The 57,671-nt window shown below is 42.7% G+C and carries 43 protein-coding genes (2 of these 43 cut by a window edge); 15 read left to right on the top strand and 28 right to left on the bottom strand.

All coding sequences use genetic code 11. From position 1 onward, the window contains the following. Together MKY14_RS00730 and MKY14_RS00725 are read left to right on the top strand one after the other, a co-directional pair. Positions 1-327: the 3' portion of a sigma factor-like helix-turn-helix DNA-binding protein gene (locus MKY14_RS00730; protein WP_445668016.1), read on the top strand. Its footprint begins 735 nt before the window's first position; 327 of the gene's 1,062 nt are visible here — the last part of the coding sequence; its start codon lies beyond the left edge, outside the window; its stop codon occupies positions 325-327. 472 nt (positions 328-799) lie between these two features. Continuing rightward, positions 800-1,687 carry an NAD-dependent epimerase/dehydratase family protein gene (locus MKY14_RS00725; RefSeq protein ID WP_340975527.1) on the top strand — a complete coding sequence of 296 codons (888 nt, stop codon included), beginning with the start codon at positions 800-802 and terminating at the stop codon, positions 1,685-1,687. Positions 1,688-2,256: 569 nt separating this feature from the next. On the opposite strand, the gene MKY14_RS00720 is transcribed toward MKY14_RS00725, so the two are convergent. After that, a complete protein-coding gene (locus tag MKY14_RS00720) occupies positions 2,257-4,053 on the bottom strand; it encodes a methyl-accepting chemotaxis protein (RefSeq protein ID WP_175623543.1) in 1,797 nt (598 codons plus the stop codon). A 345-nt stretch (positions 4,054-4,398) separates the two neighbouring features. On the opposite strand from MKY14_RS00720, the gene MKY14_RS00715 reads away from it, so the two are divergent. Next, positions 4,399-5,340, top strand: a complete 942-nt coding sequence (locus tag MKY14_RS00715) for a MerR family transcriptional regulator (protein ID WP_076281000.1) — start codon at positions 4,399-4,401, stop codon at positions 5,338-5,340. Between the two features lie 108 nt (positions 5,341-5,448). On the opposite strand, the gene MKY14_RS00710 is transcribed toward MKY14_RS00715, so the two are convergent. Next, the gene (locus MKY14_RS00710; protein WP_076218537.1) at positions 5,449-5,910 is read right to left on the bottom strand and encodes a DUF2798 domain-containing protein; all 462 of its coding nucleotides are present in this window, start codon (positions 5,908-5,910) and stop codon (positions 5,449-5,451) included. 135 nt (positions 5,911-6,045) lie between these two features. Between MKY14_RS00710 and MKY14_RS00705 the strand changes: the two genes are divergently transcribed. Continuing rightward, the gene (locus MKY14_RS00705) at positions 6,046-6,462 is read left to right on the top strand and encodes a MarR family winged helix-turn-helix transcriptional regulator (RefSeq protein WP_038569750.1); all 417 of its coding nucleotides are present in this window, start codon (positions 6,046-6,048) and stop codon (positions 6,460-6,462) included. A gap of 76 nt (positions 6,463-6,538) precedes the next feature. On the opposite strand, the gene MKY14_RS00700 is transcribed toward MKY14_RS00705, so the two are convergent. From MKY14_RS00700 to MKY14_RS00680, 5 genes are all read right to left on the bottom strand, one after another. Next, positions 6,539-8,476, bottom strand: coding sequence for an FAD-dependent oxidoreductase (locus MKY14_RS00700; protein WP_340975523.1), 1,938 nt, complete (start codon positions 8,474-8,476; stop codon positions 6,539-6,541). Positions 8,477-8,676: 200 nt separating this feature from the next. After that, positions 8,677-9,486, bottom strand: coding sequence for a MerR family transcriptional regulator (locus MKY14_RS00695; protein WP_076124994.1), 810 nt, complete (start codon positions 9,484-9,486; stop codon positions 8,677-8,679). Between the two features lie 110 nt (positions 9,487-9,596). Next, the gene (locus MKY14_RS00690) at positions 9,597-10,640 is read right to left on the bottom strand and encodes a YeiH family protein (RefSeq protein ID WP_076308269.1); all 1,044 of its coding nucleotides are present in this window, start codon (positions 10,638-10,640) and stop codon (positions 9,597-9,599) included. Positions 10,641-10,859: 219 nt separating this feature from the next. Further along, complete coding sequence (locus tag MKY14_RS00685) at positions 10,860-12,764, bottom strand: ATP-dependent DNA helicase (protein ID WP_370510779.1); 1,905 nt, start codon at positions 12,762-12,764, stop codon at positions 10,860-10,862. Between the two features lie 174 nt (positions 12,765-12,938). After that, the gene (locus tag MKY14_RS00680) at positions 12,939-13,790 is read right to left on the bottom strand and encodes an SDR family NAD(P)-dependent oxidoreductase (RefSeq protein ID WP_340975519.1); all 852 of its coding nucleotides are present in this window, start codon (positions 13,788-13,790) and stop codon (positions 12,939-12,941) included. Positions 13,791-13,966: 176 nt separating this feature from the next. Here MKY14_RS00680 and MKY14_RS00675 point away from each other — a divergent pair, with 176 nt between their 5' ends. Then, positions 13,967-14,431 carry a MerR family transcriptional regulator gene (locus MKY14_RS00675; RefSeq protein WP_248549297.1) on the top strand — a complete coding sequence of 155 codons (465 nt, stop codon included), beginning with the start codon at positions 13,967-13,969 and terminating at the stop codon, positions 14,429-14,431. An 18-nt stretch (positions 14,432-14,449) separates the two neighbouring features. Further along, complete coding sequence (locus MKY14_RS00670) at positions 14,450-15,448, top strand: NADP-dependent oxidoreductase (RefSeq protein ID WP_340975513.1); 999 nt, start codon at positions 14,450-14,452, stop codon at positions 15,446-15,448. Positions 15,449-15,536: 88 nt separating this feature from the next. Here the strand turns inward: MKY14_RS00670 and MKY14_RS00665 are convergent, their stop codons facing one another. From MKY14_RS00665 to MKY14_RS00630, 8 genes are all read right to left on the bottom strand, one after another. After that, on the bottom strand, positions 15,537-16,493 hold the full coding sequence (locus MKY14_RS00665) for a pectinesterase family protein (protein WP_340977005.1): 957 nt from the start codon (positions 16,491-16,493) through the stop codon (positions 15,537-15,539). 37 nt (positions 16,494-16,530) lie between these two features. Beyond that, entirely contained in the window at positions 16,531-17,892 is a 1,362-nt protein-coding gene (locus MKY14_RS00660) for a glycoside hydrolase family 28 protein (RefSeq protein ID WP_340975510.1), read from the bottom strand. 21 nt (positions 17,893-17,913) lie between these two features. Next, positions 17,914-19,035: a glycoside hydrolase family 88/105 protein gene (locus MKY14_RS00655; RefSeq protein ID WP_076124981.1), complete on the bottom strand. Its 1,122-nt coding sequence runs from the start codon at positions 19,033-19,035 to the stop codon at positions 17,914-17,916. Positions 19,036-19,185: 150 nt separating this feature from the next. Next, positions 19,186-20,289: a glycoside hydrolase family 88/105 protein gene (locus MKY14_RS00650; protein WP_076124980.1), complete on the bottom strand. Its 1,104-nt coding sequence runs from the start codon at positions 20,287-20,289 to the stop codon at positions 19,186-19,188. Positions 20,290-20,329: 40 nt separating this feature from the next. Continuing rightward, complete coding sequence (locus MKY14_RS00645) at positions 20,330-21,205, bottom strand: carbohydrate ABC transporter permease (RefSeq protein ID WP_036679255.1); 876 nt, start codon at positions 21,203-21,205, stop codon at positions 20,330-20,332. 21 nt (positions 21,206-21,226) lie between these two features. Continuing rightward, the gene (locus tag MKY14_RS00640) at positions 21,227-22,201 is read right to left on the bottom strand and encodes an ABC transporter permease (protein WP_036679252.1); all 975 of its coding nucleotides are present in this window, start codon (positions 22,199-22,201) and stop codon (positions 21,227-21,229) included. Positions 22,202-22,334: 133 nt separating this feature from the next. Beyond that, the gene (locus MKY14_RS00635) at positions 22,335-23,891 is read right to left on the bottom strand and encodes an extracellular solute-binding protein (protein WP_076191234.1); all 1,557 of its coding nucleotides are present in this window, start codon (positions 23,889-23,891) and stop codon (positions 22,335-22,337) included. A gap of 189 nt (positions 23,892-24,080) precedes the next feature. Next, entirely contained in the window at positions 24,081-25,598 is a 1,518-nt protein-coding gene (locus tag MKY14_RS00630; RefSeq protein WP_340975506.1) for an extracellular solute-binding protein, read from the bottom strand. A gap of 180 nt (positions 25,599-25,778) precedes the next feature. Here MKY14_RS00630 and MKY14_RS00625 point away from each other — a divergent pair, with 180 nt between their 5' ends. From MKY14_RS00625 to MKY14_RS00605, 5 genes are all read left to right on the top strand, one after another. Then, positions 25,779-28,124, top strand: a complete 2,346-nt coding sequence (locus MKY14_RS00625) for an AraC family transcriptional regulator (protein ID WP_340975503.1) — start codon at positions 25,779-25,781, stop codon at positions 28,122-28,124. 110 nt (positions 28,125-28,234) lie between these two features. Further along, on the top strand, positions 28,235-29,689 hold the full coding sequence (locus MKY14_RS00620; protein WP_340975501.1) for a GDSL-type esterase/lipase family protein: 1,455 nt from the start codon (positions 28,235-28,237) through the stop codon (positions 29,687-29,689). 13 nt (positions 29,690-29,702) lie between these two features. Beyond that, positions 29,703-30,803: a mandelate racemase/muconate lactonizing enzyme family protein gene (locus MKY14_RS00615; RefSeq protein WP_076124972.1), complete on the top strand. Its 1,101-nt coding sequence runs from the start codon at positions 29,703-29,705 to the stop codon at positions 30,801-30,803. A gap of 17 nt (positions 30,804-30,820) precedes the next feature. Further along, positions 30,821-31,663, top strand: a complete 843-nt coding sequence (locus tag MKY14_RS00610; protein WP_076301282.1) for a sugar phosphate isomerase/epimerase family protein — start codon at positions 30,821-30,823, stop codon at positions 31,661-31,663. 152 nt (positions 31,664-31,815) lie between these two features. Further along, the gene (locus MKY14_RS00605; protein WP_076305947.1) at positions 31,816-32,976 is read left to right on the top strand and encodes a glycosyltransferase family 4 protein; all 1,161 of its coding nucleotides are present in this window, start codon (positions 31,816-31,818) and stop codon (positions 32,974-32,976) included. On the opposite strand, the gene MKY14_RS00600 is transcribed toward MKY14_RS00605, so the two are convergent. The 6 genes from MKY14_RS00600 to MKY14_RS00575 all read right to left on the bottom strand — a co-directional run bounded on the left by MKY14_RS00600 (position 32,948) and on the right by MKY14_RS00575 (position 47,299). Beyond that, positions 32,948-33,412 carry a DUF2269 family protein gene (locus tag MKY14_RS00600; RefSeq protein WP_232061246.1) on the bottom strand — a complete coding sequence of 155 codons (465 nt, stop codon included), beginning with the start codon at positions 33,410-33,412 and terminating at the stop codon, positions 32,948-32,950. The two genes, MKY14_RS00605 and MKY14_RS00600, sit on opposite strands and share 29 nt — an antisense overlap. A gap of 149 nt (positions 33,413-33,561) precedes the next feature. Then, entirely contained in the window at positions 33,562-39,750 is a 6,189-nt protein-coding gene (locus MKY14_RS00595) for a rhamnogalacturonan lyase family protein (protein WP_340975497.1), read from the bottom strand. Between the two features lie 360 nt (positions 39,751-40,110). Further along, complete coding sequence (locus MKY14_RS00590) at positions 40,111-40,659, bottom strand: GNAT family N-acetyltransferase (RefSeq protein WP_340975495.1); 549 nt, start codon at positions 40,657-40,659, stop codon at positions 40,111-40,113. Between the two features lie 148 nt (positions 40,660-40,807). Beyond that, complete coding sequence (locus MKY14_RS00585) at positions 40,808-42,643, bottom strand: UbiD family decarboxylase (RefSeq protein WP_340975493.1); 1,836 nt, start codon at positions 42,641-42,643, stop codon at positions 40,808-40,810. A gap of 115 nt (positions 42,644-42,758) precedes the next feature. After that, positions 42,759-43,280: a serine O-acetyltransferase gene (locus MKY14_RS00580; RefSeq protein WP_036679239.1), complete on the bottom strand. Its 522-nt coding sequence runs from the start codon at positions 43,278-43,280 to the stop codon at positions 42,759-42,761. A gap of 260 nt (positions 43,281-43,540) precedes the next feature. Next, complete coding sequence (locus MKY14_RS00575; protein ID WP_340975492.1) at positions 43,541-47,299, bottom strand: alpha-L-arabinofuranosidase C-terminal domain-containing protein; 3,759 nt, start codon at positions 47,297-47,299, stop codon at positions 43,541-43,543. A 224-nt stretch (positions 47,300-47,523) separates the two neighbouring features. Between MKY14_RS00575 and MKY14_RS00570 the strand changes: the two genes are divergently transcribed. Beyond that, positions 47,524-48,111 (top strand): GNAT family N-acetyltransferase, encoded by a 588-nt coding sequence (locus tag MKY14_RS00570; RefSeq protein ID WP_256716512.1) that lies wholly within the window; start codon positions 47,524-47,526, stop codon positions 48,109-48,111. Positions 48,112-48,211: 100 nt separating this feature from the next. Here MKY14_RS00570 and MKY14_RS00565 read toward each other — a convergent pair whose 3' ends face one another. Together MKY14_RS00565 and MKY14_RS00560 are read right to left on the bottom strand one after the other, a co-directional pair. Continuing rightward, positions 48,212-48,649: a MarR family winged helix-turn-helix transcriptional regulator gene (locus MKY14_RS00565; RefSeq protein ID WP_081386204.1), complete on the bottom strand. Its 438-nt coding sequence runs from the start codon at positions 48,647-48,649 to the stop codon at positions 48,212-48,214. 208 nt (positions 48,650-48,857) lie between these two features. After that, the gene (locus tag MKY14_RS00560; RefSeq protein ID WP_076304399.1) at positions 48,858-49,895 is read right to left on the bottom strand and encodes an NADH:flavin oxidoreductase/NADH oxidase; all 1,038 of its coding nucleotides are present in this window, start codon (positions 49,893-49,895) and stop codon (positions 48,858-48,860) included. A 247-nt stretch (positions 49,896-50,142) separates the two neighbouring features. On the opposite strand from MKY14_RS00560, the gene MKY14_RS00555 reads away from it, so the two are divergent. Beyond that, the gene (locus tag MKY14_RS00555; RefSeq protein ID WP_076191215.1) at positions 50,143-50,523 is read left to right on the top strand and encodes a VOC family protein; all 381 of its coding nucleotides are present in this window, start codon (positions 50,143-50,145) and stop codon (positions 50,521-50,523) included. Between the two features lie 31 nt (positions 50,524-50,554). Here the strand turns inward: MKY14_RS00555 and MKY14_RS00550 are convergent, their stop codons facing one another. After that, complete coding sequence (locus MKY14_RS00550) at positions 50,555-51,205, bottom strand: suppressor of fused domain protein (protein ID WP_340975488.1); 651 nt, start codon at positions 51,203-51,205, stop codon at positions 50,555-50,557. A 60-nt stretch (positions 51,206-51,265) separates the two neighbouring features. After that, positions 51,266-52,357, bottom strand: a complete 1,092-nt coding sequence (locus MKY14_RS00545; RefSeq protein ID WP_340975486.1) for an alpha/beta hydrolase — start codon at positions 52,355-52,357, stop codon at positions 51,266-51,268. A gap of 180 nt (positions 52,358-52,537) precedes the next feature. Here MKY14_RS00545 and coaA point away from each other — a divergent pair, with 180 nt between their 5' ends. Continuing rightward, positions 52,538-53,473: a type I pantothenate kinase gene (coaA, locus tag MKY14_RS00540; protein WP_076124954.1), complete on the top strand. Its 936-nt coding sequence runs from the start codon at positions 52,538-52,540 to the stop codon at positions 53,471-53,473. 165 nt (positions 53,474-53,638) lie between these two features. Then, positions 53,639-54,592, top strand: a complete 954-nt coding sequence (locus MKY14_RS00535; RefSeq protein WP_076124952.1) for a glycosyltransferase family 8 protein — start codon at positions 53,639-53,641, stop codon at positions 54,590-54,592. Positions 54,593-54,609: 17 nt separating this feature from the next. Here the strand turns inward: MKY14_RS00535 and MKY14_RS00530 are convergent, their stop codons facing one another. The 3 genes from MKY14_RS00530 to MKY14_RS00520 form a co-directional block, all read right to left on the bottom strand. After that, the gene (locus MKY14_RS00530) at positions 54,610-55,848 is read right to left on the bottom strand and encodes an RICIN domain-containing protein (RefSeq protein WP_036679228.1); all 1,239 of its coding nucleotides are present in this window, start codon (positions 55,846-55,848) and stop codon (positions 54,610-54,612) included. Between the two features lie 177 nt (positions 55,849-56,025). Further along, entirely contained in the window at positions 56,026-56,724 is a 699-nt protein-coding gene (locus tag MKY14_RS00525; RefSeq protein ID WP_340975485.1) for a hypothetical protein, read from the bottom strand. 506 nt (positions 56,725-57,230) lie between these two features. Continuing rightward, positions 57,231-57,671, bottom strand: the 3' portion of a protein-coding gene (locus tag MKY14_RS00520) for a hypothetical protein (protein ID WP_076107537.1). 204 nt of this gene lie beyond the right edge of the window; the window shows 441 of its 645 coding nt (coding positions 205-645); its start codon lies off the right edge, out of view — the gene reads right to left on this strand; its stop codon occupies positions 57,231-57,233.

The raw sequence follows: 57,671 nt of genomic DNA, 5'->3' as shown, positions 1-57,671 counted from the left end.
ATTCTCGATACCACAGAAGGGGCAATAAAAGCCGCTCTGCACCGAGCCCGGCAAGCCCTCCCTCTCGTAAGACAAGAGCTGCTTCAGGCCGATGGTCCTTCCTTACCACAGGACACAGCCATGCAGATCGTCTTGAGCCGCCTTGCAGCCGCGTATGAACATGGGGAAATTGACGAGCTGATCGAGCTTGTATTTGCGGACGAAAGCCAGGAACCTGTAATGGCGGTATCGAGCCAAAGCTTACAAGGCTTCCAGACCTTCCAAGCTGGTGGATTCAGTTCAAACAGCTGGAACTATACCACGCCAGGAATGTGTATGGTGGCGTAGTTTTTCGTTAAGCTGGATTTCGGGCAGCTAAGTGTCTCATTACGTTAAAAACGAACAGATATGATTGTGATTAGTGCGCTTAATGTGTAATTAACATTTGGGCTGTTTGTGGTAACTAGCTTCAAACGTTGCATATTGTGCAACAGAATCCGCCGTCCTGGCCGCAAAAATTGAATCTGCTGCACTCTCTGCAATAGATTCTGGTGAAAAGTTAGTTTAATGCCACTTGCTCATCCATTGATTGTATAGAGTGCAATAGGATCAAATTTTCTCCACTCTAATACGAATTCTATTGCACGAAGTACAATCAAACTAACTCTTTCTCTTTAGTCCAATTCGTATCACTCAAAACTCAATACATTGCTGCTGATCTGGCTGATCCCGCCGCTTATCTACAATGAGTCAGAAGCTTTATATAAACCAATAAACAGTCGTTTTAATAACCATTAATAGCAATCAAGGAGTGAGGTTGATGAGGAAGATTCTTATTTTAGGCGGCACACGCTTTTTTGGGAAACGTTTGGTCGAGCGTCTGCTTGAGGATTCTAAGAACGAAGTCACCATATTAACGCGCGGGGAAACAAGCGATCCTTTTGGCGATCTCGTTCACCGGATACAGGTAGATCGGTCTCAACCGGAGGCCTTCGCTCAAGCATTAGGTGATACGAGTTGGGATGTGGTTTACGATAATATTTGTTTTTCACCTGATGAAGCGGATCAGGCGCGCCGTATTTTTGACGGCAAAACCACGCGTTACATACTGACTTCAAGTTTATCTGTCTATGATTTCAGTGAGCAAGCGCTGACGGAAGAGATATTCGATCCTGAAACGTACCCAATTCGTTATGGAGGACGAAAGGATTTCACCTATCAGGAGGGGAAAAGACTTGCGGAAGCTGTCCTTATCCAACAAGCTACGTTCCCGGTAGCCGCTGTCCGCTTTCCTATTGTTCTGGGAACTGACGATTATACACGAAGACTCCATTTTCATATTGAACATGTACGTAACGAACTGCCCATCGGGATTCCGAATCCAGATGCAAATATCTGTTTTATTCGTTCGGACGAAGCCGCTGATTTTCTGTATTGGCTCGGCAACTCGACGTTGACGGGTCCTCTCAACGCTTGCTCAGACGGTACCGTTAGTATTAAAGACCTTATCTCGCTGATTGAAAAAGAGACCGGAAAACAAGCCGTCATTCAAAGCGAAACAGCGGAAGCGCATAATTCTCCATTCGGGATCACACAATCCTGGTTTATGGATACAGCTAAAGCTCAATCGGAGGGATACAAGTTTCTCACTCTAAGCGACTGGCTCCCAGAGTTAGTTAGCACCCTAAATCAAACTTATGAGGACTAATTACCAACTATGTTACTACGATAAAAAGCTGGCTTTTCGTGGACACTCCCACGAATGAGCCAGCTTCTTCATGTAACCAAACACAATTATACGTTGATTTAATTGCACTCTATACAACTATTTTCAGGTATGTGTACTCCCACCTGGTTTTAGTTGTATTTCATGCAATTATATCCCCACCAAACCACCGTTATCGTCATTTCGCCTCGAAATAACTGCACTAAATACAACTAAACCCTAATCAAGCTAAATACAAACTTTTTTAGTTGTATAAAATACACTTAAAATCAAAACGGCAGGTAGAACCTCACTAAGCGCTAAACTTTAGCCTCTCATCTCTAAACTCTATTCTATAATCTCTAGAATCTACTCTCTACTCCCTACTCCCTACTCACTACTCACTACTCACTACTCACTACTCACTACTCACTACTCCCTACTCCCTTCTCCCTACTCCCTACTCCCTTCTCTATTCTCTGCTCACTACTCACTACTCACTACTCACTACTCACTACTCACTACTCTATTCTCTACTCCACCTTACGCTACGAATGCCATTTCCCGCTGAGCTAAGCAGAGATTGTCAGATAAGCCCCCTCTTTAGAACCGTCTGCATTTGGTGTACCACCATCATTTGGAGTACCGCTATCATCTGGAGGATCACCAGCACCTAATGTATCATCTCCTAATACGTCTCCTAATGTGTCCCCGGCTTCTGGATTGCCAGCATGCTTTGTATCCCTGTCACCTTCATATCTGACCCCATCGTCCCCATCCGAATCAATCTTAAAAATGTTGATTTCTTTGAATAAATTCTGCGAAATTTCATTAATCTCAATGGCTTGACGGGCTATATCACGGATAGCATGATCCTGCTGTACGCTGGAGGCGTTCACCTCTTGTACCCCTGCCGCAGTTTCCTCGGCGATGGCCGCGACGGCATGAACAGATTCCGCGAGTCTACGGTTCATAGTCTGAGTCATATCCACTTTGTCGTGAATTTGCCCAATCTGTTTACTAATCTCCACAATAGAATGATCAATCGCTTCAAAAGAGGACAACGTTTCGGCCACTTTATGATCCTGTTCCTCAAGATTTCCTTTGGTCACCAGCATATATTGCTGGAATTCATCCATCCCGGATTGCAGCTCGCTAATAATCTGACTGATATGTACGGAGGACTCTTTGGTCTGCACTGATAATTGTCTTACTTCATCAGCGATGACAGCGAACCCTTTTCCGTAGGCACCCGCCCGGGCTGCTTCAATTGCTGCGTTAAGTGAGAGGATATTGGTCTGATTAGAAATATCTGTTATGGATTTAGTGATGCGCGAGATGTCCTTTGATTGATCACTCAGTTTGGTTAAAGCCAGATATACTTTATTAACAGATTCTCGCGAATGCTCAGACACCTCCCGGAGGGCGATGACGGATTCAGATCCTTTACGAGTATTGTGATTAGCCGTTTGACTGGTAGCCAGCATAACCTCGGTATACTCCGTGATCTCATTCACTTCACGTTCCAGCTCCTGAATCAGGCCAGCGCTCTGCTCAGATTGTCCTGCCTGCTGTTCTGCGCCTACCGAGATTTCCTGTATAGTGCTTACGATATCTTGATTCGTATGCGCCGTTATAGATGAAGATTCTTGAAAAGAATGCGAATAAGTTGCCAGCGAAGAGGCTACTGACTGGGTATGCTGAAGCATTTCCCGGACCCGCTCCACCATATGATCAAAATGATGACTCAAACTGCCCAACTCATCGTTGTAAGGTGAATTAATCTGCTGACGCAAATCTCCTTCGGCTATTTTTCGCAGAGCCACTTGCAGTTTATGAATAGGATTGAGGAAGGAACGTATGAGCATAACCGCAATCACTAATGTGAAAATAAACACTAGCACAGCTGCGTAAGCAACTATAGAGGTGGTCAGATTAAGCAGATCAAAAGAATAATCCTGTGCTTTTTCTGCATTTTCTGCTGCTGCCGTATACAACTTTTCATTAGTCACTAGCATGACTTCACTCAACGCTGTAGCCTTCGTATGTAATTCATCGATTTGTTCCAGCACACTCATGGGATCAAGCTGCTCGTCTTCTATGGTCTTTACCAATTCGTCAAAATATCCCGTATATTCCCCAATCTGACTATGTAATTGTTCTAACTCTTTAAATGCCGGCGAATCTGCCGCAAAATTCACCGTCGCCAACTCTTTAGTCAGCTTTGTTTGCTTGTCCTTAAAAGGTTGGACGAATTCCAAATCACTCGAACCCGCTAACGAAGATTCTACCGCATTCATTTCCTGCAGCAGCTGCGTAATTATAGACACGGTAATTCGTTTTTCCATCTCAGCTTTTTGCGTTTCCATAGAAATCTCCACTTGGCTGATTTTATGGTTTTGATAAAACGCTACTCCCAAAAAGAAAAGAACAACGGCGGAAAAACTCAAAATCAACTTCCATTTCATAGTTAGATGCATAGACCTAGCTTTCAACAATATCATCCTCCGTATAAAGCCTCATATTGCAATAGGTACATTCTACCAATATCTTGATTGTAGAAGCTGGACGTTAAATACTGGACAATGTTTTGTATGAGAAATGTAAATTATCTCGAATACCCAATCATTAATTCTCCTTGCAATTGACGTAACGTTAAATGCTAAAATAATCCACATAAGGCGCCTTATCAAACTATGAAATGGGAGTTGTCTATGAGCGGATTTGTTACCATTGATAAGCTTTCTGCGCAATTCGGACTGACGAGTCGGACTCTGCGTCACTGGGAAGCTCAAGGATTGTATGAAAGTAAGCGGGATAGCAGCTCTGGCTGGCGGATTTATGATGAAAAAGCGATACTCGCCATTCGGGTTACCTCATTATTAAGAAAGCTGGATATTAGCATCAAGGATATTGGAACCGTGCTTAAAAATATGTCCGTTCAGTCCATGTACGAAGCGCTCAGCCAGCAAGCGGCTTCTATTCACAATCAAAAAACAGAACTAACAAATAGAGAAGGTGAAATCCATCTCTTTTTACAGTGGATATCCGCCCATCTCGAGGAACCCATTACAAATCAATTATTATCTGAACTAAACGAAAAGTCATGCAGTCCATCGGATGGTATGACTGAAACTGAGGAGGTTATATCTATGCCAACTATTAATCACTCTACCCCTATTCATGTAAGATTCATTACTCTTCCAGCTATGAGATTTGCCTACAATGTTGCGGTTAGTACCTCACCAGAAGATGAATCTATGATCCCAGTTAATGAATGGCTGGAAGCTAGTCAACTATTAGGCACAGCACGGCTGTTTGGCGGCAATACGAACCCGCATCCAAGTGGTGAGAATAAACCTTACGGATATGGATTCTGTGCCTCAATTCCGGAAAATGTGATGATACCAGCTCACCTAAAGGAAATGCGCCTCGACGGCGGCCTCTATGCTTTGACAGAAAGTACTGATGATATCTACGGCTCATGGCAAGCCCTAATGGGGTATCTGGATAATCATCCTGATTATCAAGCGGATCACAATTCCAGATTATGTCTGGAGGAGCATATCCGTAACGATAGTCCCAAAGGTAGCGGAAATGAGTATGCCCTAAATCTACTCGAACCTGTAAAAAAGAGAGTTCACGCGCTTGCGTAAACGAGCGAGCCATAGATAAACGTTTCTCATCTAAAAAAAACGCTCTCTTCTGCTTATTCGGGCAGACGGAGAGCGTTTTGTTGTATATTGCTTCTATTGATTTATTCCCTACGCAGACACAGCTGGAGTAATTTTCACAAAAATAAATCGTGTAAGCGGCCCAACTAAAATGATTTGCAGTGGAAGTGCAAAAATAAAATTTTTACCTATGGCAGACAGATAAGCTCTTGGTAGTTCAGCAGAAAATCCAACATGGAGAACTGCGCCATAGAAGGACATGAACAATACCATTCCGGTCACCATAAAAAAGGATATGAACATGATTTTTTTGATCATCGGATCATTTTCTTTAACCAGCTTATGCGCGATCCCCTTCGCAACCTTGCCTACAACAAATACATCTAGAATGAGTGCAACTATAAATGCAGGCAAGTAGCCGACAATCACATCCTTAACTAACGTGCCTGACCAACCCTCCATTAGTGCTACATTGTAAATACTCATCCCCAGTACCATCAAAAAACACATGATGAACGTAAATAAAAATGCTTCTTTTTTGTTTCTTCCCATCTTCAAGCTCCTTTTATCTCTGTATTGTCAACTTGGATTACAATAACACAAATTCTCAAATCAAGTCAACCAAGTTGACAATAATCGCAAATGACTTATACTGGGATAAACGAGACATCATTTAGGAGTGTTCTAATGAATAAGCAGCTGCAAAAAATGAACCTGATTGATTTACTCAGTGAGAAGCATCTAGCTTTACGTAAAATAGTGACAGACAAAGACCCGGATCAAATCAATAAGACCGAATCCCACATTCTTGCAGTTCTTGAGGCCCGAGAAATGTTATCGATCTCAGAAATCAGTAGAATAATTCACATTTCAAGACAGGGCACGCATAAAAGCATTCAAGGCATGTTATCCCGTGGTTATGTTGAAGCCGTTGAAGTCGAAGGAAATCAGCGTGACAAAAATATTGTCCTCACTCCAAAGGGTATAGAATGCAATAACAGAATGATGATCACCAAAATTGAATTAGAGCAGCAGATCGCTGCCAAGCTGGGAGTAACAAATGTAGAGCTTCTTAAATCTTTGCTAAAAGAAGATTGGCTCTAATCTCCAGCAAAAAAAGCCGCAGAGTTGTTTACTCTGCGGCTTTAAAAAGATTGAATTATTTTCCGGGAAATTGTCGTTAATTAGCTTTCAAAGCACTGTTTGCCGCGCTCTCTCCACCTAGACGACCTGAGGTAAAGGAATAACCAATTCCGACCCCATTGCCCACATAGGTATCGTTGAATAATACGCCTTCCGATTCAAGCCCTACAGCAAACAATCCTTTTACTGGTGTACGTTTCTCATTTAGCACTTGGAACTTAGTGTTTACCAGCAAGCCACCCACAGAACCCAAGTTGTTGATTTCAGCGACGATGGCATAATACGGTCCTTCTTCGCCCATTGGCTCTAAATAATCAGCAGCTTTACCAAATTCAGTATCCACACCAGTTTTTGTAGCTTCTTTATAACTATTGTAATTTTCTACAAACACATCTACATCCATACCTGCATTTGTTGCTAATTCTTCGATTGTATTTCCTTTGAAGCCATCTCCGTTTTCTACCATAGAATCAAACACCTTTTCTGCATTTACCCATGGATTCTCTAACGTGAATTGATCTGCAAATTCGGCATAAAATTCTGGTGGCATTCCTGGCAGGCTTGGTGCGTTAACACCTTTCATCCCCTTGGACTGAAGAGCAGCCAATTGAGATTTTGATACGATAACCATATGATAAGCACCATTAAATGCACTCGTATTAGCTGCTGCGACCGATGTTAATGTAGCTGCTTCATCTCTGAAACGTGCTCCGGAAGAACCGACATTCATGAAGTTAGGCAGATACGTCAACATCAGCGGATAACTTGCTTCAAAAGGCTCATATTGTGTTTTTAGTCCTTGTGTTGCTCTGGCTAATGTTTGGTGCAGCATTTGTCCACCGAAGTTATCAGGAACCTTGGCTCCTGCTTCCCAAGCCATCTTCAGACCTTCCCCAACATTCTGACCTAGTCCTCCGTTAACCCCTTCAAAACCAAAAGCTTCTTTAACCATTTCCGAATTTGCGGCATAACCGCCTGTTGCCATTACGACACTTTTGGCTGTGATTTCAAGAGTAGTCCCGTCCGATTTCTCAGCCACAATACCTGTAACTTCTCCTGCTTCATTGGTAATCAGCTTTTTGGCAGTGGTTTCGGTGATCACTTGTCCACCTTTTTGTTCAACCGATTCAGCCAACATTTTCCGAAGGGTCTCTTCCCGGGTTTCATAAGCTGGCAGTACATGCAGCTGCTCTCCGAAGAAGTTTAGGAAGCTGGTTTTATACCCTTTTTCTGCTAACCAATCATAAGTTTCGCCGGATTTCGTTACGTATTGTCTAATCGCTGCAGCGTCAACTCTCCAGTGATTGTTGACAATCCAATCGGCAATTTCTTTTTCCACATTTACTTTAAGATTATTGTCAGTAGCTGCGGAAGAATTATAGAACTTACCGGCCCAGGATAGATTACTTGCTCCCCCGATAACTCCTGTTTTTTCGATAATAATAACCTTGGCACCTTTATCAGCAGCGGTTACCGCTGCGGACACACCAGATGCACCGGCGCCTACTACCACTACGTCTGATTCAAGCCTTTCCGTTTTACCTTCACCTGTTTTTTGCACGCCACCGGCTTTGAGGACTTCCAGATTTCCTCCACCTTTGGTTACGGCATCTTCAACTGCCGCGAGCATTGCTTCACTGGAAAGACTCGCACCACTAACAGCATCTACTGCCAAGGTTTGTCCTTCCAGAATTTGATCTTTTATTTTTTCAAGTGCATTATCGCCTAGACCACCCGTTTCTGACTGGCTTACGATCTTAATATCTTTAATTTTATCTGGCTCATCCATAGTGACTTCTACTTTAATCACGCCCTCTTTGCCTTCCGCTTCCCCTGCGAATGTACCGGCTTTAAAAGATGATGATGACGAATTTGCCGACTCCCCATTTCCTTTGCATCCGCTCAGCATGGAAACGATCAGCACCATACAAAAAGTTAACATGAGCATTTTCTTGGTGAAATTTCTGTTGCGCATTCTCTTCTCCCCCAGTATCTAATATCTTATAGCTCGCCAAGAACGTGATATTTTTCACATTCATATCTATACATATCTACCGAACGTTGCCAAGCTATATACCGAAGTATAAACATTGGTGCAGCACCAATGTCAATGTCCAATTCTTGTCCAAAAAGAAAAAACACCCGCTCTTAGAGCAGGTGTTTATAAAAATAAACTTATACAATTGGAATATTCACTTCCAAATATGAGCGGTTATTGCCTTCTATTTTTTCAGTAAGCATTAATTTACCCACCACATCACCCGCTATGGTATAACCATTTGCTTCGATGTAATCTATCATAAACTGCAAAGATTTCTTCGTGATATAATGTCCATCCGTAGATAACATGATAGCAGAGATACAGGTACTCGGGCTAATATACTCTACATATTCATCGATATCCATTGCAAATTTCTGCACTTCCTCCTCGGGTAAGGTAAGCCCCCAGCTATAGTCAAAGTTATTATCACCGGATAACACCCCCGCGTCCTCAATCTTAAAAGAATAAAACGCATAAGGAAGCCTATCCATCCAAGTGTTGACGAGGCTTTTTACGATATCATTTTTTAATAATGCATTTTTATCCGTTTGCTTAAGCCTGTACATGCCTGGCAGTTGTTTAAGTTTACATATATATAATGAGGACTCTATTTCCTTAAGCTCTTTATGAATTTCATTCATCTTGTTTAGCAGCATCGTCTTTTGCTTAATCTCTTCTTCTAAACTCTGCTGAGACTGCTGCATCAATCCCATAACTTGCTCAATAGAGGAATCCTTCATCAGAAGTGCCACTTCGGGCAATGGAATTTCCATACTGCGATACCATCTGCTCATTAACAGATCCCTTGCATCTAAATCATTAAAATATCTATAATTATTGCTGTTATCTTTTGTAGGCCTAACAATATCATGTTTCTCGTATAATCTCAGCGTATCCGCAGTTACCCCGAGAATGGAAGCAAATTCACCTATGCAATACTTCACTTGAAGTCCCTCCATTCATTTCATGCATATCCTACCACACTAAATGATAAAGAGTAGGATGCTGTTTGGATATGAAGTAACTCATTTCATACTCAGGGTGTACATGCTAACTACGCTAGCGCAAGTAAGTGAACTAACATAAATCCAACTAAAGATAACATGACCGAACCTATAAGTCCCGCTGCAAAAGACTTCATTCCAAGCCGTCTAAATGCCGCCAAATCAACGTTTAATCCAAGCCCTGCCATCGCCATAGCGATTAACATATAAGCAATCGTAACGATCCCATTGGCTACTGATGCGGAGACGATTCCTAACGAATTCACACCACTGACAACTAAAAATCCTAGAATAAACCAAGGGATTGGAATGCTTTTCCACGAAGCTTTAGCCGCTCCACCTTGCACTTTTCTTTCTTCACGATTGGACCAAATCCCAATTAAAATAGCCACCGGCACAAGTAAAGCCACCCGGGTCAATTTAACGATGACCGCCATATCAACGGCAGCATTTCCTCCAGCATCCGCAGCCGCGATAACGTGAGCAATTTCATGTAAAGTCGCTCCTGAGAATACCCCATAACCTAAATCTGATAAGCCGAGAAAAGGATATAAAAATGTGTACAGCAGTGTAAATATTGTGCCTAATATAGCTACTATAGCTGCACCAATAGCAGTTTCGTCATCTTTGGCTTTTATCTGTGGAGCGATGGCAACCACAGCTGCCGCACCGCAAATCGCAGTTCCGCAGGCAGTTAAGATACTGAGGCGCTTATCTACTTTGAACAGTCGTGCCAGCCCGTATACAACGGAGATCGCAAATATAATGACGATGACTGCCAAAAGAAATACCCGGGGTCCTGCAGCAACGATATCCTTTAGATTAAGCCGCATACCGAGCAAGATAATCCCAAGACGAAGCAGTTTTTTACTGGAAAAATCGGTGCCATGTGTGATGCTATTTGGCACTCCTATCGTAGCTCGCCAAATAATCCCGATTAAGATGGCAATGACCAATTGCCCCATAATAGATAGGAATGGAAAACCCGCTAAAAATTTCGCCAATAATGCGATAACTAAGGTTAGCCCTATCCCAAATGCAAACCCAACCTTTTTGTTGTGATCTGGTTGATACAAACCTTCTGATTGACCCATGTCGTATACACTCCTTGATGAATCTCTAGATGATGCTGTATAAATACATCCCATGACTCAACAATAATACGACACCGCTCGGAAGTTAAATACCAATATCCTATCCGTAAGATTAGGAATACTTATGCTTAATTTTAGACAAAAAAAGCTCCTTCGAGTGAAACATAAATGCCGTAGCATCTGCCTCACCAAAGGAGCAATTATAATCGTTAGTGATATTTAAGCTTCCAGCTTCTGTAGTCGAGTCCCTTTTGGAAGTACAGAAGTTATATATTCGTGTACCGGATGTTGCCCTTCCTCTTCCGCAAGTACAGTTACAATTCCTTGATCTGTACCGGTTCGAATCAGCCGCCCCATCCCTTGTTTGAGTCTTAACAGCATGTAAGGCAAATCCACATCTTCAAAGGGAGTGGAGGTTTCCGCCCGTTTTGCCATAAACACTGGATCAAGCGGAGGATACGGCAGCGACCATATGATCACATTAGATAATGAAGGTCCAGGAATGTCTAGCCCCTCCCATAAGGTGACCGCACATAACACGCTATGCTCATCCCGTTGGAACGCCGAAATTAAATAGCTGATTTCTTGATCCCCTTCATATAAAAATGAATATGAACTGCTTTCCGGTCGTAACGAGTTAAGCTGCTTGAACTGCAGAAGCTCTTCACGAGTACGGAACAGTAGCAGCGCTCTACCTTCAGTCCGCTGAATAAGCTTCAGGGAAATTTCCATTTTCTCAGCAAAATCCCCACTCTGAAGCTCTGGCACATAGACATTCATCTGGTGCTCATAGTCATAAGGTGAGTCTACAGAGAAGGATAAAAAATCTTGTATCCCAAGACTGTCCTTCAAGTATTGGAATGATTTATCCACAGACAATGTAGCCGATGAGAATACGATTGGCATTTTTTGCGTGAACAGGCTGTCTTGAAGTACCTCTTTGACATTTCGTGGCATGACCGACAGCGTTAGACCATCACTTTCTTCTGTCGCCCAGCAGATTAGAGCTCCCGAATCCTCAAACAATCGCAAAGCGATCTCTATGGTCTCCAAACGTTCCTCCACAATTCGCAGTTGGTATTCATCAATCGTGTAGAGTCCGCTCTCGAATACTAATTCTTCTTCGATAGCAGCAATTACACTCCGCATCCGGTGTACCTCACGAATCAATGAAGCATTCAGCGCAATGCTTTTCCGATCTGATCCCGGTATGTTTCGGCATTGACGGCGAATCGCTTTGAACATTTGCTCACTTTGCATGATCGCTTCATCAATCAGAACCGCCAGCGTTTCACGGATTTCATTCTGTAGCAGGCGAGAAATCAATTCTTCAAAGACGACATGCTTCATCTTATAGCCAAGCGCCTTCATGGCCGCTGATTCTAATAAATGTCCTTCATCGAATACAACCGCACAGTGATCCGGAAGCAAAGGGATTTGCCCTTCCCGCTTACGCGCTTCATAGGTCCAAATATGCTCCATGTAATAATCGTGGGAACAAATGATCAGATCACTTGATTTCCGGTAATGATCACGGGACAAGGTCTGCCCGCAGCGGTGACGCATATCGCAAGTAAAGCAGTCCTGAAACGTATCCCAGTTAATCTTGTTCCATTGTTCGTCATTCAGATCAGGGTAATCTCTGCGGTCTCCATAAGCATGGAATTGCTGCATCGGTGCATGTGAATGTACAAAATCAGGTAATGTACTGTACAAGCTCTCCAGTGGTAAGCTTTCATCATCATGGTTCCGAGCCTGATCCAGCTTTTTCAGACACATATATTTATCCGGAGATTTCGCTAGTCTAGCATCAATATTCATGTTCAGATGCTTCGCAAGCTTGGCGATATCGCCTTCCGGTTTCACAAGCTGCTCAATCAAGGACTCGTCCGCACATGCAATAATCGCAGGTTTGCCCATATAACGCGCGTAACAAATGCTATACAACAAATACACTAATGTCTTGCCTGTTCCGACCCCTGCCTCAGCAAAAATCGTCTTTTTCTCGGCAAAAGCCCGCTCTACCTGAAAGGCCATATATATCTGTTCATCACGTACTTCAAATCCAGCCTCAGGAAGAATTTCATAGAATACATCTCCGACCCATTCCCCTACTTGCTCCATAAAAGGTTTGGTCCGATCATATTCAAAAGGATACTGTTTCGCCAACAAGCCTACCTCCAATATTTGATCAGGCATCTCTACCATGCCATGAAAAATAGAATCAACGGAAAAACTCTATTATCTCATACGTTTGGAGGAATTACAAAAAATAATTAGAGACAACTAAAGATCTGATTAATAACGAAGATACTCATTTTCGTAAATATCACTAATCCTTTCCAAAACATTCCGGGCTTGATCCTTAAATTTCAAATCCGCAACCTGGCCTTTCCAAAGAAACACCCCCGTCTCCCCACGGTGTTCTCCCAGAGCACCCTCATACAATTGGTCGGCGCCGTGGGTAGGCGGAGAGAAAAACAGCTTCATCAACGGTTTAACTATTAGAGGCAGTCCAGAATTTTTTCCTTTTCGCAGCGTGTTATTGCTACCCGGATCAACACTGCGAATCATGATGCCCTCATTAGCAAGCTGCGGCGCAGCGGCCTGTGTCCATAACGATAATGCCAGCTTTGAGGTGGCGTAAGGACCAAGCAGCTTACGGAAGGTGGTGGGACGCTCCAGGATTTCAATCGTAAACTCTTTCGTAAATTTAAGCGCTGAGGATGAGGTGTTGATCACCGTTTTTAAGCGTCCTTTTTGTAGGCTATCCTTCAATTCCATTAAAATAATATACGGCACAATGGTCATCAACTCATAGTGCTTTTCGCGCCCCTGTGTCGAATAGCTCAGTTCAGGGAAGCTCCCGCCGGCATTGTTGAACAAAATATCGATCCGCTGCTCCTTGCCTTTGATCTCTTCCAGTGTCCCTCTCAAGCTGGCAAAATCCGCGAGATCGGTTGTTTTATAAATACGAAGCCAGCCGTTTTTGATGGCTTTTTGGATGTTCACATCATCGGCTGGAAAACCGGAACGGTTCAAAGCAACCACCTGCCAATCCTCCGCTAGCAATTTTCGAGTTAATTCCAATCCAATCCCGGCGTTAGCGCCTGTAATCAATGCGATATTTTCACGTTGCTGTGTGCTCATTGTAAATCTCCTCCTGAATTCGGGATATCTTCTTCTTATAACGCACATTTTATTAATTGGAGTCGACTCCAAGTCAAGGCGTAATAAAAAGATTTTGTCCCAGAGATAAGGTCTTGACTTGGAGTCAGCTCCAAGTTGTATAATGCACACACAAAGCAATCTCCAGGAGGTACAGTATGAAGGCAGAGCAAACGTTTACGATAAAAGAAACCGCCGTGCAAACCGGAATATCCGAGGATACGATCCGCTATTACGAAAAGATCGCGCTGCTTCCCCGGGCAGACCGGAAGGACAACGGGCATCGCGTTTACCGGCAGGAAGACATAGATACAATCCTGCTGCTATCCTGCCTCAAAAAAACAGGCATGCCCTTGCAGGAAATGCAGCCATTTTTGGCGGTCTCCGCCGACGCTGATCCCGCGGATTATCCTGAACTGGTGGAGCATTTAAGAAACCATCGAGAAAACATCGTCAGCCAAATCTCCTCGCTGCAGCAGGTTGTCGATTTTATTGATATGAAGCTGGAACAAAGGAAATATCGCCGAGACTGCTCAGATAAAAGCGAGGACCAATCGAAATCAAAAAACATCTCCCCTGTTGAGATGAGTTATTTTTCTGGATCAGCAAAAATGAATAATTAATGAATTGGAGTTTTTAGGATGAAAGCAATGATCATAAAAAAATACGGGAATTCCCCTCTTCAACTAGCCGACATCCCAACACCCGCAGTGGGTGATTACGATGTATTGGCAGAGATCCACGCAGCAAGTATTAATCCTATCGATTTCAAAGTGCGGGATGGCAAAGTACGTACGCTGTTGAAATACAACATGCCCCTAGTTTTAGGAAATGATTTTTCAGGGATTGTCATCCAAGTAGGAAAGAATGTTAAAAAATTCAAGATAGGTGATGAGATTTACGGACGGCCCAGAAAAGATAGAATCGGAACCTTCGCAGAATATATCTCCGTACATGAAGAGGATATAGCTCTCAAACCTCACAATCTTTCCTTTGAGGAAGCTGCATCCATCCCATTAGTCGGGCTTACTTCTTATCAAGCATTACATGATATATTACAGCTAACGGCAGGACAAAAGGTATTGATTCAAGCGGGAGCGGGCGGTGTTGGCACCTTTGCTATCCAACTTGCCAAAACGATGGGGATATACGTGGCTACTACTACAAGCGATGCTGGAGCAGAATTGGTCAAGTCACTTGGAGCCGATCAAATTATCAATTATAAAACCGAAGCATTTGATAAGATTTTACAAAATTATGATGGAGTATTCGATACCATTGGCGGTGAAACATTAGAAAAAGCTTTTAAAACAGTCAAACAAGGAGGACAAATTGTATCGGTTTCAGGGTTGCCTAATGCACGCTTCGGAAAAGAGTATGGCGCTGGGTTCATAAAAACTAATATTTTTCGCTTGATTACCCGGAAGCTGAGCAAATTAGAGGCAAAACACAAGGTCAAATACAGCTTTCTGTTCATGAAACCAAGTGGCAGTCAATTAGAAGTCATTTCAGAGCTTATTGAATCCGGACAAATAAAACCTGTTATTGATCAAGTGTTTCCTTTTGTAGAGGCGCAGAAAGCGATGGAGTATTCCGAATCGGGCAGAGCTAAAGGAAAGATCATATTAAAAATAAAGTGATACAACACATAAATAAAACGGCAGTCTAAGACTTTATGCTTCTGTCTAGACTACCGTTTTTTATTTGTGTACGCATTAATTAAAGTATCTATTTCCAAAAATCCGTTCCAGCAAAAACAAACTCTTTATCCAGCGTCTCGTCTCCATCTTCAAAGCAATCTGCCCAAGACACACGTTGCTTACTCAAGAGAATTGCATCCTTCACGCCATATTCCTGATAACTAACGGTTTGTTCATTAGCGGTGTTGTCCCAGTTATCCCAGCCAAGTGGATGAATATGTGCACCCAACTGGCAATCTACAAATACGGTTTTAGCATACTCACGCCATGGACGGCCCAGAAACACCGGAGCAATATCAGGAGCTGCTGTTAAAAAGCAATTTTTAAAAATATAACCATACGATTGTCCCTCAGGTGTGGAGGCAGCCGTAATATAACCTGCTTGATTCTCACTATGACACAAGCTGCGAATTTCACATCTGTCAAAATATGCTGTAGCCCCACCAAATATAAAGTCCACTGTTCCCTCTATATAGCAATGCTGATACAACTGCCGATATTGGGCATGGTGTTCTCTCAGTGGTATACCTCCAAACGTAGATCGCTCTTTGGGTGCAGGTGGCAAAGGTCCCGTGAATAACGTATCCTGATGCCCTTTTAAGGTGCAATTTCTAAATACGGTTTGATCACAATTAGCATACACGGCTACCGCCTGCCCGATATTTTCACCCTGCCCTGCATTATTGGTAATCACCAGATTTTCCAAGACCAGATGGCTCCCGCCCAGAAATAACGTTGGTGTAGAGAATGTATTGATTTCTTCGCCCGCTTCATCACGCTCTTTCGCGTAACGATTCATAACAATCTCCACGTAGCCAATCCCTATGATCGTAAGATTAGAACGATAAAGCCGCACTGCCTCTTTATAGACCCCTGACAAAATATAAAGCGTATCCGCTTGACCGGATGGCCCCTGCTCTAGTGAATCTATCGCCTCTTGAATCGTGTGATAAGCGCAAAAGGATTCTTTTCCTACAACAAGCATAGTGGATTCTTTTCCTCTCAATAAATTGATGATTCTCTTATGGACAGACATTCTGTTCTTCAGGTGACACTGTAGCTTGTTCTACTAATTTTTCCGGCTTCTTCGTGTTTTTTGATCGACAATTTATGATCTCTACAGCTTCTCCATTTTCAATGTAAAAAGCAGGCCCTTCATGGTTCTCAATCGTCACCTGATGAAATTGAATATCTCTTGCATTCCCGAGGAAAAATCCGCGATTATTCATGTTTTCGATCCCTGTCATCATGTCTGGATGGCCGGGAATTGCATTCTTCGCCATGGAGATGTCCACATTGGTAAACGTAATCTCGGATACATACTGCTCGGCAAGCCCGTATAAGAAACCCGCTGCGGCATGAACATTACGTGCGGTAATATTGGCAAAATGAATGCGTCTAAAACACGGCGTTTCCTCTGTAATCGGATAAGGATTTTTATCCCACACATATTTTTCTTTCCCGCGTGGTCCACAGAAATAATATAGATTTAGAGTAAACGGACAAATAACATCCTCCATTACAATATTGCTGATCCGAATATCTTCAATCGTTCCCCCGCGTCCCCGTCTTGATTTCATCCGGATTCCACGATCGGTTTGTTTAAACACACAATTACTAATCGTAACATTACGAATATCTCCACTCATTTCACTACCGAGTACGACACCCCCGTGTCCATGTACCATAGTGCAGTTGGTGATCGTGATATTCTCACAAGGAACTCGTTCTTTGGTGTCCTCAGTTCCTGCCTTGATCGCAATGCAGTCATCACCGACATCAATATTGCAATTGCTAATTCGCACATTGGTGCAAGACTCTGGATTAATGCCATCTGTATTCGGAGAGTCGGCCGGGTTCAGAATGGAAATATTATCAATAGTCACATTGTAACAGCCTATCGGATTAACGGTCCAGCTTGGAGAATTGACCAGCGCGATATCTTTAAGGGTTACCCGCTGACAGCTGTCCAAGCCGATTAGAGTCGGCCGGGGATACTGCAGCTCTTCCCGGCGGTTCCGAAACTTCTCCCACCAGAGTTCACCATTTCCGTTAATCATTCCGCTGCCAGTGATTGATACATTAACTAACTCTCTTCCATAAATACAAGGTGAATGAACCTGCTGCTTCACTCCTTCCCATCTGCATTCCACTGCAGGGTAATCCTCCGGGTTCGTACTGAATGAAAGAATGGCACCAGGATTTAAATTCAATTCGATATTGCTTTTCATATGAATTGCACCGGTTAAGAACGTCCCAGCCGGTACATAAACGGTTCCTCCACCGGCTTTATTTGCCGCTTCAATCGCACGCGTTATCGCTTCCGTCGCTAACTTTTTACTATTCTTAAGCGCTCCAAAATCCTCAATATTGTAGATCAACATTCATATCCCCCCTGTTCTATATCAGATCCAGCCTCTTAATTGTTCATATTCCACACAAGCCTGTAGGAAAGCACCCACACCTTTTTGGTCGTTAGTGACAATAGGCTCGCTAATGTAATAAGCGAAAGTACCGTCACGTTGGTCCACTCCACCTAATCCGGCTACTTGGCAATTCTTATTTAAATTGACCCATTCTTCTTTGGTTTCTAGTACAAACTCCGAGATAAGTCCTTGTTGAGCCAGATCTAATGTTTCGTACCATCCAGCGTTTAACACGCCTAATCGGATACCTTTAGCCATGGCATACACGATCATACTTGAAGCAGAGGCCTCAAGATAATTTCCTTTGCGTTCCCCTAGATTCATCACTTGATACCAGACCCCGGATTCCTTATCCTGATATTTCTTCACCGCAGTTAAGGTATCATTTAGTATTCGTACCAGCTCTGGATAATCTGAGTGCTCACTAGGCAGCAATTCCAGAACATCAACTAAAGCCATGAGATACCAGCCAAGTGAACGGGCCCAAAAGTTAGGCGAAAGTCCTGTTTCAGGGTCGCACCAAAGTTGAATACGCTGTTCATCCCATGCATGATATAGCAGACCTGTTACCGGATCTTTCGTATGCTTCTCACACAAGATAAATTGTTTGGTTACATCCTCAAGTCCCTGCCCTTCTTCAAAAGCTAGCAAGTAGGCTAAATAAAAAGGAGCGCCCATATAAAGTCCATCTAACCAAATCTGATAGGGATATATATTTTTATGCCAAAAAGCACCTTCCGAGGTTCGCGGATGGGTCTCAAGTTGCTTTCTAAGTAAAGCAGCCGCTTTTTTGTATTTTTCCTGCTTCGTTTCTTTATATAGAGTCAATAATAATTTTCCGTTGTTAATATGATCGATATTATACTCCTCTAGGTGGTAGCCCTTGACACTGCCATCTTCCTGAATAAAGTAGTCCATATTATCTTGAATGAACTGCAGATACTTCGAATCACCGGTCTGCTTCCAAAGCCATTCAAAACCGTTCAATACCACGCCATAATCGTAGGTCCAGCTTCCTTTGTAGCCTTTATCTTCATAAAGCTTCGGTGTCCGCGCCATAATAGAGTCTGCCGTTTGAATTGCCCACTGTGATTTCTTCATCCCAACCCCCAAAATATTTATAAATTTAAGAGCTCAAAAACTAAAAATAGGTTCAGCCGATTTAAGGATTCTTTGCACATAAAATAATACGACTTGATTCTCCGAAATCTCAGAGAATCAAGTCATTGTTTAGTAAGGATACGGAGCGATTCACTCTTGAAGCATTGACTGTATTTCAACACAAGCCATCACCAATGCGCCCACACCATGCAGATCATTTTTAACCTTAGGCCGAGTCACGTAACTCTCGTAATCTCCAGCTGAGGTACCGATACAAATGTCCGGCAGAACTAATCGGTTATGCTCATCCCACTGGATTACTTTGGTTAACCCTTCATATCCTTTTTTAGCGGCAGCTGTAGCGATAGTCACATCACTTACAACGCCATGCTTCACGGCTTTGGCAATCGTATAGACGAACAAACATGACCCTGAAGTCTCCAGCCAATTATCTGGCTCATGCCCCTTATCTACGACTTGATACCAAAGTCCACTTTTTTGATCTTGGTAACGAATAAGTGCATCCACAAAATCTCTCAGCGTAGTAGAAAGCTCTGTCCGGGCTGAATCATGGGAAGGTAACAGATCCAGAAATTGCGATAAGGCGAGACCATACCATCCTAATGATCGGCTCCAGAACTCCGGTGAACAACCCGTCTCCGGATTCGACCAAGGCATCCGCCGGCTCTCATCCCAGGCATGGTATAACAAACCCGTTGTCTCATCCTTCATATGCTTGCGCATTAACATTTCCTGATGAAGGACCGTTTCACGCAAGCTTGGTTCATCGTAGACATTCGCATATTTCAAGGAGAATACGCCTGCCATATAAAGTCCATCCAACCACATTTGGTTGGCGTACTTATCCTTGTGCCAATACCCGCCCTCAGAGGTTTTATTTAGTGTGAGCAGTAAATTCCTTAGCTTCTCTGCTGCAATACGATACTTTAGTTTGCCTGTCCGTTCATAAAGAGTGAATAGTAGCTGTCCTGCTTGAACCGCATCCAGCTCATCACGTGCAAAATAAAAGTTCCCGTATTCATCCACCAAATCATCTACATATTCCTGAATATAGTTGATATAACGGTCTTCTTGATAAGCATTCCACAAAAGCTCCATGCCACACAGAAATACACCCTGATGATAGTGCCATCGATGCGCGGGGGGAAGCTCTCCCGCCCTGTAAGTATCCATTAGTGAATCGCAAGCTTTTTTTGCCCACTCTATCGGCGTTGTAGGTATCTGTACAGTCATCTCGAAGCTCCTCCCCTAAGTATAGTCTCTCTCTTTCTTGCTAGCCCTTCATAGAACCCAACATGGCACCTTTGGCAAAATGCTTTTGCAGGAACGGATACACACAAACTATTGGTAAGGTAGCTACAACGATAACAGCCATTTTAATTGATTGATCTGGCGGTGGAACAGCAGCATCCAGTGTAGCGCTGTGATCCATACCGCTGGCAAGGACGACAATTTGTCTGAGCAGAACCTGTATTGGCCATTTCGCACTATCATTCAAATACAGAATCGCATTCATGTAGGTATTCCAATACGTTACCGCATAGAACAATCCGATAGTCGCTAACGCAGGTAAGGATAGTGGCAATACAATCCGAAATAATATTCCAAAATCATTACAACCATCAATTTTGGCCGATTCCTCCAAACCTTCAGGTATATTTTGGAAAAAGTTTCTCAAAATGATCATATTAAAGGCACTAATCGCTGACGGTAGAATCAGTGAGGCGTACGTGTCAATTAGTCCTAATTCCTTCACCACGAGGAACGTTGGAATCATCCCACCATGAAAAAGCATGGTGAACACAACCATGAAGTTAACCACTTTACGACCATCCAGATCTTTTCTGGTAAGAGCGTAGGCCATCAAAGAAGTTATAAACAAACTAAAAATAGAACCAATTGCCGTGACACCAATGGAAACACCCATGGCTTTAAATATTGTATTCGTCGAAAAGATGAACTTGTACGCTTCCAGACTCCATACCTTTGGAATCAGTACAAATTTGCTAGAAGCTAGTTCTGCACTCGTTGTGAAAGAGCCTGCTACAACGTGAACAAGGGGAAGCACAGTAATTAAAGCAATGATCGCAAGCAGCGTAAAGTTTATAGCAGAAAAGATTCTACCACTGATTGTTTTATCTTCTACCATTTCGATTCCTCCCACAAAATATCAATAAACGCCTTCTTCTCCCATTTTCTTGGATAATTTATTCACCATCATCACCATTACAAAGCCTACAATCGATTTAAAGAATCCAATAGCTGTACTGTAACTAAACTGCCCCTGTCTCAAACCAGCAGTATATACATACGTATCGATAATTTCCGCAACTTCTCGATTCATGGAGTTAAGTAGCAGATATACATGTTCAAATCCAAGATCAAGAACGGAACCAATTTTCAGAATAAATAATGTAATAATTACACCTCTAATCGCTGGAAGAGTGATATGCCAGACTTGTCTAAGTCTTCCAGCTCCGTCCATACGCGATGCTTCATAAAGCCCTGGGTCAATCGCAGCTATGGAAGCTAGATAAATAATCGTTCCCCAACCTGCTTCTCTCCAAATCACCTGAATAATATACATGGGCCTGAACCACCCTGGATTAAGCAGGAAATTGATTGGTTCAAAGCCAAAATAGACAAGCAGCTCGTTGATAATCCCTCCATCCATCGTGACCATTACATAAGAAATGGAGACGATGATAACCAATGACAGAAAATGGGGCAAATAGAAGATCGTCTGAAAGGTTCTTTTGAAAAAGCTGCCTTGAAGTTCATTTAACATCAGGGCAAGAATAATCGGCATCGGGAAATAGATAAGAATATTTAATCCGAAAAGAATAAGTGTGTTCACTAATATATTTAAGAAATCCGGCTCTGTGAACAACCTGCTGAAATGCTTCATCCCTACCCAGTCACTACCGTTGATCCCTTGATAGGGTTTGTAATCCTGAAATGAGATAATTAATCCGTACATTGGAAGATATTTAAAAATCAAAAAATACAGTACTCCCGGAGTTAGCATGACGTAGAGCCATTTATTTCTCCACAGCCGCTTTTTCAGTTCGCTGCTGCTTTTATAAATTTCAGGCTTAGGATTCATTTGAGGAGCTGAGCTGGGCTGTGCGGTGACTTCCTGCATGATATTCTTCCTTTCTCCTTCTTTATTCAAACACGATATTTCTGAACCCAGTGAGGAATAGAAAAGGTTGTTGAAACAAGATCAACAACCTTTTCAGCTACAATTTGTCGCTTAACTATTCGAGTACGGGTTACTATTTTTTGTATAACGCGTTGTATTCTTCAATAATCTTATCTCCACCACGGCTCTTCCAGTTCTCTACTTCCTTCTCAAATCCAGCCTTGTCAATCTGACCATAAATATATTTATAGGTTGCATCTGTAATAATCTGTTGAAGCTCTACGCCTTTTTCTGTATAGGTAGCCGAATCCATAGCAGCTGTTGGATCCGCTACACCAACTTTGACATTCTCAAGAACCAATTGATCTGCATGAATTCTTCCTGGCAGCGTGTTATAGTTCTCGTACATTCCATTGGTTTCAGCTTCGCCGATAACACTGTCCTTATATCCCTTTACTTCACGTTCAATCAATTCTTTGTCGTCAGTAGCTTTCGCTTTACCGTCTTCAACGGTATAGTGAGTACCTTCAATTCCCCAATACATCAAATTAGCTACTTCTGGGGTCATCATTTGATCAAAGAAAGCAAGAATCTTCTTCAGCTCTGCCTCATCCTTGACAGCAGATTTCGGGAACAAGACAACATTGTTATAGCCTGGAATCATCCATTGAGCATATTTTCCATCTGGACTTGCAACCATACTATGCGCATCCAAAACAGCGTCAGGGTTATTCTTAATAGTATCTTTATTGAGGGAATCAATATCTTGCATGGAGCCCCCAATATAGAGTCCACCCTTTCCAGCCTTAAACATATTTACTGCATCCGTTTTACTGGTGGCAGCGAAATCTTGATTAATGTATCCGCCATCACGAGCTTTTTTGAAAAAATCCATTGTGTCGAAATATTCATCGAAGGTAAATTCAGGCGCTAATTTGCCATCCTTCTCACCCCAGGTATTCGGTGTTCCGAACCAAGACGAAACAGTTTTGAAAGCTCCATAGGTCAACTCATTACGGTCAATAATACCGGTAGTATCTTTCTTTCCATTACCGTCTGGATCTTGTTCTGTGAAGGCTTTAGCCATTTCAAATAATTCATCTACATTAGCTGGTGCAGCAAGTCCTAATTTATCTGCCCAGTCTTTGCGGTAAATGATCCCTTGGCGTGCAAGTGGACGCCCGATATATAGGGTATAAAGCTTGTCATCTACTTTCGTGTTATTAAGAATTTCTGGTTTCAATTTGCTCAAATTCGGAAATTCGCTTAATAGTGGACCGATTTCCCAGAATTGTCCGTCTTTTATCGCTTCTTTCATCTGAATGAAGGTTGTCTGATTCTTCAAATATGTTACTTGCGGCAATGAACCCGTTGCAAAAGATGAATTCAGTTTTTCTTCATAAGTATCAGCCGGAAAAAATTGATAAGTCAGCTTCGTGTTGGTCAATTTCTCAAGTTCATTCTTAATCGTATCAGGCGGAGTCTCTGATGTATTCAATGGAAGCATGATTTTGATTTCTGTAGGTTCCTCTTTAGGTGCTTCAGTCTCTTCCACCTTCGTAGTGTTCTCTGCACTTGTAGTTGGGGCTGCTGCTTCTTCTTTGTTATTGTTGTTACCACCGCATCCAGCTAATAATGTGCTGAATGTTAACAGTGCTGTTAACAACATGGTGAAGGATTTCTTCTTCATACCATTTTGACCTCCATAATTTGTATTGGTTACGAGTTCCACGTTACATCGTCGGCAAGGTTACGAAAACAATCATTTCCCCATAACGGCGCCTTCTGAAAGGGATCTGAGCAAATGATTATCGGGATATCGCAGCACAAAAAAAATCCACCGCATTATCCGCAGTGGATCAAAACCTTTTTAACCTATTTACTTTTCTGTCCCAAACTCAGCCTCAGCATATTCCTTAATAATAAGATTGCCTCCACGAGCTCTCCATTTCTCAACCTCTTGCTGGAATCCCTCGACGGTAATGTTACCTAATATATAGTTATATGTAGCATCCACAATGATTGTAGATAACTCCATATTCTTCTCATCAAAAGTAGATGAGCTAAGAGAAACTGTCGGGTCATCAACCAGAAAAGATTCATTATCTTTACTCAGCTGATCTGCTAGAGAGGTTAATTGCTCCTTCTGAGCCACTTCCATAATGTTTTTATTACTAATGTCCGCAATCATTAAAGCATATAGCGGATTCACTTCCTGTACCCGCAGTTGTGAGGTTTCCTCGGGAAGGATAATTTTGCCGCCGTCAAGCTTATAATGCCGCCCCTCAAAGCCATACATCATTATATTGGCTACATCTTTATCCATGGTCCGATCAAAAAATCCAAGCACCTGCCGAAGCTCCTCCTCTTTGGCAATGGACTTTTTGGAAAAGAGATACAGTCCGTTGTAATTGGGGATAGACCACACTTTATATCCATCAGGCCCCTCGATACGATTGATCAGCGTAAGTTCAGCCTTTGGATTGTATGCTTGAGCTTCAATTGACAACCGCTGCACATCAGTCATGCTGCCAATAAACACACCAGCGATACCGTTAATGAATTTATCGCGTTGAACCTCTTTACTGGTAAGAGCAAAGTCCTGATTTATGATTTTTTCATCATATAATTTCTTCATAAAATTCATTGTGTTCATATACTCCGCTGTTACGAATTCCGGAACAAATTGATGATTCTCTAGCTTCCAATTATTTGGTGTGCCAAAATAAGAGCTTAGTGTCTTAAATACACCATAAACAAGATCATTACGATCGACTAATCCAAGGGTATCTTGTTTGCCATTCTGATCCGGATCGTTATATGTAAATTGCCTCATTACTTCATATAGGTCATCTAAGGTCTGTGGATTGCTTAAATGAAGAGTGTCCAGCCAATCCTTACGTATTATGACACCCTGTCTGGAGGAAGGGCGTTCTGTATACAGGCCGTAGATCTTACCATCAACAGCGGTCTGCTTAAGAATAGCGGGGTCCAGTGCTTTAAGATTGGGGAACTCCTGAAGATATGGGCCGATCTCCCAAAATGCTTCAGAACGGATGGCGTTTTTCACCAGATTATAGTCTGAGAACTTCACAAAGGTGACTTTTCCCAAGGAATTAGTGGTCAACGCTGTATTCATTTTATCGGTATAAACACCCTCAGGCACCCACGTGATATCAAGCTCCACCCCTGTTAATCTTTCAATCTCAGCCATAATCTTTTTTGAAGGCTGCTGTGGAAAATGAAGAGGTGCCAAGATGGAAATGCTCGGGCGAGCTTCTTGCAGTACAGAACCAGCTGACTTTCCATCACTGCAAGCGCTTAACATAGGGAAAACAAACATGAAAAATAAGCAGCAACATAACGTTGCCCTTCTACACAAAAATTGTCTAAACATTTCTACAGCCTCCTAAGGTATTGTAAGGATTTTCACCCTACAGCTTGAAGATTTTCCATTTTGTAGTCATAATTAGGGTTAATGATTATTGCAGAACGAGATGATTATTGTTATTTTCCACCAGGTTTCATACACTAAGAACAAGTGTCTACTTCTACATAAGTAAAGGTGCTGAGTCCCGTGAGACCATTAAGCTTTTTAAGTAAATTAACGATTTTTGCCTTTGTAATTAGCACGTTGCCGGTGATATTCATCGGTTCTTTTTCCTATTTCACATCATCTAATGAGATCCAAAAGAACGTAAACAACAGTAAAATGGAACTTATATTACAAATCACCTCAAATGTAGAACATAAGTTAACAACTGTCAATCAAACATTAAACCAAGTGATCAACTCTAGTGTATTAAAAAAAGCACTAAATAACCCTTTAAGTGAAACCGATTTCATTTTATATAATGATTTAAGAAACGAAATCCGTAATATGCAATCCTTCGATACGAAACTTGAGGATGTCATCCTGCTCAATCAGCAGCAGAACTGGATGATCAAAAATTCAGGCGTCTACCGTCTGAATGAATACAAAAACCACGCGCAACTCTCTAATCTAATGAATATAGCTGACGATACTTCATGGATTTTGAATCCATCGTCCTTATTTTATAGCGAGGAGAGCATTAACGTCACTGGCTGTAATTACAGCATCAGTCTTATCAAAAAGCTTCCCACCAATAAGCTGCAAAAATATGGGCTTGCCCTAGCTAATATTCCGGTCTGCAGTCTTCAGGATTTCATTAATTCAGATGTGCAGCCACTCGATGACATTATCGTTCTGGATCAAGCTGGCCGCTTCCTGCTCCATCCGGATACCAGCTTAATCGGAAAACCTAAAGAGCAAGGCGGATTTAAAGAAGTCCCTTTAATCTCTGATCCTTCTAAACAATCCGGACAGTTCAAGACTGTGATCAACAAAAAGAATTACTCCGTCACTTTCATGCGTTCTCAGTTAAATGGCTGGGTTTATCTATCGGTTACTTCCATGGAAAGCTTGACGAAGGAGTCCAATAAAATTGGTATGTTTACGATAATCGTGTGTACCTTTATGCTCTTATTCTCCATTCTTCTGGCCTGGATCGGCTCCAGGCGTATGTACACCCCTATCGAAAGACTGCTTAATCAGATGGGCCAACGCAAACCGGATATTAAATCGAGACATCGCAATGAATTTCAGATTATAGGAGAACAAGTTCATTCTTTGTTCCAATCCAAATCACAGCTGGAAAAAGAAGTCCGGCAACACTTTCAGCAGGTTCGTACGTTTTTTCTGATCAATGCCTTCCACGGCAATGTTAAGAAACGTGATTTGCTCGAAGAATTAGGGCAATTCGGCTACCAAACCCAGCTTGAAGAATGGAAAACCATGGCAGTAATTACGTTGTCTATTGATTATGCCGAGGATTCCAGCTATGAGAAAAAAGATCTCAGCCTCTTATTGTTCGCTGCCCACAATATGATCGAAGAATTAATCTGTCCTGAACAACGGCTGGCTCCAGTGATCATGGACCATGCGGTAGTCGTATTATTGGGCAGTCCAGACTGCGATACCCAGTCTTTTCATAAGACACTGTATTCGTTAACGGAGAAGCTGCAGCAAGAAATAAATAATTATCTAAAGGTGCAGGTGAGTATTGGGCTGAGCCTGCCCTTCAACGCCTTCGATAAACTAGCCATCGCCTACAGAGAAGGTCTTGAAGCACTGAAGCATCGCATTAAGCTTGGCAAAGGCGTTATTATTCAATATGAGAACATTAACTCCGGCAAACATTATCTGAACTTGAACTACCCTACCCATAAAGAAAACGATCTAATGGATGCGATCAAGCTGGCTGAAACGGATAAAGCCAAGGAACTGATTCATTTGCTTTTTAAATCTATCTTTGCCCTTGAGCTTTCACCACAGGAATATCAAATCCCGTTGACCCGCTTACTCAATAACTTGCTCATTATGATGCAGGAATCGGGCATTAGCTTAAATCAGATCTATCATGCTAATGGCTCTATTTTTGAGGAATTACATGACCTTCATACCGTGGCTGAGATTGAGGATTGGTTCTGGAGCATGGTCATTTACCCGATGATCAAAATTTTTATCAGCAGGCAAAATGCCCAATACCAAAACATCTCTGAGAAAATCATTGATCTGATCCAACATGAATATGATACGGATCTAACCTTGGAAGAATGCGCTTCACGGCTGCATTACAACGCCAACTATATCAGCAGTGTCTTCCGTAAGGAGACCCAATACTATTTCAGCGAATATTTAACGATGTACCGATTTAAAATGGCGAAAAAATGGCTGCAGGAAACCGATATGCCGATCAAAGATATTGCAGCCAAATTAAGATACAACAATTCTCAAAATTTCATTCGATCTTTCCGTAAACAGGAAGGGATGACCCCTGGACAGTACCGGGATAACAATACAGGCACTAAATCCAAACCAACATTTGACGAATCTATGTAAAAATCACAAAATAATCGTTCAAGGCCGAATCTAAAAAAAAAGAGTCTCTCTTTTTTTCGGAAAATATGTTAACGTGTGCATATAACCATTTAGGGAGGAATTTGAACGCAATGTTGAACTTTCGTCTAAATACTAACCGTGTAGAACAAGATGCGATTTCTCAGGAAACCTCACTACTCACCCTCTATCCGCTTGAGACGGATCACCCCCGTCCTTTTATATTGGTATTGCCTGGTGGAGGTTATCAGCACTTAGCCAAACATGAAGGAGAACCTGTGGCTCAATGGCTAAACAGTCTAGGTATTCATGCAGGTGTACTAGATTATCAGGTCGGAGATTTCAACGTCACTTCTTTGTTAAATGATGTTGAGGAAGCTCTCAAATGGATTAGGGAAGCATCCAAAGCTTGGAATGTGATCTCAGACAAAGTAGGGATGATTGGATTCTCGGCAGGAGGACACTTAGCTTCTATCTTTTCTACCACTAGAGCAGAGAAACCAAACCTTCTTCTATTAGGTTACCCTGTAATCACTTTCCAAGAGCCCCATTCGCACAAGGGAAGCCGGCTACATTTTCTTGGAGACGACCCATCACAAGCGGAGCTTGACTCCTTTTCCTCAGAAGCCCAGGTGGATTCACACACACCTCCAACCTTTATCTGGACAACAGCGAACGATGCCAGCGTTCCCGTGGAGAATAGTCTGTTGTTCGCCTCTGCCCTGTCTAATCAGGGAATTCCTTTTGAATTACATATCTTTGAAGAAGGGCGGCATGGTTTAGGGCTTGCTAAAGAACACCCTCATTGCCAGCAATGGCTTTCCCTTGCTGAGAATTGGTTAAGGGAACGCCAATACGTTAAAGGAGAAGAAGACCTTATGAGACAACAACTATTTATTGCAGGCGATTCCACTGCGGCCATTAAAGGCGCTGGAGAAAAACCTATGACCGGCTGGGGAGAATACCTGCAAAGTTATTTTCGGACTTCTATTCAAATCCAGAATCGTGCAATTAATGGTCGAAGCACCAAATCGTTCATAACAGACGGCCGCCTCGATGCTATCAGAAAAGACTTCCAACCCGGCGACTACCTGTTTATTCAATTTGGACATAACGATGAGAAAAAAGAGGATCCATTACGTTACACCGATCCTGAAACCGAATATCGCCATAATCTCATTCAATATATAGATGCTGCTAGGCAGCTAGGGGGGACTCCGGTTCTGTTAACCTCTGTAAGTCGCCGCCGCTTTAACGCCGATGGAGAGCTGGACCCGTTTGCTGTAGGTGCTTATCCCGAGGTAATGAGACAAGTGGCTGAAGAAACGCACACTCCGCTACTTGATATTTTCGCAGCCTCGCAAGCGCTCTATCGTTCATTAGGCGAAGAGGAATCCAAGAAGTTATTCATGCATTTGCCAGCGAAAACACATCCCAATTACCCAAATGGGGTTACGGATGATACTCATTTCTCAGATGAAGGTGCCCGGGAAATTGCTAAACTTGTGGTTCAAGCTCTTAAACAAAATACAGCCTCATCTCTATCAAACTTACAACAACTTTTATAAGGAGTGATCCAAGATGTCTCTAATTAAAGAAGTTATTACGGAGTACTATCGTATCCCTTTGCCAGAAATCATGGAGGATGCTAAACATGGCTTGCATACTCATTTTGAAGTTCCCATTGTCAAAATTAGAACGGATGACGGTCGTGAAGGTGTAGGTTATACCTATACTGGCGGATTTGGCGGCAAAGCGATCTGCTCACTAATTGCTAATGAATTAACACATATCTTAGTTGGCAAAGACGCCAGCTGTGTGGAAAGTATCTGGGAGCAGATGAACTGGGGAATACATTATGTTGCTCGCGGGGGCTTGGCTAGCTTCGCCATTGCGGCATGTGACATTGCTTTATGGGATTTACGTGCAAAGAAAGCAGATGAACCTCTCTACAAACTTCTGGGTGGCGCAAGCAATGAGGTCAAATGTTATGGTGGAGCGATTGATTTAAACTTCCCATTAGAAAAGCTCCTGCGCAACAATCAAAAATACTTAGATATGGGCCTCCAGGCTGTCAAAATTAAACTAGGCCAAAAAACATTAGCTGAAGATGTGGAACGAGTGGCTGCGGTACGCCAATTGGTCGGCCCGGATGTAGCCTTTATGGTCGATGCCAATATGAGCTGGAGTGTGGAAAAAGCGATAAAAGCCGCACGTGAATTTTTGAAATACGACATTCTCTTTTTAGAAGAACCAACGATTCCGGAAGATTATGCCGGCTATGCACGGATTGCTGAAGAAACAGGAATGGCCGTTGCAGGCGGAGAGAACTTGCGCACATTAACCGAATTCCATCACATGCTGCAATATGGTCATGTTGATTTTCCTCAACCTGATGCTTCCAATATAGGCGGGATAACGGGCTGGTTAAAGGTAGCTCACTTAACACAAGCCTATAACCTTTCTGTTTCCACACATGGGATGCAGGAATTGCACGTTAGTTTGTTAGCAGCTATGCCAAATGCAGGTTATCTCGAAATGCATAGCTTCCCTATCGATCAATACACTACACGTCCGCTAGTGATTAATAAAGACAATGGGATGGCAGTTGCGCCAGAAGTAACGGGCACTGGTGTTACCTTTGACTGGGACAAATTAGCACCTCACAAACAACAATACTAATAGGAGCGATCGGTCATATGAGCATTCCCCTTCAACTAGGTGTTCGAGCACATGATTTCACACAAGTTCCATTGCAAGAGTTAATTGAGAAGATTAAGTCCTATCATTTCACTCATATCCAGTTCGCACTTAAGAAATCTTTTCCTGATAGTGCCCCTAGCCTGACGGCTATAAGCCCTGGAACAGCCAGCTATTATGGCAATGCCTTTAGACAGGCAGGTATTCAGATTGCGGTTCTGGGCTGCTATGTAAATATTGTAGACACCGATCCTCACAAACGGGCGCAAGCGTTAGCCGCATTTAATACCCATCTGCGCTTGGCCCGGGATTTCGGCGCTAGTCTGGTAGGTACGGAAACCGGAAGTGTGGGACTTGGGTATACCACAGATAATTTTACAGAAGAAGCCTTCCAAGAGGTGGTGGCATCAGTTAAGGCCATGGTGGCGGAGGCCGAACGTTTTGGTGTGACGGTAGGAATCGAAGCAGGACTTCATCATCCGCTGTACACCGCGCCCTTAACCCGCCGACTTCTGGATGAAGTCCCTTCTAACAATCTTCAGGTCATATTGGATTGCGCAAATCTAATGTCGCCTACAAATTACTTGCATCAAGAAGCTATTATTACGGAGGCTTTGAAGCTTCTAGGAAATCGAATTGCTGTCATTCATTTAAAAGACTTTATCGTCCAAGAAGGAGCCATAAAAATAGTCCCTGTAGGTCAAGGGTGGCTAGAGTTTGAGCCGATCCTTCGTTATATGAAATATGAACGTCCTCATATTCAAGGAATCCTGGAAAGCACTCCTGAGTCACATTTAGGAGAAAGCATTACCTTTTTGCAACAGATATACGAATCCTTGTAGGGCTTCATCCCATTAAAACTAATAAATCCACTGCACACCTCTTTATCTTACCTGGTGCAGTGGATTTTTATATTCTGTTTAACATCCGTTTGACCTCCATCAAATAATCGCCTGTTATGATCAGGGCATCAAGAGTACCTGGGAGGGGTTCCATGCGTCTTGCTTTATTCACGGACACATTTCTTCCGCAAACCAACGGAGTTTCACGTACGCTTCAACGATTAACCACCCATTTGAAAGAGCGCGGTATTGAACATCTGCTTTTCTCACCAAAATCTGCTCCTGAAGACAGTTATGCCGATCCCATACGTCCCATTACCAGCATCCCCTTTTTCTTATACCCTGAATGTAGACTCGCACTGCCCAATATGTCCTCTATCCAATCAGAGCTGAAAGCTTTTCGTCCCGATCTGCTTCATATGGCAACTCCGTTCAATATCGGTCTCTGCGGCCTTCGTTATGCGCGCAAACATGATCTGCCCCATGTCGCCTCCTATCATACCCATTTTGACCGCTATCTTGAATATTACCGGATGAAAAAAATCGCTCCGCTCTATTGGAAATACATGAAGTGGTTTCACCGCTCCTGTGATGCCACCTTTGCACCATCCTACGAAACCCTCGATTCCCTCCAAGCTCAAGGCTTTCATCGCCTGAAGCTATGGTCCAGAGGCATCGACTGCCAGCAGTATACCCCCAAAAAACGCAGCCATGAGGTCCGTGAGCGCTACGGAATTACCGCACCGTTACTGCTTCTATATGTGGGAAGAATCGCCCCTGAAAAAGATATACAGACGCTTGCTCTCGCCATGCAGCAATTGCCCGAATCTACGCAATCTCAGGTTCATTGGTTGGTCGTTGGAGACGGTCCCCTTCTGCCGGAAATGCGGGCACAGGCGCCGCATAATGTCACGTTTACAGGCTATAAACATGGTGACGAGCTTGCCCAATTATATGCCTCAGCGGATCTATTCGTCTTCCCTTCCAGTACAGAAACCTTCGGTAATGTTGTCTTAGAGGCTATGGCCTCAGGACTGCCTGTCCTCGCAGTAAATGAAGGTGGGGTGAAGGATCTGGTCACACCCGGCCGCACAGGAATGATTGTCGAGCCCCGCTGCCCGGATGCTTTTATTCGTGAGATTTGTGCATATGTAGAGCACCCTCAAAAGCTAGCTGCTATGGGGCATGAAGGCCGACAGCTGGCACTCGGCCGCTCTTGGGAGAATATTTTTGATGGACTCATCCGCGATTATGAAGAGATCATTGAGAATAGGCGTTATGATCTTATACCGGCTTTACTACCATTAATATAATAATGACGATAGTAAGTACATGAACTGCCGCTTCTAGCGGAGCGATCTTGTTCATAGCGGTAGTGTAACCATCAGGAATTTCTTCCCCTTCGCTGGTCATTACGAGCTGGGTTAGCTTTTTCAATCGGGGCTCAACCATTCCAATAATAATCACTTCGATCACGATAAAAAATAATAACGACAGATTTAACCACAACACCGACAAGCCCATTTTATCTATGATCATTAACAAAATACCTGTAACGATCAGGGTGATCCCACCTGTCTTAGGGAATCTGTTTATTTTCTTCATAAGACCAAATACAAAACGAAGCTGACTACCTGTCTTGGCTGAGCTTGTCAGTATTGGCAGCACAAAAGCTGGTCCAATTCCCACTATGGATGCTATAACATGTATAACTACCACAAGCTTTGAGATCATATGCGTCAAATCCATATTTACAATCCCCCCTATCATTCGTTGTTTAGATTCATATGAGGCTGATAGGAGAATTAGTCTTGCAGAATTCTTTAAATCTTAGATAATCTTAAAAAAGCGCCTAGCCGGATATTACCGACTTAGGCGCTTTTTTAACAAATATTCAGTTATTTTACCGTAACTTTCATGATCGCACTCTCATTTACCCCTTGATCATTCAACAGTTCAGCCCGGTATTCATAGATGCCTGGAGAACGGTTAGTGATAGAAGTAGAAGCCGTTTGTGCGTTTGGGGTGCCCGCTGTTAAAGTCTGAGTATCGATCAGTATTCCGTTCTCATACAAGCGATACTCTTTGCCGTTCGTCCCCCACCATAAATTCATAGTCACTTTATACTCTCCATCGCCATCCCAGTTGTCATTGGACAACACCGGCTTAGCTGGTGCAGCATCCTTCACGATAACCACATGAGCAGCAGACACCGTTGTGCCAAAAGAATTGGTTAGCTCAGCCGTATAGGTGTAGGTTCCGTTTTCTTTTCCGGTAATATTAGTCACTGCAGTCTGTGCAGCTGGGGAATCATCACGTAAGGTTTGCGTGTCGATTAAGGCACCGTTCTCATATAGCTTGTAGACCGTACCATTATTGCCCCACCACATATTCATTGTGATTTGGTAATCCCCGTCCAAAAGTCCTGTATCCTGCCCATTATTATTGGATAGAACCCATTGCCCCGGAACACCTGTAGCCTTCTGAGGTCCACTTACGAACACAATCACTTGTTCTGTCGTCGAAAGTCCAGCGTTATTAATGGCTGTTGCGATGAACGTATGCGCTCCCGCAAGCCCTGTGAGTGGAATCTCATCTCCATAAACGACAGGTTTACCATCAAAAGTAATATCCAGACTGCGAATACCAGACTCTGGATCTTCCGCTACGACCTGCACCTTCAATACATCCGTTTCACTCATTTGAGCAGAAGGTAAACCAGAAATCGTAGGTGGTGTAGTATCTTCAGTTTCTCCCGGTGAGCCTACATATTGAATTTTTGGAGCCGCTGGTTGTTCCATCCCTTCACCAAGAAAGAATCCAGGGTGCGGAGGTTGATTATAGCCTACATTTTGCCAAGCTACTGCCAGGCGGTAGATCGGATCATGCATCAATGTGCGAATACGATAATCTGTCATATCCGTTGTTGTGTAGATCTGTAGTTCAGAACTGTCCGTTGCCCGCCAGATCACTTCTTCACGCCAATCCCCGAACAGATCTGCCTGCAAGCTTGGATTCGCCTTGGTGCCATTATTTGAAGAAGCACCTACAGCCGTCAATAAGTTAACTGTTGTCTGATTGGTATAGTCCCACTTATCCACTCGATTCGCATCCAGTAATTCACGTAAAAGATCACCATCCCACCAAATACCAAAATTCGTGGAGGAAGGCAGTTTTTTAGTGATTAGTTCCCCTTGCGCACTGTATAGGCCCGTAACAGGTATATGCTCCTCATTGGTGATCGTTGCAGCCCATACCTCTTCGCCAGCATATCGCGGATCAATATCTGCTGACATTCCCCGTCCAGTATCAATCCCCGTGAATACACCCCATAATATTTCTCCTGTAGCTGCATCACGCATTTCAATCCCATACTTCGAATCGGTATGCTCATGAACATCAAAGACTTCCAGCCCGGGTCTGGTAGGATCAAGGTCCCCGAAATGAATTGCATCACCATGGCCAAGCTTTGTATTATACAGCGGCAATCCGTCATCGTCGATTGCCATCGCGCCGAAGGTTATTTCGTCCTTGCCGTCGCCGTCCACATCGCCTACAGAAAGATTGTGGTTTCCTTGACCAACATAGTCTCCATATCCTTCATCATTAGAATCGAAACGCCATACTTTCTCGAGCTTGCCCTCGCGATAATTGTAAGCTGCAAGTACGGTTCTAGTATAATAACCGCGGCTAAAAATCACGCTTGGCTGCTCGCCGTCTAAATAAGCTACAGCTGCCAAAAAGCGGTCTACACGGTTACCATAGGTATCCCCCCAAGCGCCAACATCTCCACGTGGCGGATCATAATCAACGGTATCCAATGCCCGGCCTGTTGCCCCTTCGAACACAGTTAAATATTCATTGCCCAGCAGCACATAACCCGAACTGTTACGATAGTCTGCACTGGCATTGCCGATGACTTTTCCTTGACCGTCCACTGTGCCATCTGCCGTCTTGATCATAATTTCGGCACGTCCATCACTATCCAGATCATATACCAGGAATGGAGAATAGTGTGCGCCGGCACGAATATTAGGCCCTAAATTAATCCGCCATAAGCGAGTTCCATCTAATTTATAAGCGTCCATATAGACAAGTCCAGTATACCCAGCTTGAGAGTTATCCTTGCTGTTCGAAGGTGACCACAACATGATGATTTCAAATACACCATCACCGTCCAAATCACCTACACTTGCATCTCCCGCACTATACGTATACGGTTGACCATCCTTGGTGTAATCATCTGCTGGCTTTTGCAAAGGGATCGATAGATATTGCTTCTGCCATACGCTGAATGGTTCCGAAGCAGATTTCTCGACTCCATTGATTACTGATGTGATTCTATATTTGGCATCCTCCGTGCCTTTAGTATCGAGATAGTTCGTGTTTTGAGTAATCAACGAATCATTAAGTTTCTTATCGCCACGATAAAGATTGAATCCTATCGTTTCCGGATCCAGACCTAACATCCGCCAGCTGATATAAACACCCTCATCTGTCTTAACCGCTACAGGCGCACGATCCAGCGCCTCCATCTTCCGGTATAATGTTGTCACCGCTGAGGTTTCCAACGTAGCGGATAGATCAGAGATGCCGCCTGCATTTACCGAGGCTACTTTGTAATAGTAAGGAATGGTAGTCAGAACGGTCGTGTCTGTGTACGAAGCTTCGAATGATTTGCCGATCAGGATGAACTCACTGTCTGCGGATTTCGCACGATAAATGTTGAACATCCGTGCATCCGGTACCTCATTCCAAGTAAAGGTCACATCATTTTTGTTCGTAGAATGTACAGCTAGACCACTAGGTACGGCTGCTTTTGCTACGGAGGGGTCAATCATAGACACTTTTAGCGCATTGGAGCCTACGGATTCCAGTCCCGTGCTGTCGACCGAAGTTACCGTATAGATATATTCCATACCAATATCCGCAGTGGTATCTGTGTAGAGCGGCTCTGTTGTTTCGCCCAGCAGCTCTGCACTATTCGCAACCGTAGCCTGACGATATACACGGTATTTCAGCGCACCCTCCATACTATCCCAAGAAAGATTAGCAGTGATAGGCTCACTGTTTAAATCCAGGCTACCCAGTTTCAGATTCGTTGGGGCTAATAATAACGGTGTGATCTCCAGCCCATTGAGATGAGCGGTTGTGCCACTAAAGACAAGATTCATCTGCCCGTCTTTGACAGCAATCTGGTTATACAGCTTCTCAGCAATATTTTCCTTACCTGAGGAGACTGTTCCGTAATCTTTGCCTTCAATGGCTACATTCGTCTTGGCAGATCCAATCCAATCTCCTGTATAGGTCTTAACAGAGTAATAACCATTGGGTAAATCAACTTTGAATTCATACGATCCTCCAAAATAAATCACAAAATCTCTGCGCAGATCGTCCGTCGCATTTCCCCGATCCCGATCAATCATCCCTGCACTCGAGGTCAAACCATATCCACGTTCTGGGGTATACAGGACATTCACATTCACTTCCGTATAACCCGCAGCAACGGGTGAACCAACAGGTCCAAAATCATAACGATACTGGGCGGATTTCGTAGTCAGCTTCACTTCATCTGAAGGCTCAGACTCTCCTAGCCCGTTCACTGCAGTCACTCTTACCGAGTAGCTTTGACCTTCAACCAACCCGCTTAATGTCAATGAAGGGACAGTTGAAGTTCCCGCTAATGTATAAGCAGATTCGGCTTCTGCCGCTAGCTTACGATAGATTTTATAGATATCTGTACCTTCTACTTTATTCCATTTCAGTACTGCACCTGCATTACTGATACTCCCAGCTACAAGACCTTCAGGCTTCACAGGCACCGTTTCCGGCTGTTTGATGTCCTGCACAAAGCTGGAGAGTGGAATATTTAATTCCCCTATTCCTTTGGCCAGCAGACGGGCCATTTGAATGGCTCCGTATTCTTGAAAGTGAGTATCGTCTGTCGAGCCATTTGGGAAAGCACCATATATCCCTGCATCGAGGTGAAGGAATACAGAGCGTGTAGCTGCAAAACCGATAGAATTGTAAAAAGCTACACTGAGTGCGCTAAGATCGACCAAATCAACATCAAGTTCACTTGCTACCTCTTTCATAGCCTGCACATATTCTGGAAAGCTCACATTGAATTTTTCGCTCGCAGCATTATAATCTCTGCGCCCCATGGGGGTCACCAGAATCGGAGTTGCTCCTCTTTGCCTAGCTCCATTGACATATGTTTTTAAATAAACTTTGTAATCGGCTGGAGAAGCATATCGGTCTGGAACGCTAATCGTTGCGTCATTATGACCAAACTGGATCAGGAAATAGTCACCCGGTTGGATCTTACGCAGCACTTCATCCAGCCTTCCCTCGACAATAAATGACTTAGAGCTGCGGCCTCCGATAGCGTGATTCTTAAACGTTACTTCCTCGCTAAAGAAATCAGGAATCATTTGTCCCCAGCCTGCCTGTGGTATCCAATAAGGATCATAAGTCTGCACGGTTGAATCACCCGCAATATAAACTGTTGGCAATTCATTAGCAGGACGGTCTGGCTGCTTAGTAATCACCAGTGCATTGATATTTGGCTTAGTGCCAGAGAACACCAAGTTCATTTGTCCATCCACCAAAGCGATGTCAAAGCTCATTTCCAAATACTGGCCTGCTGTTTTGCTCGTCTGTTGAACTTTTTGAATGGATTCGACTTTGATGCCAATCTCTGTATCTCCGGCGCTGTCACCAGCGATAAGTGACACTGTATAATCGCCATTCGGTAAATCTACATTAAAAGTTGCATCCTTAGGGACCACAAAATCTGATCGCAAAGGATCTGAGGTTCCTCGGTCTACCCCAGTTACTTTCGATATATCTGTAAATCCATATTTAACCTCAGAGGAATAAGATACCCCTGCATCTACCTTAAGATAACCTTCAGCCACAGCACCCGGGCCAAAATCAAAGGAATAAACATCCCCTTCTGGCAAAGTTCCAGGAGGCGAATACACAGCGCTTTCCACCATGTTAGATAGCTCTGATTCGCCTTGGTCATTGGCTGCCTTCACCCCATAATATTGCCGTTTTGAGGTGTCCGCTGAGGCATCCGTAAATGTCGTCTTCTCTGACTGACCAATCTCATGGAATGTTCCATCTGCTGAATCAGACCTTAAGATCGTATAGCGGCTAGCTCCAGCCACACTGTTCCAATTCAGTTGAACAGAACTTACACCAACACTGACAATTGAAAGACCGGTTGGTGCTGCGGGAACCTCTACCCCCGGAATTTTGTCTACGGTCACAGATGCGCTCAAAGCAGACTCCTCACCCTTTCCATTTACAGCTGACATATTGTAAATGTAACCACTCCCTTCATTTACATCTGAATCCACGTAGCTGTTAGCAGCAGCTTGACCTATGGCTTGAAGGGTTCCACTAGGAAGAACCGTTCGATAAATATTGTAATAGACTGCTTCTGTCACGCTGCTCCACCCTAGAGATACCTCAGTGGGAGTGATATTATGAACCACTAATCCCTCAGGGGCTTTCAATGGACCTGGTACAATCTGCTGAATAATTAGTCCATTTAAATATCCGCCAACCCCTGTACCCGTAATGCCGACGGTCAGTTGACCATCTTGAACAGTCGTCCGGTAGGTAGCTTGATTTACAGCTTGCTTGCTGCTTATCGACCCAGCCGTGCTACCTTCCAAAGTAATCGTAGTTTTGGTTGTACTTGTACCCGCTAGTAAATCTCCTGAGTATACAGTCACATCGTAATCCCCATTAGGAAGATCCACCAAAAAAGAATAGGACAGTCCCAATACAAAATCGTTGGTCATATCGTCTCCACCCGAGCGATTCCTCGAAGCAACCGCCTGATCTAAACCATACCCTAGCTCATTCGTATATAATTCAGATTCATGCACGCCTGTATAACCACTCATAACAGGACTTGTTGCTGTTCCAAAATCATATTGCAAGGTTATTGGGCCTGAAGCTGCACTGGCCTGTTGCCCCCCAAATGTTGTAGATGGAAGTATTGATGAACAAATGAAGATCCACGACAATAACACCATAAATATTTTATTTCCAAGTTTATTCCTCTTCATCTTCCGTGCTTCACCCGCTTTCTTATGATTGAAAGAACTTAGTACGCATCTAGCCCCGTTGTAGTAAACGCTTACAATAAGCTTCGTTGTCATTCGTTCTTCAAATATAAGTTCACTTCGTGCGCGTATCCCCTCCTCTTTGCTCAGGCAGCTGGATGGTAGCTGATTCCAGTTTCACTCATATCCAACACGATACTACCACCTAAGTGTCACTCTGAACATTTAAAAAACAGATTTTATCATACACTAAACCGTTCAATTTCTTCGCCTATAGTTATAAAAACCTACGATTTGGGAAGAAGTTAGGACAGAAGAATCAGTGAGGGGACACCCGCTTTTGAGATCACGACAACAGTTTTGCTATTCCTTCATCCTTAACCATTCGCTTCTGAGCAATCCATAGGAATAAGTATCATGCCAGATTGGCTCTCCATTACTATCATATTTAAAATAACCCGTCTGCAAAAAATGTCCTTCTCGACGAAGCTTCAATCGTTCAAGCAGTTTCCATGAGCGTGTATTTTCGGGATCACAGTTCGCAATCACACGTCTCATTTTCAGATTATCAAAGCCATAGTTTAACAATTGATTACAAGCCTCTGTAGCATACCCGCTTCCCTGAAAATCAGGGTTAAAAATATATCCAAATTCCCAAACGCCAAAAACCTTTGGTTCGCTCGCTTGAAAATATAAGTTGCCGATCATTTTTGTCGTAGATTTAAGACAGACTGCCCAAAAAGCACGGTCCGATGACCGTCTGAGCGCCTCAGTGCGAGATTCATCTGCATTAAACACGGAATAGGGCTCATATTTCACAACACTTTCTTGCGACAAATATTCATGAAGGTCTTTCCAATCCTCTGCTGAGAACCTTCTAATCCATAAACGTTCGGTTTCCATAATTTCCATCAGAACAACACTTCCCCAATATTAATAGTAAATATATACCATACACCCCATAATACCCCTATTCCTTTTTTATTTCATATGAGCAAAATCATTTCACAAACAGCAAATAGGCCTCCTTGGATTCCCAAGAAGGCCTATGAATGTTTCTCTATATCTTAACTCTGCTTAAACTGCCACCTGACGCAAATAATCGTTCGATATGCTTCTGAACGGTTGGGTCCGGGATCAGTGGCGGGGCTTGATGGGGTTTTACCCGAGCATCAATAATCACGTTATCACAGGACCAATGTTTATACTCAGTAGAACTGTTCACTCCATAGATATCATGAGATGGATTACTGCGGGTGAATGTCGCCCATAGGAAATTGTCGATCTTTTCACTCAAAAACTCACTATCATCACACAAAATAATCATTGGGCAAGAAGGAAGTGACCCTTGCTCCTGAATAGCTTCACTAAGCTTGTTCATTTCCAGTGCTGCTTCAGCGTAGCTTGTGAATTTAGCGCCTTGAAGGGCAACAAGACCAGGCATTACCATTCGTGCATGTTCAAATCCATGTAATTCTTTCAGCAGGCCTGGCACCTCTGTACATAGCTCTCTTTTCTTATCCCCTACTGCTGCGAAGATCACTTTACTTCCGCTGTTTAATCCTGTGCCGGAATAATCAAGTGTATCAATCGTGGTATTGGTATAGAAATGAATATCTCTATGAAGATTAATCCGCTCTAAGATATACGTCAAGAAATCCTCGATATTATGTGTGCTGATAGGCTGATTCTCTTCTGCTGTAATAAACAAAAACTTAGCTAAACTAAGCTGACCCGTCCCTAAAATCCGGTTAGCAATGGTCAGAATTTCCGCTGGCTGTTTTACTTGCTGATAAGGCGTATAACGTTCACTGCCAATGGCGAACAGCAGGGGATGAACACCCGCAGCATCGACTGCATGAACTTCTTTAACGCCCGGAATTTCTTGGCGGATAGCCCCACCTGTCAGCTCGTGAATTAACTCACCAAACGCGGTATCCTCTTGTGGCGGCCGGCCGACAACCGTAAATGGAAAGATTGCATTTTTTCTGGCGTACACTTTATGTACTCTCATTACTGGGAAAGGGTGAACCAAGCTATAATAGCCTAAATGGTCGCCAAAAGGCCCCTCCGGCTTCGTCTCACCAGGGTGAATTTCACCTGTTATTACAAAGTCCGCATCATTGCTGATACAATAACCATCCACATAGCTATAGCTGAAATGGCGTCCTGAAAGTAATCCTGCAACGATCATCTCACTCATTCCCTCAGGCAAAGGCATAACCGCCGATAAAGAGTGAGCGGGTGGTCCACCGATAAAACAACTTACTTTAAGCGGTTGTCCTTGGCGGTTCGCTTTTTCCTGATGTACGCCAATGCCGCGATGAATTTGATAATGAATGCCCACTTCTTTATTTAATTCATACTCATTTCCAGTCAGCTGCACACGGTACATTCCCAGATTGGAATTCATAATGCCCGGCTTGTCCGGATCTTCTGAATACACCTGCGGCAAAGTTACAAAAGCACCACCATCTCCCGGCCAATGTGTGATTAGCGGAAGATCAGAGATACTAATTTCCTGAAAACCGCTTGGCAGACCCCCTGGCTTTTTAATCGGCAATGCTTTTCTCGCGGATAATCCGGTACCAACATATTTAAATGGATTTTTGAGTGCTTTTACGGGATCGTTGCGAAGGGCAATTACGTTATGTGTGGAGTCCCAAGTACGCCGAAAGATAAACTTACTGCGCTCTATCGTTCCAAAAAGGTTAGATACGGCCCGAAACTTCGAGCCTTTTACATTTTCAAATAATAATGCAGGTCCACCAGCCTCATAAACCTTTAGGTGAATCGCCGCCATCTCTAGATAAGGGTCCACTTCTTCATGAATACGAACTAAATGTCCGTGTTTCTCTAAATCATTAACACACTCTTCTAAATTGCTATATTTCATTTCATTACTCCGATCTCTAGAAGGTTATTACAAGATTACTTGGATGCTTTAATTATACCCTGTAAGATATTAAAATAAAGCGCACGCGTACCCTATGTACTAGAACCTAACGTCTTTATCTTGTATTCTCTGGTTTCGGTTCACTCCGCAATATATTTTTAGCAGGAATACCTACAGCCGAAGCGTTATCCGGCACATCCTTTACCACGACAGACATGGCCCCGATATTAACATCGTTACCAATGACAACCGGTCCAAGAATCTTGGAGCCTACTCCAATAAAAGCTCTGTCTCCAATCACTGGCTCTCCTAAGTTATTTCTCCCGCCAATAGTCACTTGATGAAAAATAGTAGCATGGCTTCCAAGCACCGCTTTAGGACTAATGATAATCCCATTTAAACCATGCGGTAAATGAAGCGCGTCACCAATTTGAGCTTGAGCGTGAAGCTCGCCATTCGCAAGAATACGGACAAAAAGCACATCCATTATTCGATACAAAAGCCACAAAGGTTTTCGCACGATGCCATTCTTCACTCGATAATACACCCAATTTCCATAACGATAAGTAAACAAGGCCATAATCGTTTGAGGATTTTTCAGATTTGCTTTCCAGTCCGTTTTGAATGATTTCATCATTTTATCGTTCTCCTTTTTAGGGGCTAGGGTATGCACTGTATTCTGGAGTAATGAAGGCAACTGTGGATAAAACATCTGGGAGGATCGCGGGCTGGAGGGTCAGTCGGTGATTGTACTTTCACCAGTGTAAGATAGATTCTGAGATTCATCAAGCAAGTGGGCAGTTCTCTCTATATAATCATCAACCTATTTAGAGGCTTGTTAAACAACAACACGCGCCGAACAAAAAGATCGGCGCGTGTTGAACAGCATATTTTCTATTAAATCAGATCCAGAACAATCACATTCACGGAATTGGCAGCTAGCTTCACAATTGCCGTGTCTTTATCAATTACGATTTCCGTTTCAACTGGTGTAACCTTCTCATCATTTTTTCTGTTCACATTAGGTGTGTGAACCAGCGAGGCGTCTCCGGTTAAGGTAATCCGTTTACCCGTAGCAGCTACTTTTAAGCCTTTTAGATCAAGCTTCGTTGCTTTTTCTACACCATCCGCATTTACAAGCTTCACATAAAGATGCTTATCATCTTTAGTTACGGAATTGTATACCTCTCTGTTATAAGCCTCAAGCTTATAATCCAGTACTTTGCTTGTTACCTTGCCATCTGTATAAGAGCAAATCAAATGTTTGCCATCTGCTCCGCCATAATTAACGGTGATGGTATATTCCGTATGATCCGCAAGCTCTTCATAGCAACTGGCTCTAAGGTTACCAGCAGCGGTACTAGAGGAATAATCGCCGAGAGTATAAGCCTCAATCCCTTGCTTGTACACCTTGACTCCTGTGGCATCGCCATTATAGCCAATTGCATATTCGATAACATCTTTATTTTCCGGTGAGATTTCTGTCAGACCTGCGCCTACATAGAAGCCATCTTCGCCAGAAGCTTTTTCAGCTACAACCTCTACTTTATAATTAGTCCACGCATCATTAAGGATATACAATCCATTCAATCCGCCATTCTGCGCTTTCAATACCAGACCTTTGGAAGGATCAATCGTATATCCGGCAGAGCCAGGAATCACTTTCCAAGCTTCATCCAGCGGCTGCGTGAAATCTTGATCCAACCATACACTGCCATCTACATTCGAAGTCACTTTCACCCGTTTCACGATCACAGATGATTTCCCCGCAGCCACTTCAATTCCTCCATGAGGAATGAGGTCTACCTTCTCCCCGTTGCGATAAGTCGAAAATGAGGTGCCAACCACTTTGGTTCCCAGGTATTTAGCATACAGCTGCTGAACATAATAGTTCGGTGTGTACCATACGGTTTCATCATCGAACCAGATGCAATCCGGTGTCCATCTATAGGTGCCATCTGTCAGAACCTTGTTGAACAACGGTGCCGTTGCCGCCAATCTAATCACATCAGAGTTATTCTCGAAGCTGGACATAATCGCCGCCTCAGCAACAGCTCCTGCCAATGTGTTTTTATCTGTGGAAGCATATTCACCCACAAAAACCTTTGAAGTTTCAGCCTCATCCAAGCTGCCGTCTTCCTTATAGGCTCTGTAATAGTAGTTGTAACGATCAGCATTCTCTAACAAATATTCATTGGAACGGTAGTAATGCTCATCCGCAATGGTATCCATGTAGTTCTTTTGTTTTTCGTACCAGGTAACAGTCTCTTCGATGCTCGATGTACCATCCGTAAAGCTGATTTTTTCCGAGCCCTGTAAATTTCCGCTTAGGAATTTCCAACCTTGCTGGTAAGCATCATCATCTGCCTGTGCACCCACGGTAGAGAGAATAGTCAATTCATGATCAGGATAGTTCTTCACCATATACTCATCAATCACTGTTTTAAAATATTCGAAGTTGGCGAAAAACTCTGTACCCCAGTTTTCATTCCCCACACCCAAATAACGCAGATCAAACGCTGCTTCATGGCCCATCTTTTTACGCAATGCAGCCCACTCATTATTGTCAAAATCCATGCTAATCGCAAAATCAATCAGATCCGTAAAGTTCTTCACATAATAATCTCTTAACGCACCGCCAGCTGGATTCGCATAATCCGAACGAGCTTGACAGAGTACGCCGCAGGCCATAACCGGAAGTGGTGTTGCGTTCAAATCCTCGGCTAATTGGAAATACTCCATATATCCAAGACCCATGGTCATCATGTAGCCCCATACGTTATAGTTCTCTTTGCGCAATTCGATATCGTTGACGGACTCTTTCCAATCGTACACGTTCTCCCAAATGTGAGAACCTTCAGAAATACAACCCCCAGGGAAACGCAGGAAGGTAGGATGAAGATCAACGAGTGCATTCACTAAGTCTTTTCGCAATCTATAGTTTGAATTTCCTTTATAGTTAGCATGAGCTGTAGCAGAACGTTCCTCTTCACCAGCGCCCCAAACGTCATCAGGAATTAAGGAAACCATATCAATGGAGATCTCACCGTTAAAGGTTAAAGCCAGCTGACCAAGCACAGTTTCAGATCCTGTTAATACAAGCTTTGAATCGACACCATACTTCTTCCAGCTGCCGTCACCGTTTACTTCAACAACTGCAGTATCGCTGATGGCTTTACCGTCTTTGTCGAGCAATTGCAAGGTAATTGTGCCCGCTGCTTCTGCCTTCGCCCAAATCGTGAAGTTGTACTTGGCATCTTCCTGAATAAACATCGAGCAGTGCTGATTGGAATCGGCAAAACCTCTATTATTAATCGTCGCGCCATCCGCTACCGTCACATAATGCGCATTCATATCTTTATCATCGATGCCGAAGAAATCGTTTAATCCGCCTGTATTATGGACAGTCATTTGGTCTGTATCCCCAGACCATGCGTGAAGAGGTGTATAATTTCTTCCGGTGGAAGCACCATGTACACCACATACATGCGAATAGCTGTCAAAAGCAAAAGATTCGAAGGAGCGATTCTGCACTAGCTCTGCATAGATCCCACCGTCTGCTGCATTGTTAATGTCCTCATAGAATAAACCATATAGAATTTGGCTAACATCCAAAATCTCCTGATTGCCGTCAATCGTTAAGGTGTAAGGTGGCAAATCTTCCGGAAGCACAGACACAGTGAAGCTCTTTTCTACTGTACTAGCTCCCTTTTTCAAATGTGCTGTAAGTGTTACGCCTTGAGCAGATTGAACTCCTTTATTCACAACGCCTTCATTAGAAATGACTTTGGTATCGCTGGATACCCAAGATACGTCAACTTTCCCGCCCATCAGCGAAGCTGGCAATTCGATATCTTTGGTAATAATCGAGCTTGGGAAGGTTAAGTATTTATCTTTTGCAAGCTTAACGATATCTTCATCCGTCAAAGATTCGCACATAATTTCAATCACTTCATCTTGAGTTAAGCCTGCTTTATATACACGGAAGTCCGAAATATAGCCGCCAAAATCAACATCTGCCGTGTACTGGGATTTCCCGATTGTATTATTGCTATAATTCAGTTGATCTTCAAAAGTAGCAAACCATGTGCGCAGCTTAGCATATGTGCCACTAGAGGTTTGGCTGATCATGCCATCCGCAACTACTTCACCATTTACATACATCACAGGTCCTGCACTGCTTAGTGTTCCACCTTTTGTGCCTGTAACTGCAAAGGAAACGTGTACCCATTCATCAGTCGCAAAGGATTTCCCTGGATCTGCAATTAAGTCTTCCCCTGCAAAACAAGTGCCCCGCAAATTGCGGGTTACAAAAAGATAAGGTCCTGTTTCACCTTTACCAAAATCAAAAATTCTTTCCCATAAGCTTGAAGCTTTGCTTACATACATCCAGGTCGAAATCGTAATTCCTGTATGGTCACTGACCTCTTTAAGCAGATCGTTAGGTAATGAAATATAGGATGTGCCATGTTCTCCCCCAGCAAGCGCAACAGCTTGTCTACCTGCTACGGATTTAATAGCCGGCAGCTTCGTACCTGAAGCGGTTCCATCATTGCCGTTCCCCGAGAAATCTTGACCTACATCCTCTGGATTATCAAACTTATAATGCGCAATTAGACTACCATTAATAAATTTGTTACCGTTGTCATTTTTCATAGAAGATCACCTGTTATCTTTATAGTAGAAATCTTAAAAACCTAACAATATTAGTTCATTGCCGTTTATACGAAACATAATAACATATTTTATAGTCAATTAATATATTAACCAATTAATATTTATGTGAAATAAAAGAAAACATTTTTTATAATCAAATATTACCAAATCAATCAATTGTTTCATGGTAAAATATCTGTTAGTTAATAAAGGAGTGGTGAAAGTTGAGCGAGGTTGTGAATGAAGAGGCCAATTCTAGTGATTTATTTACGATTGATTGTAAAGATATTTTTCTGCGGGAGTATAGCGTGGAGGATTTAGAGGAGTTTCATGCGCTTACTCTACAGCCTGAAATTATTGAATTCTTGCCAGATTGGAATGTTCCTAAAGAACAACGGTTGGACTGGTTAATAAACTATGAAATAAAAGAGAACCAGCAGTTTCTTCAAGCGATCTCAGCGGGCGGAGATATCGGAGAGCTTCGTCTTCGTTTAGGCATTATTTTAAAAGAGTCCGGTGAGTTTATTGGTTGGTGTTGTACAGGAATTAAGGATGAATTGCCCGTTCCTAACAGAGAGATTATGTATGCCATATCCAAGGATCATCGCGGTAAAGGCTACACTACTCAAGCTGCCAAGGGATTAATTAAGTATTTGTTTGATAATAGCTCTACCGATGTATTAAACGCCATTGCTCTGAAACACAATATCCCGTCTAATAGAGTCATTCAAAAATGTGGTTTCGAGCTTCTTGACGAGATTACAATTGAACATGAAGACTATAATTATTACCGGCTTTCCCAGCAACAGTAGAATGAACAGGTAGGATGTAAATAGCGCCCCACACTAAAAAACCTCTGTATGGGAAATGGAGATTCGGTCCATTTACCAAAACAGAGGTTTTATTGTGAATTCATGACTGTTGCTTCATGCGAAGCATTTGATCCAAAAGCTCTTTCACATCTTTTTCTGGAAAAGCTGCAAGCAGGGTCTCTTGAAAGGTATCTTGTGCACGGAGGAGCTTGTCTTCGCCAATGGCAGTCAAGGCAGTATAGATACTTCTGCGATCAGCATCACACGCTTTTCTTTCTAAAGCGCCACAGCCTTTGGCCTCAAACCGACTAACCAGTCGGGAAACTGCACTCTGGCTTAAACCCACCATAGCTTCGAGTTTCTGCAATTTCAGTTTCTTCTCCGGCGCTTCCGACAAAAATAACAGCAAATAAAATTCTTTTAAGGATAAGCCATGTTTGGCTTGTAGATTAGCTTCCAATTCATTCGTCACATTCATTTGTATATGCGTTAACGTCAACCAACTCGTTATAAGTTCATTGTTAAGAATGTCGCCCATTTTATTATTCATCTCCCGGGTGTATGGCTTTTCATGATTTTTTCCTTCTATATAATAGTACTACAATCCACAACCATACATAAAGTATAGGTTCGATACTTATACTTTATTTTATTTTAAAAAAGAGGAGAGACCGTTTCTCCAAGAAGCCGGCCCCTCCACACTTTACAATTATTTTGTTTAGACTTCACACTATTTAAATTAGTCTTTACCCATTAATTCTTGGAAACCCGAAAGAATATTGTCTGGGAATACCCGCATCTTTCTGAAGCTCGACCCCTGCTTCCAGCGTCCAGTATGGATTTCTCAACATGCCCCGGCCCACGGCAACAAGATCAGCTTCCTCATTCCCAATCACGGCATTAGCAAGTACAGGCTCATCCAATCTGCCAACCGCAATAACCGGAACATTCAAGCCATATTTGATTTCTCTGGCCAAAGGAACCTGATAAGCTGCATGCGTCCCTGGTTTCCCGGCAGCTGCGATAGGACCTTCACCACCTGCACTGATATGGAAAATATCTGCGCCTGCTTCTTTGTAAGCTTTACTAAATTCCAAGCTTTCTTTGATACCGTACCCGCCCTCAACATATTCTTGAGCGGAGATGCGCATAATCAATGGCATTCCTTCCGGCATTTCACTTTTTGCTGCGCGAATGACTTCTGTACCAAACAGTGTTAAATCCTTGCCATATTCATCTGTTCTTTGATTGGTTAGAGGGGAATGGAACTGATGAATAAGGTAACCATGCGCTCCATGAAGCTCGATAACATCAAATCCCGCTTGTATCGCCCGCTTCACGCCCAACCGGAATTTCTCAACCATAGCTTTCACTTCTCCAGTTGTTAAGGCACGTGGTGTTTTGGAGTCAGCATCAAAAGGAACGTTAGAGGAGGATACAGGAACTGCTGCATCTTCTGCTTTACGTCCGGCGTGTGCAATTTGAATACCTACTTTAGCGCCATAAGAATGACAAGCTTCAACGATTCTAGCCAGTGCAGGAATTTGCTCATCAGACCAAATACCAAGATCAAAATCAGTAATCCGGCCATCAGGCTCCACGTCCGTCATTTCAATAATAATTAATCCAGTTCCGCCAACAGCGCGGCTTACGTAATGATTATAATGCCAATCCGTAGCAATTCCGTCTTTGTTAGACACTGAATACTGACACATTGGAGGCATAACCACGCGGTTCTTCAGCTTCAAATCCTTCAATTCATACGGGGTGAATAAGTCCTTCATGATATCTCTCCTCTTTATAAAAAACTAAGTATAGTATGATCAATGCTTCCAGTGAACATGAGTTTCTAAGTTCATCTTATATAAAATATTTATAAATGCATGCTCATGCATGTATATTATTATAGAATAGCGATGATGTCAACCGTGAATAATCTTCTGCTAAATGGAAACTCCGTGTATTGTTGAAACTTCTATCTTAAGGTAATATATGGATATCTATTTTTTCTTTGAAAGGATGACCTCACTCGTGGACAAAAAGCTCTTACAATCACATAGTATTTTCCCTACGTTGAATATTGAGCAAACCGCTGCCTTCTACAGCCAGTACTTAGGTTTTAAAGCTGTACCCTATTTAGATACACAAGAACCACATCTTTGTTTGTATCGTGACGATACAGAGATTATCCTTACGCAATCCCATGGACAAAAGGTCATTCCCAATCGAGAGTTGTACGGTTATGGATACGATGCCTATTTTATTACGAAGCAGCAACAAGAGTTGGAGAAGGAGTTCGAAGCCGCCGGTGTTCATATTGTTCGTTCTTTATCAAACACCGATTATAATAACAAGGAATTTGTGATCGAAGATGTGGATGGTCGCTGGATTGCTTTTGGAATCAAAAAATAAAAAAACGGCTCTCAGCCGTTTTTTCTTGTATTTAAAAGAGTCCCCATAACTTCTTACAACTATTTTTACGGGAAGGATCCAAAACATCCGTAACCCCAATCTTATTTAACTTGTGTAGTAACTCTTCCTCGCTATGCTTGATTTTATAATCTAACTCCTCCCCATAGAGCGGAATTAACGTATAAAAGTGCACCACTTTCTCATGGGTCATTTCTAAATTAAAGAAACCGGCTTTATCTTTTACATCTGGAACCCAAACGAACATCCCTTGAAATCCTGTATCCTCACTATAAGGCTGGACGGGATTCCCGTTCACAAGCGTATGCCCCATATAAAGCCATGTATTATATTCATGCGGAAACCTAGCCATTGTTTTCAGGGCTCGAATCGGCCAATAATTCCGTTCATCCTTAAAAGCCTCATCCGACAGCTTCCAGGTAGGAGGGAGACAAATCATTAGCTCAGCATATTGATATTCTTCTGCACCTTCTGGCACCGTCATCGGTAATTCGCTCATTCCAGAGGTAATTAAAGTATAGAAGTTCCGCTCAGGCGTCGGATCAAGAATTAGAATATCTATCGACAGAACACCTGAAATAATTTCTTTAAAAACATTATCAATAACACCTATGTATTTTTCAATATGATTACATATTTTCTCATTAGACTGAGCAGAATGCATTCATAATTCCCTCCCTTATATATGTTTATCGGTATAAACAAAGGAGAGTTTATTGCTAATTCACAGAATTTCTTCTCCACTACCATGGATCTCGCAAAAATCTTTATGAACCCTACTAATTAATGCCGAATAACCTTGCCCCTGATCTAAAAGATGCTCCAAAAGGAACTTACTTATAAGCTCATTTAGGCAAGTATGAATTTCACAGGTTCTTTGTTTTAAATTCTCTCCTTCCTCATAAAGGGGCAGATCGCTAAATGACATATGTGTAGCCTTTCGTATTTTCAGAAAAGATTTATATCCGTTCCAATTCTGAAAAAGCGCCTCTTGTCCTTTGATGAAATCATTTGCCAGTTTCTCCTGTAATATATTACTTAAGGATTTTAAGGTCGAGGCCTTTTGCCTTAATACAAGAAGCGGCACAGTATTGTTCTTCTCTTCATTCTCAATATATAAGTGCATGCTTGCATCTAATAAAATAGCAGCTTTAATTCTATCGTCTTCCATAGTTAAATCTAATGCAGTAGCACCGCCGATGGAATGGCCGATAATACCAATCTTATTCATATCAAATAAGCCCTTCACATCTTTATCCATAGAATTAAGCGTGGACAGGTGATCCAGAACGTATTGAATATCTTTTTTTCGAATGGAAATTAAGTTATGTAAATCGGTATAATCCGCAGCTTTTATTTGCCTCATAGCTTCGGATTGATTAATAAATTCTCCACTAGGGCAAACAGTAAACATAGCTTCGTACACAGCACTGACCGTTACCACGATGAAACCTTGCTTAGCCAGCGCTTCTATATTATAAATATACATATCTCTATCTAAACCTAATGCAGGTGAGTAGATGATGACTGGATAGGAGCGTTTGGATTTGCTTTGAAAGTTCCGATCGCTGATTGAGGTAGATAATGTATTTATGATTTCCATGTTCATGCCAATATCTTGTAGAAGCTCTCTCGCCTGTTGTTGACAGGGCCCGAAAAGCTCCATATATTTCATTGCAGATGCGTTTTTATTTAATACACCCTCTGTATCCGGATAATAAATACTTATAACTATTTTCCTTCCCTCTGACTCTTCTTGGAACGTTTCCGTGCGTGTGTAATCCTTCAATAATTCAACTTTTCGAAAAACACCCATTGCCCCACCCCATTTTTCCTAATATTCTATATTTTAATTGATTTTCCCATTTACTGAAATGCAATCTCCTTAATGTCCATAATTATGTCGATTACAATGAATGGAATGAAGCTGTATGAACGGTTATAATACCTAAGTGCATAAGAAATCTCTAAAAACTTCAGGGATGTGGAAAATTTAATGGTGAATAATTCAGCATATACACTTTATTTACGTGAGGATTGGAAAAAACTAAGCGATTTCACCGCTATCCAATTATCAGAAGAAGAACTTATGGAAGTCCAAAGTATTAATGAAAAAATCTCCAGCGAGGATGTTAACGAAGTCTATCTTCCTCTGTCCAATTTACTAAATCTGCAACTTCTATCTGCTCATAAATTTAATGAGTCTATAAATCACTTTCTAAACAATGATCTAAAAAAAGGTCCATTTATCATAGGTATCGCGGGAAGTGTCGCTGTTGGTAAAAGCACTACGGCCAGACTCCTACAAAAACTCCTCTCACAATTACCTTCCCATCCAAAAGTGGATTTAGTTACGACTGATGGGTTTCTACATCCCAACGCAGAGCTGGAAAAGCGCGGTATAATGACGAAAAAGGGCTTTCCTGAAAGCTACGACACACGTAGTTTAATTTCTTTTTTAACGGATGTGAAGTCTGGGGTGCCGCGGGTCCAAAGCCCTGTATACTCTCACTTAACTTATGATATTGTGCCAGATGAATATATTACGATTGAGAATCCGGATATTCTAATTGTTGAGGGCTTAAATGTTCTTCAGACTGCGATTACAAATAATCATAATATGCCTAACTATTTTGTATCTGATTTCTTTGATTTTTCTATTTATGTGGATGCCGATGTGAACGATATCGAGACATGGTACATTGATCGGTTTATTAAACTCAGAGATACTGCCTTCCAAGATGAACAATCTTATTTCAAAAAATATGCACAGCTGTCTCTAGAGGAATCTATTGAAATCTCAAAGCGGATCTGGAAAGAAATAAACTACGTTAATTTGCAGCAAAATATTCTGCCCACCCGAAATCGTGCGGATCTTATAATGCATAAGGACAACAATCATCACGTAGATCAAATTAAGCTGCGAAAATAAAGATTGAAGTCCTTAGCCGACCAAGTTGCTGAGATTCAGCACTTGGTTTTTTGGTGTTCACATGAAATTGGGTGAATATTCTGGGTTTAATGTCTCTGTCCTCTGATCAAGGCGAACGTATACTGTGGTACATTCGTACACAAACGTGAAGAGAGGATAAATCAAATGATCGATATCGCCTTGGCTTTTCAAGATAAGGATGGGAAATATGCTGAACATGCCGGAGTCGTTCTAGCGTCAATTTTTCATCATACGAGTTCCCCAATTCATATTCATATTTTACATGATGTTTCTTTAAGTGAAACTAATAAGCGCAGGCTTAGCGCATTAACTACAAAACATAATCATACCCTTAGCTTTTATTCAATCACTATGCCTGATGATCTAACTCAGGTGCTAGCCAATGTTAACTCCATTAATGTATGGACGCAGGCATGTATGTATCGATTGCTTCTTCCTGCACTAATACCCGTGGACAAAATCATCTATCTGGACTGCGATGTATTAGTGAATATGGACATTACTGAATTATGGCAGGTTGAACTGAATGACAAGTATTTGGCTGCAATTTGGGACCAGGGAATTAGAGAGGTTGCTCATATTGTGAGCGCTAAGGGATTAAATCCTGATCTTTATTTTAATTCCGGAGTGATTTTATTTTCTTTGCATAATATCCGCCAGAATACCAACTGGTACGAAGAAATGCTAACCTTCCTACGTACCTTTCCTGATGTCACCATGCCAGATCAGGATGTTCTGAATGCAGTTTTTGGTGGGAATTACCTCCCCCTCGATATCCGTTTTAATTCGTTCAACACAAACATTCCGGACCATGATTTCACTAACAAAATCATCCATTTTGCCGGAGATGATAAATGCTGGAATAAAGATTCCGCAGGTTCATCCCTATATCAGCAATTCCTAAAGCTAACCCCTTGGAGAATCACCAGAGCCAAAATCAGACGAAGAAAACGGAAAAGCAGCCCTTTAAAACCACACCTCACCCGAAAAAGAAACAAGCAGAAAATAAAAATTGTTCAGTTGAACTTAACCCCTATTCTTTTAGCCGATTTAAAACAAATTAGACCGATTAGACCGATTAGAAAAAGCCCCATTTGATATGGGGCGGCATTTCTTTAGTTCACTTTCGTAAAAAACCATTTCTGAGCATCACTCCCGTTATCCGTCCACTGCTGAACTGCTGCACCATCGGCTGTTGATGCTCCGGATACATCCATGGCTAATCCGCTCACTTTTGAAATAAGCTTATAATAGCCCCCTCCAACATCAATAATGCTCCATCGCTGAGCGTTGGTACCATTGTCATCCCATTGCTGCAGCTGTACACCGCTCGCGGTTGATGAGTTCGGCACATCCAACACTTTTCCACTATGCACTGCCGTAAGCTTGTAATAACCGTCGCCTGTACTCTCCACTTTAAATTTCTGATTATTGGCAGTGTAATTGGTCCATTGCTGCATTTTCGCCCCGCTTGCTGTGGATACATCCACTACGTCCAGAACCTTGCCACTAGCCTTGTCAGCTAAAGTGTAAATCCCACCACTAACGATGCTTGAGGTAGGCGCAGCCTGATACACACGTACGTAATCAACCAGCATTTGAGCTGGGAAAGCAGTTGAAGCATTTGGACTTCCCGGCCAATTTCCACCCACGGCAAGGTTTAGCAGGATGAAGAAAGGTTTCTGGAACTCCTCCGTATTTCCGGTTCCGTTCTCAATATAAAAAGCATTAAATGGGTTGCCGTCTACAAACCATCTTATATAATTCGCATCCCATTCCACGCTGTACACATGGTACTGTGAGAAATCGAGGTTACCAGACACCTGACCGTACTCGGCATGCCCATTGGCATCCCAATGTACCGTCCCGTTAACAAAAGCATTATTGTTCACACGCTCCATAATGTCCGTTTCCCCAGATTTCGGCCAACCCACTGAATCAATATTCGCCCCAAGCATCCAAAATGCTGGCCAGAGTCCCTGTCCTGAAGGCAATTTGATTCTAGCTTCGATTTTTCCGTAGGTGAAGCTTTTGAGTCCCTGTGTTTTGATCCGTGCAGAGGTATAATTCATCCCCCCGTACGACTCCTTTTGTGCAGTAATCACTAAATTCCCACCCGTTACCTGCAGGTTCTGCGGACGACTGGTATAATACTGAAGCTCATTGTTTCCCCAACCCCCGCTACCCGTACCTATTTCCGCCGACCAATTATTAGTGTTCAGAGAATTCCCATCAAATTCATCGCTCCATGCCAGATTCCAGCTTGATGCCGCGCTTGAACTCCCTGTAGGTACCCAAGCAATTAAGAGGGTGAACAGCAGAAATAGACTTAACATTTTTCCTTTTCGTAACATCGTCTTTTCCTCCTACTGATTTCATTGCGCGGCGCGCTCGCACATTTGAAACCGGTTTCGAATAATGGATAAAACAAAACGTTATCCCATAAACAGCTATAACAGCCAGAGTCAGGTTAACGCCTCGCTTCATTTGATGTGTACGTCTTTTCTAAACGCAATATGCCAACATTTCGATTAAAGGGACCATTTTCCATAGTTCTGCATGCTTAATGTCCAGGTTTTCTCTGCGTATTTTACCGTCGCCATACTCTCTGAGAGCGTCCATGCGATACCAGCATACTGATCCTTATGATGGTCAAAGAATGATTTCCAATGTTGTCCCCCGTCTATCGTTATATATAACAATGTATGTTCATTTTCAGCAGGCCGAGTAATTAAGATTCCTTGATCCTTCGTAAGAAAGAGGGGAGGATAAGCATAGATTTGCGAGTTTACTAACTCATCCGGCACTGTGACAGTCTGTTCACTCCAGGTAACTCCACCATCCATTGTTTTATATAAACCAACCTTTCCCTGCCAAGGCGCATTCGTTGTAATCCAGCCTTCTTTTTCGTTAACAAAAGTAATTCCCGATTTCACCCCGCTAGGAAGAGTACTTCCTGCTTGTAAGCTATCCCCAATCTCCTTCCAAGTCTCTCCCCCATCACTAGTTGTATAAAGCTCCATATCTTCACGTGACATTCCTTGAAAATGATAGACTGCTTTCCAACCTATATTTTTGTTGAGGAACACAGTATCTCCTCTGCGGTTATCTGAAGGATCAGGAGAAGGAGAAGTTTCCTGATTAGAAGTTGGATGAGGGATGGGAGTGGAATTAGAACAACCCGATGCTATCACTGCAGCAATTAGTAGAATTGAAACTAGATATTTCATCTTGTACCACGCCTTCGTTTATTTTTCTAAAAAAGTATAGTGGTACTGTACATATAGCTTAGTCCGCAAACATATTCCGTAAATGAAATTTTATCCTAAACTATCTGAAAAGTATTTACAGTTTCTTTATATAATCCAGCAACACCAAGACCTATCGGACCGAGGAGACGTTATTGGTTCATTTTCAAGAGAATTCTTCTGTTAACGGACTGAGATGCAACTATTTGGCTAATCCTCCTACTTTTATAGGCAATAAACAGACAATAAGTGCTATACGGTCCGCGAGTTCGGTAAATGGAGCTAAAAAGCAAAGATAAGCGCTATACAGTCCGTAGATGATGTGAACGAAACCTTCAAGCAGCAGGTTATCAGCTTAAAGCTATCAGCTCAAAGTAGATATGAATGAATTCATCAAGCAAGGATCTACTCTTTGAATGTCAAAAGAAAAAGAAACGGCATTTCTGCCGTTTCTTTGGGTTATGGATGGTCAGGACTCAGAGCCTGTTTTACTCCAATCCATGTTCTTTGCGGATGTTATACATGCCTTGAACAAGCAGTTCGGATGGATCCCGGTTCAATTGCAAATGAGTCAGCAACAGATGAAGCGGGAATGCGCATACGTTATTCCCATCGGTGATCGCTGGAAATCCAGCCTCGAAGACTGGTCCCAATTTCTCGTTCCATGCCAGCCCGACATGCACTTTTTCTGGAGCAAATTCTTGGGTAATTTCCTCAATACAAAGCGGAACTAACACATTGTCAATAATCCCTTTTGCTTCTTCTTCACTTGCTGGTGGTTTTGGAAGTGTTTTGCCTCCCTCAATTTTCATCAGCTCAACGAAGAATGAGGCCATCCATGCTGCCGGATCCTTACCCGACTGGAATCTTGCAATTAACTCGCGCAGAAAAAATCCGCAGGAATACACCTGATCTAATTCAGTTTTCAC

Source organism: Paenibacillus sp. FSL R5-0887 (assembly GCF_038002305.1).
Taxonomy (GTDB): Bacteria; Bacillota; Bacilli; order Paenibacillales; family Paenibacillaceae; genus Paenibacillus_AQ; species Paenibacillus_AQ odorifer.
Note: the sequence above shows the minus strand (reverse complement) of the source record. Positions and strands in the feature narration are given on the sequence as shown.

Coding starts and splice junctions, on each gene's coding strand:
- MKY14_RS00670 (WP_340975513.1), top strand. CDS start 14,450: ATGAAAGCAATGATCATAAAAAAATACGGGAATTCCCCTCTTCAACTA.
- MKY14_RS00530 (WP_036679228.1), bottom strand. CDS start 55,848: ATGTTACGAAAAGGAAAAATGTTAAGTCTATTTCTGCTGTTCACCCTC.
- MKY14_RS00645 (WP_036679255.1), bottom strand. CDS start 21,205: ATGGTAGAAGATAAAACAATCAGTGGTAGAATCTTTTCTGCTATAAAC.
- coaA (WP_076124954.1), top strand. CDS start 52,538: ATGGTGAATAATTCAGCATATACACTTTATTTACGTGAGGATTGGAAA.
- MKY14_RS00650 (WP_076124980.1), bottom strand. CDS start 20,289: ATGACTGTACAGATACCTACAACGCCGATAGAGTGGGCAAAAAAAGCT.
- MKY14_RS00705 (WP_038569750.1), top strand. CDS start 6,046: ATGAATAAGCAGCTGCAAAAAATGAACCTGATTGATTTACTCAGTGAG.
- MKY14_RS00615 (WP_076124972.1), top strand. CDS start 29,703: ATGTCTCTAATTAAAGAAGTTATTACGGAGTACTATCGTATCCCTTTG.
- MKY14_RS00715 (WP_076281000.1), top strand. CDS start 4,399: ATGAGCGGATTTGTTACCATTGATAAGCTTTCTGCGCAATTCGGACTG.
- MKY14_RS00550 (WP_340975488.1), bottom strand. CDS start 51,205: ATGCATTCTGCTCAGTCTAATGAGAAAATATGTAATCATATTGAAAAA.
- MKY14_RS00620 (WP_340975501.1), top strand. CDS start 28,235: ATGTTGAACTTTCGTCTAAATACTAACCGTGTAGAACAAGATGCGATT.
- MKY14_RS00575 (WP_340975492.1), bottom strand. CDS start 47,299: ATGAAAAATGACAACGGTAACAAATTTATTAATGGTAGTCTAATTGCG.
- MKY14_RS00700 (WP_340975523.1), bottom strand. CDS start 8,476: ATGCGCAACAGAAATTTCACCAAGAAAATGCTCATGTTAACTTTTTGT.
- MKY14_RS00675 (WP_248549297.1), top strand. CDS start 13,967: ATGAAGGCAGAGCAAACGTTTACGATAAAAGAAACCGCCGTGCAAACC.
- MKY14_RS00690 (WP_076308269.1), bottom strand. CDS start 10,640: ATGGGTCAATCAGAAGGTTTGTATCAACCAGATCACAACAAAAAGGTT.
- MKY14_RS00565 (WP_081386204.1), bottom strand. CDS start 48,649: ATGGGCGACATTCTTAACAATGAACTTATAACGAGTTGGTTGACGTTA.
- MKY14_RS00635 (WP_076191234.1), bottom strand. CDS start 23,891: ATGAAGAAGAAATCCTTCACCATGTTGTTAACAGCACTGTTAACATTC.
- MKY14_RS00545 (WP_340975486.1), bottom strand. CDS start 52,357: ATGGGTGTTTTTCGAAAAGTTGAATTATTGAAGGATTACACACGCACG.
- MKY14_RS00685 (WP_370510779.1), bottom strand. CDS start 12,764: ATGGAGCAAGTAGGGGAATGGGTCGGAGATGTATTCTATGAAATTCTT.
- MKY14_RS00655 (WP_076124981.1), bottom strand. CDS start 19,035: ATGAAGAAATCACAGTGGGCAATTCAAACGGCAGACTCTATTATGGCG.
- MKY14_RS00595 (WP_340975497.1), bottom strand. CDS start 39,750: ATGAAGAGGAATAAACTTGGAAATAAAATATTTATGGTGTTATTGTCG.
- MKY14_RS00560 (WP_076304399.1), bottom strand. CDS start 49,895: ATGAAGGACTTATTCACCCCGTATGAATTGAAGGATTTGAAGCTGAAG.
- MKY14_RS00535 (WP_076124952.1), top strand. CDS start 53,639: ATGATCGATATCGCCTTGGCTTTTCAAGATAAGGATGGGAAATATGCT.
- MKY14_RS00610 (WP_076301282.1), top strand. CDS start 30,821: ATGAGCATTCCCCTTCAACTAGGTGTTCGAGCACATGATTTCACACAA.
- MKY14_RS00590 (WP_340975495.1), bottom strand. CDS start 40,659: ATGGAAATTATGGAAACCGAACGTTTATGGATTAGAAGGTTCTCAGCA.
- MKY14_RS00525 (WP_340975485.1), bottom strand. CDS start 56,724: ATGAAATATCTAGTTTCAATTCTACTAATTGCTGCAGTGATAGCATCG.
- MKY14_RS00580 (WP_036679239.1), bottom strand. CDS start 43,280: ATGATGAAATCATTCAAAACGGACTGGAAAGCAAATCTGAAAAATCCT.
- MKY14_RS00640 (WP_036679252.1), bottom strand. CDS start 22,201: ATGCAGGAAGTCACCGCACAGCCCAGCTCAGCTCCTCAAATGAATCCT.
- MKY14_RS00710 (WP_076218537.1), bottom strand. CDS start 5,910: ATGGGAAGAAACAAAAAAGAAGCATTTTTATTTACGTTCATCATGTGT.
- MKY14_RS00585 (WP_340975493.1), bottom strand. CDS start 42,643: ATGAAATATAGCAATTTAGAAGAGTGTGTTAATGATTTAGAGAAACAC.
- MKY14_RS00600 (WP_232061246.1), bottom strand. CDS start 33,412: ATGGATTTGACGCATATGATCTCAAAGCTTGTGGTAGTTATACATGTT.
- MKY14_RS00680 (WP_340975519.1), bottom strand. CDS start 13,790: ATGAGCACACAGCAACGTGAAAATATCGCATTGATTACAGGCGCTAAC.
- MKY14_RS00630 (WP_340975506.1), bottom strand. CDS start 25,598: ATGTTTAGACAATTTTTGTGTAGAAGGGCAACGTTATGTTGCTGCTTA.
- MKY14_RS00660 (WP_340975510.1), bottom strand. CDS start 17,892: ATGTTGATCTACAATATTGAGGATTTTGGAGCGCTTAAGAATAGTAAA.
- MKY14_RS00665 (WP_340977005.1), bottom strand. CDS start 16,493: ATGCTTGTTGTAGGAAAAGAATCCTTTTGCGCTTATCACACGATTCAA.
- MKY14_RS00720 (WP_175623543.1), bottom strand. CDS start 4,053: ATGGAAACGCAAAAAGCTGAGATGGAAAAACGAATTACCGTGTCTATA.
- MKY14_RS00605 (WP_076305947.1), top strand. CDS start 31,816: ATGCGTCTTGCTTTATTCACGGACACATTTCTTCCGCAAACCAACGGA.
- MKY14_RS00725 (WP_340975527.1), top strand. CDS start 800: ATGAGGAAGATTCTTATTTTAGGCGGCACACGCTTTTTTGGGAAACGT.